This window comes from Paractinoplanes ovalisporus (genome assembly GCF_016834655.1).
Lineage (GTDB): Bacteria > Actinomycetota > Actinomycetes > Mycobacteriales > Micromonosporaceae > Actinoplanes > Actinoplanes ovalisporus.
Genome location: NZ_JAENHP010000039.1, coordinates 1 through 48,590 on the forward strand (window position 1 = coordinate 1; position 48,590 = coordinate 48,590).

General features: G+C 72.9%; 28 protein-coding genes. 10 read left to right on the forward strand and 18 right to left on the reverse strand.

The annotated features are described in order from the left end of the window. Positions 1 to 59: 59 nt before the first annotated feature. Genes JIG36_RS49880 through ccrA form a run of 3 tightly spaced genes read left to right on the forward strand, consistent with a single transcriptional unit; the run spans position 60 to position 19,020 of the window. Positions 60 to 6,734 carry a type I polyketide synthase gene (locus tag JIG36_RS49880; RefSeq protein WP_203383982.1) on the forward strand — a complete coding sequence of 2,225 codons (6,675 nt, stop codon included), beginning with the start codon at positions 60 to 62 and terminating at the stop codon, positions 6,732 to 6,734. After that, entirely contained in the window at positions 6,731 to 17,779 is an 11,049-nt protein-coding gene (locus tag JIG36_RS49885; RefSeq protein WP_203383983.1) for a type I polyketide synthase, read from the forward strand. Before JIG36_RS49880 ends, JIG36_RS49885 begins: the two co-directional genes overlap by 4 nt. After that, positions 17,776 to 19,020 carry a crotonyl-CoA carboxylase/reductase gene (ccrA, locus tag JIG36_RS49890; protein ID WP_203383984.1) on the forward strand — a complete coding sequence of 415 codons (1,245 nt, stop codon included), beginning with the start codon at positions 17,776 to 17,778 and terminating at the stop codon, positions 19,018 to 19,020. The genes JIG36_RS49885 and ccrA overlap by 4 nt, the downstream gene beginning before the upstream one ends. 15 nt (positions 19,021 to 19,035) lie before the next feature. On the opposite strand, the gene JIG36_RS49895 is transcribed toward ccrA, so the two are convergent. From JIG36_RS49895 to JIG36_RS49975, 17 genes are all read right to left on the reverse strand, one after another. After that, positions 19,036 to 19,917 (reverse strand): metallophosphoesterase family protein, encoded by an 882-nt coding sequence (locus JIG36_RS49895; RefSeq protein ID WP_203383985.1) that lies wholly within the window; start codon positions 19,915 to 19,917, stop codon positions 19,036 to 19,038. Positions 19,918 to 20,012: 95 nt separating this feature from the next. Beyond that, positions 20,013 to 22,613: an ATP-binding cassette domain-containing protein gene (locus JIG36_RS49900; RefSeq protein ID WP_203383986.1), complete on the reverse strand. Its 2,601-nt coding sequence runs from the start codon at positions 22,611 to 22,613 to the stop codon at positions 20,013 to 20,015. Continuing rightward, entirely contained in the window at positions 22,610 to 23,458 is an 849-nt protein-coding gene (locus JIG36_RS49905) for an ABC transporter permease (RefSeq protein WP_203383987.1), read from the reverse strand. Before JIG36_RS49905 ends, JIG36_RS49900 begins: the two co-directional genes overlap by 4 nt. Continuing rightward, on the reverse strand, positions 23,455 to 24,432 hold the full coding sequence (locus JIG36_RS49910) for an ABC transporter permease (protein WP_203383988.1): 978 nt from the start codon (positions 24,430 to 24,432) through the stop codon (positions 23,455 to 23,457). The genes JIG36_RS49905 and JIG36_RS49910 overlap by 4 nt, the downstream gene beginning before the upstream one ends. Then, entirely contained in the window at positions 24,433 to 26,037 is a 1,605-nt protein-coding gene (locus tag JIG36_RS49915; RefSeq protein WP_203383989.1) for an ABC transporter substrate-binding protein, read from the reverse strand. Continuing rightward, on the reverse strand, positions 26,034 to 27,443 hold the full coding sequence (locus JIG36_RS49920; RefSeq protein WP_203383990.1) for an FAD-dependent oxidoreductase: 1,410 nt from the start codon (positions 27,441 to 27,443) through the stop codon (positions 26,034 to 26,036). Before JIG36_RS49920 ends, JIG36_RS49915 begins: the two co-directional genes overlap by 4 nt. Beyond that, positions 27,428 to 28,117 (reverse strand): transmembrane-type terpene cyclase, encoded by a 690-nt coding sequence (locus tag JIG36_RS49925; RefSeq protein ID WP_438870818.1) that lies wholly within the window; start codon positions 28,115 to 28,117, stop codon positions 27,428 to 27,430. Before JIG36_RS49925 ends, JIG36_RS49920 begins: the two co-directional genes overlap by 16 nt. Positions 28,118 to 28,119: 2 nt before the next feature. Next, on the reverse strand, positions 28,120 to 29,169 hold the full coding sequence (locus JIG36_RS49930) for a prenyltransferase (protein WP_203383992.1): 1,050 nt from the start codon (positions 29,167 to 29,169) through the stop codon (positions 28,120 to 28,122). Further along, positions 29,166 to 29,729, reverse strand: a complete 564-nt coding sequence (locus tag JIG36_RS49935) for a VOC family protein (protein ID WP_236050091.1) — start codon at positions 29,727 to 29,729, stop codon at positions 29,166 to 29,168. Before JIG36_RS49935 ends, JIG36_RS49930 begins: the two co-directional genes overlap by 4 nt. Further along, positions 29,719 to 30,501 carry an SDR family oxidoreductase gene (locus JIG36_RS49940; protein ID WP_307873242.1) on the reverse strand — a complete coding sequence of 261 codons (783 nt, stop codon included), beginning with the start codon at positions 30,499 to 30,501 and terminating at the stop codon, positions 29,719 to 29,721. Before JIG36_RS49940 ends, JIG36_RS49935 begins: the two co-directional genes overlap by 11 nt. Then, positions 30,498 to 31,130: a cupin domain-containing protein gene (locus JIG36_RS49945; RefSeq protein WP_203383993.1), complete on the reverse strand. Its 633-nt coding sequence runs from the start codon at positions 31,128 to 31,130 to the stop codon at positions 30,498 to 30,500. The genes JIG36_RS49940 and JIG36_RS49945 overlap by 4 nt, the downstream gene beginning before the upstream one ends. Continuing rightward, positions 31,127 to 32,203, reverse strand: coding sequence for a zinc-dependent alcohol dehydrogenase (locus tag JIG36_RS49950; protein ID WP_203383994.1), 1,077 nt, complete (start codon positions 32,201 to 32,203; stop codon positions 31,127 to 31,129). Before JIG36_RS49950 ends, JIG36_RS49945 begins: the two co-directional genes overlap by 4 nt. Continuing rightward, entirely contained in the window at positions 32,200 to 32,571 is a 372-nt protein-coding gene (locus tag JIG36_RS49955; RefSeq protein WP_203383995.1) for a hypothetical protein, read from the reverse strand. Before JIG36_RS49955 ends, JIG36_RS49950 begins: the two co-directional genes overlap by 4 nt. After that, a complete protein-coding gene (locus JIG36_RS49960) occupies positions 32,568 to 33,287 on the reverse strand; it encodes a cupin domain-containing protein (protein ID WP_203383996.1) in 720 nt (239 codons plus the stop codon). The genes JIG36_RS49955 and JIG36_RS49960 overlap by 4 nt, the downstream gene beginning before the upstream one ends. Beyond that, entirely contained in the window at positions 33,284 to 34,435 is a 1,152-nt protein-coding gene (locus JIG36_RS49965; RefSeq protein ID WP_203383997.1) for a sedoheptulose 7-phosphate cyclase, read from the reverse strand. The genes JIG36_RS49960 and JIG36_RS49965 overlap by 4 nt, the downstream gene beginning before the upstream one ends. Positions 34,436 to 34,968: 533 nt before the next feature. After that, positions 34,969 to 36,012: a polyprenyl synthetase family protein gene (locus JIG36_RS49970; RefSeq protein WP_203383998.1), complete on the reverse strand. Its 1,044-nt coding sequence runs from the start codon at positions 36,010 to 36,012 to the stop codon at positions 34,969 to 34,971. Further along, positions 36,009 to 36,308, reverse strand: coding sequence for a LysR family transcriptional regulator (locus JIG36_RS49975; RefSeq protein ID WP_203383999.1), 300 nt, complete (start codon positions 36,306 to 36,308; stop codon positions 36,009 to 36,011). Before JIG36_RS49975 ends, JIG36_RS49970 begins: the two co-directional genes overlap by 4 nt. Positions 36,309 to 36,588: 280 nt before the next feature. Here JIG36_RS49975 and JIG36_RS49980 point away from each other — a divergent pair, with 280 nt between their 5' ends. Further along, positions 36,589 to 39,774, forward strand: a complete 3,186-nt coding sequence (locus tag JIG36_RS49980) for an AfsR/SARP family transcriptional regulator (RefSeq protein WP_203384000.1) — start codon at positions 36,589 to 36,591, stop codon at positions 39,772 to 39,774. A gap of 124 nt (positions 39,775 to 39,898) precedes the next feature. Here JIG36_RS49980 and JIG36_RS49985 read toward each other — a convergent pair whose 3' ends face one another. Next, positions 39,899 to 40,255 (reverse strand): DoxX family protein, encoded by a 357-nt coding sequence (locus JIG36_RS49985; protein ID WP_203384001.1) that lies wholly within the window; start codon positions 40,253 to 40,255, stop codon positions 39,899 to 39,901. Positions 40,256 to 40,491: 236 nt separating this feature from the next. Between JIG36_RS49985 and JIG36_RS49990 the strand changes: the two genes are divergently transcribed. The 6 genes from JIG36_RS49990 (at position 40,492) to JIG36_RS53775 (ending at position 48,455) form a co-directional block, all read left to right on the forward strand. Then, positions 40,492 to 42,897, forward strand: a complete 2,406-nt coding sequence (locus tag JIG36_RS49990) for an ATP-binding protein (RefSeq protein ID WP_203384002.1) — start codon at positions 40,492 to 40,494, stop codon at positions 42,895 to 42,897. Between the two features lie 144 nt (positions 42,898 to 43,041). After that, a complete protein-coding gene (locus JIG36_RS49995; protein WP_203384003.1) occupies positions 43,042 to 44,625 on the forward strand; it encodes a class I adenylate-forming enzyme family protein in 1,584 nt (527 codons plus the stop codon). 65 nt (positions 44,626 to 44,690) lie between these two features. Continuing rightward, positions 44,691 to 45,803 (forward strand): type III polyketide synthase, encoded by a 1,113-nt coding sequence (locus JIG36_RS50000; protein ID WP_307873244.1) that lies wholly within the window; start codon positions 44,691 to 44,693, stop codon positions 45,801 to 45,803. After that, positions 45,800 to 46,348, forward strand: coding sequence for a cupin domain-containing protein (locus tag JIG36_RS50005; RefSeq protein WP_203384005.1), 549 nt, complete (start codon positions 45,800 to 45,802; stop codon positions 46,346 to 46,348). The genes JIG36_RS50000 and JIG36_RS50005 overlap by 4 nt, the downstream gene beginning before the upstream one ends. Continuing rightward, the gene (locus tag JIG36_RS50010) at positions 46,345 to 47,475 is read left to right on the forward strand and encodes a DegT/DnrJ/EryC1/StrS family aminotransferase (protein WP_203384006.1); all 1,131 of its coding nucleotides are present in this window, start codon (positions 46,345 to 46,347) and stop codon (positions 47,473 to 47,475) included. Before JIG36_RS50005 ends, JIG36_RS50010 begins: the two co-directional genes overlap by 4 nt. Then, on the forward strand, positions 47,472 to 48,455 hold the full coding sequence (locus tag JIG36_RS53775; protein WP_203384007.1) for a class I SAM-dependent methyltransferase: 984 nt from the start codon (positions 47,472 to 47,474) through the stop codon (positions 48,453 to 48,455). The genes JIG36_RS50010 and JIG36_RS53775 overlap by 4 nt, the downstream gene beginning before the upstream one ends. Positions 48,456 to 48,590: the final 135 nt, after the last annotated feature.

Below are 48,590 nucleotides of genomic sequence, written 5' to 3' on the forward strand. Positions count from 1 at the left end.
TGCGGGAGACGGTACGGTTCGCTGATGCGGTCGCGGATGCGCCTGGTGTTCTGCTTGAGGTGAGCCCGCATCCGGTCCTGGGTCTCGAGTTGGGCACGCTGCGCCGGGATCAGGGTGACATCTTCGGCGCGGTGGCTGAGGCGTGGACACACGGGGCGACCGTCGACTGGGCCGCGGTCTACGCGGGGCGTGACGTGCGGCGGGTGGTGCTGCCGACGTACCGGTTCCAGCGCCGCCGTTACTGGCTGGACGCCGGCGCACCAGGCTGGCTGGGCGAACCGGTGGAATGGGCGCAGGGCACGTTGTTCGACGGCGACGTTGATGCGGCCTGGCTGGCCGATCACAGCGTCGACGGGGTGGTCCTGGTGCCCGGCACCGGCCAGCTGGAGATGGCCCTGCGGGCCGGCGGTGTGGTCGAGGAACTGACCCTGCGGGCGCCGCTGCGTCCACCGGCGAAGGTGCAGATGGCGGTGGGCCGGCCCGACGACGCGGGCCGGCGGACGGTGTCGATCCACTCCCACGCCGACGGCGAGTGGACGACGCACGCCACCGGCACACTGCTGCCCGATACCGCCGCCGGGCCGGAACGGGACGACAACCCGTGGCCGCCCGCCGGCGCCGAACCGGTGGGGCTCGACGGCGTCTACGAGCGTGCCGCCGCCGCCGGATTCCACTACGGCCCGGCGTTCCGGGGCCTGCGCGCGGTCTGGCGGCACGGCGACGAGATCCTTGCCGAGGTGGTGTTGCCCGAGGACCAGCGGGACGACGCCGCACGGTACGGCTTGCACCCTGCCCTGTTCGACGCCGCCCTGCACGCCGTCGCCCTCGTGCCCGACACCGGTGGCGCCGGTCCCGGCCGCCTGCCGTTCAGCTGGGCCGGGGTACGGCTGCACGCCACCGGCGCGGAATCCCTGCGGGTCCGGGCGACGGTGCACGCCGACGGGTCGATCTCGTTGCGCGCCACCGATTTCACCGGAACTCCCGTCGTCTCGGTCGCCTCGCTGATCACCCGGGAGTTCCGCGCCGCCGGGACCTCTTCCGCCGCCCTGTTCCGGGTCGCCTGGCCCGAACTGGCCGCCGGTGACCACGTGTCCGGCCTGCAGTTCGTGGAAATTCGCGGTGGGGAGCGGGGAACACCGGCCCGGCTGGCCCTCGACCATGTCCAGCGCCATCTCAGCGAGCACCACGACAGCGACCGGGTTCTGGTGATGGTCACCCGCGGTGCGGTTCCGGTCGGCCCGCTCACCGACCTGGCCGCCGCCCCGGTCTGGGGGCTGGTCCGCTCGGCGCAGCGGGAACACCCGGGCCGTTTTGTGCTGCTGGACCTGGATGCCGAGGCGCCGCTGCCCGACCGCATCCCGGCCGGGGAACCCGAACTGGCCCGGCGCGGGACGACCTGGCACGCGCCCCGGCTCGTGCGCCGGTCCGCCACGGCACCCCCGGCCCGGTTCGGGGCCGGGACTGTGCTGATCACCGGCGGCACCGGAACCCTGGGCACACATCTGGTCCGGCACCTGGCCGCCGCCCACGGAGTGCGGGACCTGCTGCTGGTCTCGCGCGGTGGCGTCGCCCCCGACGGGCTGCACAAGGAACTGGCGGCCCTCGGCGCCCGCCTCACGGTCGCCGCCTGTGATGTCGCCGATCGGGCCGCGCTGGCCGCTGTGCTCGACACGATTCCGGCCGACCGCCCCCTCACCGCCGTGGTGCATGCCGCCGGCACGATCGACGACGGGCTGGTCGAGACGATGACCCCGGCCCGGCTCGACCGCGTGGCCCGGCCCAAGGCCGACGGCGCCTGGCACCTGCACGAGCTCAGCCGGGGCCGGGACCTGACGGCCTTTGTGCTGTTCTCCTCCGCGGCCGGTGTCCTCGGCGGGCCGGGACAGGCCAACTACGCCGCGGCCAACGCCTTCCTGGACGCGCTGGCCGTGCACCGCCGGGCCGAAGGGCTACCGGCGACCTCGCTCGCCTGGGGACTCTGGGCCGAGCCGAGCGGGCTCACCGGCCACCTCGGGGAGGCCGGCCGGTCCAGGTTGACCGCCTCCGGGCTGGAGCCGTTGGCCACCGAGGAGGCGTTGGCTCTCTTCGACGACGCGATCGGGGCCGGCGACGCGGCCGTCGTCCCGATCCGCCTGCGGCCGGCCGCTTTCGGCCCGGACGGACCCGCCCTCCTGCGGAGTCTCGCGCCCGCCCGGGCCCGCCCGGCCCTCGCACCGCTCGACCGGCTTCCCGCCGCCCACGACCGGGATTCCGTGCTCGACCTGGTCCGCCGCCACGTCACCGCGGTCCTGCGCCACGACAAACCGGTCGGCATGGACCGCGCCTTCAAGGAGCTCGGCTTCGACTCGATGACCGCCGTCGAACTGCGCAACCGCCTGGCGGCGGCCACCGGTGTCCGGCTGCCGGTCACGGCCGTGTTCGACCACCCCACGCCCGCCCTGCTCGCCGCCCACCTGGCCGGTGCGGCCGAACCCCGGCGAGCCGCGGCGGCCCTGCGCGGCCACGACGAACCGATCGCGATCGTGGCGATGGCCTGCCGCTTTCCGGGCGGGATCACGACGCCCGAGGACCTGTGGAGCCTGATCGCCGAGGGCGCGGAGGTGGCCGGGCCGTTCCCCGCCGATCGGGGCTGGGACCCCACGATGACCGCCCGCAGCGACGTCCGGGTGGGCGGCTTCCTCGACGGCGCGGGCGATTTCGACGCCGGCTTCTTCGGGATCTCGCCGCGGGAGGCGACGGCGATGGATCCGCAGCAGCGGTTGTTGCTGGAGACGGCGTGGGAGGCGTTCGAACGGGCCGGCATCAACCCCCGTTCGCTGCGCGGGAGCCGCACCGGAGTGTTCGCCGGCCTGATGCACCACGACTACGCCGCCCGCCTGCGGGAGATTCCCGAAGACCTCGAAGGCTATCTGGGCAGCGGCAGCGCGGGCAGTGTGGCGAGCGGGCGGATCTCGTACGTGCTGGGTCTGGAGGGTCCGGCGGTCACGGTCGACACGGCCTGCTCGTCGTCGCTGGTGTCGCTGCATCTGGCGGTGCGGGCGCTCCGCGACGGCGAGTGCGACCTGGCCCTGGCCGGCGGCGTCACCGTGATGTCCATGCCGAGCCTGTTCGTGGAGTTCAGCCGGCAGGGCGGGCTGGCCCCGGACGGGCGGTGCAAGCCGTTCGCCGAGGGGGCGGACGGAACGGGGTGGTCGGAGGGCGTGGGTCTGCTGGTCGTGGAACGGCTTTCGGACGCCCGGCGTAACGGTCACCCGGTGCTGGCCGTGGTGCGCGGCAGCGCGGTGAACCAGGACGGCGCGTCGAACGGTCTGACGGCACCCAGCGGCCCGGCTCAGGAACGGGTGATTGTCGAGGCGCTGGCGGACGCACGCTTGTCGCCGGGCGACGTCGATGTGGTGGAGGGACACGGCACGGGGACCCGGCTGGGTGACCCGATCGAGGCGGGTGCGCTGCTCAACACGTACGGCGCCGACCGGGCCGAACCCCTCTGGCTGGGGTCCCTGAAGTCGAACCTCGGCCACACCCAGGCCGCGGCCGGGGTGGCCGGCGTCATCAAGATGGTGCTCGCGTTGCGGCACGGCGTGCTGCCCCGTTCGCTGCATGCGGATCAGCCGTCGTCCCGGGTGGACTGGTCGGCGGGTGCGGTGCGCCTGCTCGCCGACGACATGCCGTGGCCGGCTCGTGACCGCCCCCGCCGGGCCGGGGTGTCGTCGTTCGGCATGTCCGGCACGAACGCCCACCTGATCGTCGAGGAGGCCGCCGCCGAGGAGCCCGCCGACGACTCCGGCCCGGCGGTGCCGTGGGTGGTGTCGGCGGCCTCCGAACAGGCCTTGGCCGAGCAGGTCGCCGCGCTGCGCGGGCTTTCCGGCGTACGGGCTCCGGATGTGGCCTTCACGCTGGCCGCCGGACGGGCCGCACTGCCGGTGCGCTGGGTTTCCGGCGAGGACCTGCCCGTCCGCGCCGGTGACGGCCGGGTGGTCTTCGTCTTCCCGGGTCAGGGCTCGCAGTGGACCGGAATGGGCCTGGAGCTGTGGGACAGCTCGCCGGTGTTCGCGGCGTCGATGCGGGCGTGCGAGGACGCGCTCCGGCCGCACACCGGCTGGTCGTTGCGGGACGCGCTGGCCGGCCCGCTCGACGAGGTGGACGTGGTGCAGCCGGCGCTGTTCGCGGTGATGGTGTCGTTGGCGGCGTTGTGGCGTTCCTACGGTGTCGAGCCGTCGGCGGTGGTGGGCCATTCCCAGGGTGAGATCGCGGCCGCGTACGTGTCGGGCGCCCTGACCCTGGAGGACGCCGCGAAGGTCGTGGCGTTACGCGCGCGGGCATTGCGGGTGATCGCCGGTCGCGGTGGCATGGTGTCGGTGCCGTTCGCCGACGTCGACCCCGGTGAGCTGTCGGTGGCGGCGGTGAACGGACCCGATTCGGTGATCCTCTCCGGTGACGTCGAGGCGGTGGAGCGTTTCCTCGCAGGCGAGCCGAGGGCGCGCCGGATCGCGGTCGACTACGCGTCGCACTCACCGCACGTGGAGGCGGTCCGGGACGAGATCCTGACGGCGTTGCGGGGCATTGAGCCACGCGAGCCCGCGGTGCCGTTCCTCTCGACGGTCAGCCCGGGTGAGGACGTGGTGCTGGACGCGTCGTACTGGTATCGCAACCTGCGGGAGACGGTGCGGTTCGCCGACGCGGTGGCCGGGCTGGACACGCTGATCGAGATCAGTCCGCACCCGGTGCTGGGGCCTGAGCTGAGTTCGCTGCGGCGCGACGACGGTGCCCCGGAGCGTTTCCTCGAGGCGGTGGCGCGGGCCTGGGCGCGGGGTGCCCCGGTGGACTGGACGGCGGTCTTCGCGGGCCGGGACCTGCGGCGGGTGGTGTTGCCGACATACCGGTTCCAACGCCGCCGCTACTGGCTCGACGTGCCGCCGCCGGCCACGGCCGACACCGATTTCTGGGCCGCGGTGGAGGCCGGCGACCTCGACACCCTCGCCGCCGGGGACACCGCGAACCGCGACGCGTGGCAGCGGCTCCGGCCCGCCCTGGCCTCCTGGCGGCAGCGGCACGAGGAGCGCAACGTCATCGGCGGCTGGCTCTACCGCGAGCGCTGGGAGGCGATGCCCCCCGTCCGGCCGGCGCTCACCGGCACGTGGCTCGTGGCCGGTGACGACGGCCGGGGCCTCGCCGACGCCTGTGTCGACGCCCTCCGCGTGGCCGGTGCCGACGCCGGGCGTGCCCTGCCGGACGGCGTGCCGGTCACGAGCGTCCTTTCCCTGCACGCACTGGACGGCGAAGCCGACGCGACAGCGGAAACCTTGGCGCTGCTCGGCACGCCGATCTGGTGCGTCACCCGGGGCGCGGTCTCGACCGGCCCGGACGACCCCCTCACCGACCCCGAGCACGCGCGGTTGTGGGGCCTGGGCCGGGTCGCCGCGCTCGAGGAGCCGTGGGGTGGCCTCGTCGACATCGCCGCCGGCACCAGCGCGGAGGCGCTCGTCGCCGCGCTGGGCGGCCCCGAGGACCAGGTGGCGGTCCGCGGCGCCGGCGTCTACGCCCGGCGTCTCACCGCGGGCCCGCCGGGGGTTTCCCGGCGCAGCTGGAGCCCGTCCGGATCGGTGCTCGTCACCGGCGGCACGGGCGCGCTCGGCGCCCACGTCGCCCGCTGGCTGGCCCGCGCCGGCGCTCCCCGTCTGATCCTGGTCAGCCGGCGCGGTCCGGCCGCACCCGGCGCGGCTGACCTGGTCGCCGAACTGACCGCCCTGGGCAGCCGGGTCATCCTGCGCGCCGCCGACGTGGGGGACCGGGCATCGGTCGCCCGCCTGATCGACGAGGTGCCGGCCGACGCGCCCCTGACCGCGGTCTTCCACACCGCGGGCGTCCTCGACGACGGGCTTCTCACCGGCCTGACACCGCAACGGATCGCCGGCGTCGACCGGGCGAAGGCGGTCGCGGCCCGGCACCTGCACGAGCTCACCGCCCGGCTCGACCTCGACGCCTTCGTGCTGTTCTCGTCGTTCGCCGGGCTCGTCGGCAACGCGGGCCAGGCCGCCTACGCCGCCGCCAACACCTATCTCGACGCGCTCGCCCGGCACCGGCGGGCGACCGGGCTCACCGCGACCTCGGTCGCCTGGGGCGCCTGGGCCGACGGTGGCCTGGCCGGCGGGGAGACGGGGGAACGGCTGCGGCGCCGGGGGATCCGTCCGATGCCGCCCGCTCGTGCGCTCGCCGCCTTGCGGGTCGCCCTCGACGCCGACGAGACCTGCGTCGGTGTGGCCGACATCGACTGGTCCCGTTTCGGGGCGGTGTTCACCGAGGTCCGCCCCAGCCCGCTGCTGCGCGACCTCGTCGTCCCGGCCGGGACCGCCCGGCCGACCTCGGATCTGGCCGCCCGGCTCGGTGCGTGTTCCCCGGCCGAACGTCCGGAACTGCTGCTCGACGCCGTCCGTGAGCAGGCCGCGGTCGTCCTGCGGCACGAGTCACCGGCGGCGGTGGCGCCCGGCCTCGTCTTCCAGGAGCTCGGTTTCGACTCGCTCACCCTGCTGGAACTGCGGAACCGGCTCGCCGTGGTGACCGGGATCCGGCTGGCGCCGTCCGTCCTGTTCGACCATCCGACCCCGGCCGCGCTGGCCGGCCACCTCGACGAACGTCTCGCTCCGGCCGTGCCCCCGGACGGCGGCATCGACGAGTTCGACGCGATGAGCACCGCGGACCTGGTCCGCCTGGCCATGGAGGGCGAGGATCGGTGACCGACGACGCGGACCTGGTGCGGGCACTGCGCACCGCGCTACGGGACAACAAGCGGCTGCGGGCGGAGGCACGCCGGCACAACGAGCCGATCGCCGTCGTGGCGGTGGGATGCCGCTTCCCGGGCGGGGTCACCAGCCCCGACGAGTTCTGGGCGTTGCTGGCCAAGGGCGGCGACGCCGTCGAGCCGTTCCCGGGCGACCGCGGCTGGGCGGTGACGGCGGCCGGCGGCATCACCGAGGGCGGGTTCCTGACCGGCGCGGGCGATTTCGACCCCGGGTTTTTCGGCATCAGCCCGCGCGAGGCCCGGTCGATGGACCCGCAGCAGCGGCTGCTCCTCGAGGTCGCCTGGGAGACGCTGGAGAACGCCGGCATCGACCCGTCCCGGCTGCGGGGCAGCCGCACCGGGGTGTTCACCGGAACCAACGGCCAGGACTACGGCGCTCTCGCTCAGGGCGACCCCGGGGCCGAGGGATATCTGATCACCGGCAACGCGGCCAGCGTGGTGTCCGGCCGGGTGTCGTACACGCTCGGGTTCGAAGGCCCGTCGATCACCGTGGACACCGCGTGTTCGGCGTCGCTGGTCGCGCTGCACCTGGCCGCGCAGTCGCTGCGGCTGGGGGAGTGTGACCTGGCGCTGGCCGGCGGAGCCACGGTGATGGCCACACCGACCGCGTTCGTCGAGTTCGCCCGGCAGGGCGGGCTGGCCCCGGACGGGCGGTGCAAGGCGTTCGCCGACGGCGCCGACGGCACCGCCTGGGGCGAGGGTGTCGGGCTGGTGCTGCTGGAACGGTTGTCGGACGCCCACCGCAACGGGCATCCGGTGATGGCACTGCTTCGTGGCAGCGCGGTCAACCAGGACGGCGCCAGCAACGGGCTGACCGCGCCGAACGGGCGGGCGCAGCAGCGGGTGATCCGCGATGCCCTGGCGAACGCCGGGATCGGCCCCGGCGACGTCGACGCGGTCGAGGCGCACGGCACCGGCACCGCGCTGGGCGACCCGATCGAGGCGGAAGCGCTGATCGAGGTCTTCGGCCGCGACCGGGACCGGCCGCTGTGGCTCGGCTCGGTCAAGTCGAACATCGGGCACACCCAGGCCGCGGCCGGGATCGGCGGGGTCATCAAGATGATCCTGGCCCTGCGGCACGGAACACTGCCGCGCACCCTGCACGCCGAGGAACCCTCGCGGCACGTGGACTGGTCGGCCGGCGCGGTCCGGCTGCTCACCGAGGCGGTGCCATGGCCCGGCCACGGACGGCCCCGCCGGGCGGGTGTGTCGTCGTTCGGGGTGAGTGGCACGAACGCGCACGTTGTGATCGAGGAGCCGCCGGAGCGCGACGCCGGCCCACCGGCCCGCGACAGCGCCGGTCCGGTGCCCTGGCTGCTGTCCGGGCGTTCCGAGCCGGCCCTGCGCGCGCAGGCGGCACGACTGCTGGCCGCCCTCGACGGGCGGGCCGAAGTGCCGGGCCCGGACATCGCCTACACCCTGGCCACCGGCCGGGCCGCGCACCCGGAACGGGCCGTCGTGCTCGGCCGCGACGCCGGCGAGTGGGCCGAAGGGCTCGCGGCTGTCGCGGCGGGCCGCCCGTCACCGGGCGTGCTGCGCGGTGTCGCCGGACGGCACCGGACCGCATTTCTCTTCACCGGGCAGGGCGGCCAGCGGGCCGGGATGGGCCGGGATCTGGCGGCCGCCTTCCCGGTCTTCGCCGACGCCTGGGACGAGACCCTGACCCGGCTGGACGGCGACGAGGTGCGGGTCGCCGGCAACGACACCCTGGCCCGCACGGATCTGGCCCAGAAGGGGCTGTTCGCGTTCGAGGTGGCCATGTGCCGCCTCTGGCAGTCGTGGGGCGTACGGCCGGACTATCTCCTCGGCCATTCGATCGGTGAGCTGGCGGCGGCCCACGTGGCCGGGGTGATGTCCTTGGCCGACGCGTGCCGCCTGGTGGCGGCCCGGGGCCGGTTGATGCGTGCCCTGCCCGCGGGTGGGGCGATGCTGGCCGTGGAGGCCTCCGAGCAGGAGGTCGCCGGGCTGCCGGTGGCGGCGGTGAACGGCCCCGGTTCGGTGGTGATCTCGGGTCCGGAGGCGTTGATCGAGGAGTGCGCGGCGCAGTGGCGGGCCCGCGGCCGGCGGGTGCGCCGCCTGAACGTCTCCCACGCGTTCCACTCGGCCGCGATGGATCCGATGCTGGCCGAGTTCGGCGAGGTGGCCGCCGGGATCCGCTACGAGCGCCCGGACATCGCGGTGGTGTCGAACGTGACCGGGCAGCTCCTCCGCGAGTTCGACGCCGGCTACTGGGTGCGGCACGCGCGGCAGACCGTGCGGTTCGGCGACGGCCTGCACCTGCTGACCGGGCGCGGCGTGTCCGCGTTCCTCGAGGTCGGCCCGGAGGGAGTGCTCTGCGGGCAGGGCCGCGACGGACTGTTCGTGCCGTCGTCGCGCGGTGACCGCGACGAGGTCGCGACGGTGATGACGGCGCTGTCCCGGCTGCACACCGCGGGGGTCGAGGCGGACTGGACCCGGGTGCTCGACCCCCGGCCACCGGTGCCGCTGCCGACCTACCCGTTCCAGCGCGACCGCTACTGGCTCACCCCGGCCCCGGTCCGCTCACCGGACGCCGGCCGGCACTACCAGGTCACCTGGGTGGCGGTGCCCGGCGACGCCCCGGCCCGGCTCGACGGTGTCTGGCTCATCGCCGCGCCCGGCCCCGAGGCGTACGAGCTGGTGGCCCGGGTGCTCACCGAGGCGGGCGCGGACGTGCGTCCTTACGAGCCCGGCATCCCCGCCCGCGGGGTGGTCTCGCTGCTCGACGCGGCCGGCACCAATGACCTCGCCGCCGGCCTCGACGCGCCCTTGTGGATGGTGACCGGTGACGCGGTGGCCGACCCGGAGCAGGCGCAGCGGTGGGGCCTGGGCCGGGTGGTCGGCCTGGAACATCCGGGCCGCTGGGGCGGGCTCGTCGATGTGGCCGACGGCGCCCTCGACCGCCTGCCCGCCGTGCTGGCCGCCCCGGGCGACGAGGACCAGTTCGCCCTGGGCCCCGACGGCACCCGCGTCCGTCGTCTCAACCGGGTCCCGGTCGAGGCGGACGGGCCGGCCTGGACGCCTCGCGGCACGGTCCTGGTGACGGGCGGCACCGGGGCGCTCGGTGGTCACGTCGCCCGGTGGCTCGCCGCCAACGGCGCCGCCCATCTGGTGCTCACCAGCCGGTCCGGGCTTGCCGCCGAGGGGGCCGGAGCCCTGCGCGACGACCTCACCGCGCAGGGCGTGACCGTGACCGTGGCCGCCGGTGACGTCACCGACCCGGCTTTCCTGGGCGCCCTGCTCGCGGAGCATCCGCCGACCGCGGTCATCCACACGGCCGGGACCAGCCGCCCGGCCCCGGTCGGGGATCCCGCGGCCCTGGCCGACGTGCACGGCGCCAAGACCCGCGGCGCCGACCTGCTCGACGAGCTCCTCGACGGCGTACCGCTGGACGCCTTTGTCCTGTTCTCCTCGGTCGCCGGGGTCTGGGGCAGCGCCGGGCAGGCCGGGTACGCGGCCGCCAACGCCCACCTCGACGCCCTGGCCGAGCGCCGGCACGCCCGGGGGCTCGCCGCCACGTCGATCGCCTGGGGGCCGTGGGCGGGCGGCGGCATGGCCGCCGGGGCGGAACAGTTGCTGCGCCGGGGCGGACTGACCCCGATGGCGCCCGCCGCCGCGCTGGAGGCGCTGCGCCGGGCCGTCGGATCGGGCGCGGCGACCCGGGTGGTGGCCGACGTCGACTGGGAGCGGTTCGCCGCCTCGTACACCCTGGCCCGGCCCCGCCCCCTGATCACCGACCTGGTGCCGGCACCGGCCGCCCCGCCCGCCGCGCCCCGCCTCGACCGCCCGGCGCTCGACGTGGTGCGCGAACATGTCGCCGCGGTTCTGCAGATGCCCACCCCGGCCGCCGTCACACCCGACCGGCCGCTGCGGGAGCTGGGCCTGGAATCGCTGACCGCCGTGGAACTGCGCGACGCTCTCGCCGCCGCGACCGGGCTGCGTCTGCCGGCCACCGTCGTCTTCGACCATCCGACCGCGGCCGCCCTGGCCCACCACCTGGAGGCCGAACTGGCCGGGGGCGGACAACCGGCGCCGGCGCCCGCCGCGGCCGTGGTCGAGGACGGCGATCCGATCGTCATCGTCTCCACCGGCTGCCGGTTCCCGGGCCGGGTCCGGTCGTCGGCGGACCTGTGGCGGCTGGTTGCGGCCGGGGCCGACGCGATCGGACCGTTCCCTACCGACCGCGGCTGGGACCTCGACAACCTCTACCACCCGGACCCCGACCACGCCGGCACGAGTTACGCGTCCGAGGGCGGATTCCTCGAGGGCGCCGACCGGTTCGACGCCGCGCTGTTCGGCATCAATCCGCGGGAAGCCCTGGCGATGGACCCCCAGCAACGGCTGCTGCTGGAGACGTCCTGGGAGGTCTTCGAACGGGCCGGGATGGACCCGACGGCACAGTCCGGCGCGCCGATCGGCGTGTTCGTGGGGGCGGCCGGCCAGGGGTACGGGGCCGATCTCACCGAGCTGCCCGACGGTGTGGCCGGCTACCTGCTCACCGGCAACGCCACCAGCATCATCTCCGGACGGCTGGCCTACACGTACGGTCTGGAGGGTCCGGCCCTGACACTCGACACCGCCTGCTCGTCCTCGCTGGTCGCGTTGCACCTGGCCGCCCGCTCGCTGCGGGCCGGCGAATGCGAGCAGGCCCTGGTCGGCGGGGTCATGGTGATGCCGACCCCGCTTCCGTTCGTCGAGTTCAGCCGGCAGCGTGGACTGGCCCCGGACGGCCGGTGCAAGCCTTTCGCCGCCGCCGCCGACGGGACCGGCTGGTCCGAGGGCGCCGGGATGGTGCTGCTGGAGCGGCTCTCGACCGCTCGGCGGCTCGGGCATCCGGTGCTGGCCCGGCTGCGCGGCTCGGCCGTCAACCAGGACGGCGCCAGCAACGGCCTCACCGCGCCCAGTGGCCCGGCCCAGCAGAGGGTGATCCGGCAGGCACTGGCCAACGCCGGTCTGGCGCCGCGAGAGGTCGACGCGGTGGAGGCCCACGGCACCGGCACCCGGCTGGGCGACCCGATCGAGGCGCAGGCGCTGCTGGCCACCTACGGGCGTGACCGGGACACGGATCGGCCGCTGTGGCTCGGTTCGGTGAAGTCGAACATCGGTCACACCCAGGCCGCGTCCGGCATGGCCGGGCTGCTGAAGATGGTGGAGGCGATGCGACAGGGCGTGCTGCCGGCCACCCTGCACGTCGACCGGCCCACCCCGCACGTCGACTGGGCGGCGGGTGCCGTGCGCCTGCTGACCGAGGCCGTCGACTGGCCGGACACCGGCCGCCCGCGCCGCGCCGCCGTGTCCTCGTTCGGTGCCAGCGGCACCAACGCCCACGTGATCCTGGAGGCCGTCGCCGAGCCCGAGCCCGTACCCGCCTCCGCGTCGACCGGCCCGCTGCCCTGGGTCTTCTCGGCCCGCACCGGCGAGGCCCTGCGGGCGCAGGCGGCCCGGCTGGCCGACGAGATCGGCGAGCCCACCGTGGACCATGCCTACTCCCTCGCCACCACCCGGGCCCACCTGCCGCACCGCGCGGTCCTGGTGACCGGCGAGCCCGGCCGGGTGCCGTCCGCGCTGCGGGCGGTGGCCGGTGACGAGGCCGCCGACGGTGTGGTCCGCGGCACTGTGCTGGACAACGCGAACCGGCCCGTGTTCGTCTTCCCCGGACAGGGTTCCCAGTGGCCCGGCATGGCCGTGGACCTGCTGGACACCGCCCCCGTCTTCGCGGCTCGGATGCGGGAGTGCGCCGCGGCCCTGGCCCCGTACGTGGAATGGTCGCTGCTCGACGTCCTGCGGGGCGAAGCGGGCGCCCCCTCGATGACCCGGACCGACGTCGTCCAACCGCTGCTGTTCGCCGTCATGCTCTCGCTGGCCGAACTGTGGCGGGCGCACGGTGTCGAACCGGCCGCGGTGATCGGGCACAGCCAGGGCGAGATCGCCGCCGCCTGCGTGGCCGGTGTCCTCCCGCTGTCCGACGCCGCCCGGATGGTCGCCCGGCGCAGCCAGGCCTTGATGGGGTTGTCCGGCGCCGGAGCCATGGGTTCGGTGCTGATGCCGCACGACGAGCTGATCGCCCGGCTGCCCCGGTGGAACGGCCGGGTCGGTGTCGCCGCGGTCAACGGGCCGTCGTCGGTGATCGTCTCCGGGGACGCCGACGCGGTCGAGGCTCTGCTCGGGCAACTGGCCGGCGAGGGCGTACGGACCCGCCGGATCCAGGCCGACGGGGCCGGACACTCCGCACACCTGGAACCGTTGCGCCCACGGCTCGAAGCCGCGTTCGACGGGATCGTGCCGCGGGCCGCAACCGCCGAGTTCTACTCGACGGTCACCGGCGAACGGATCGACACCGCCGAGCTGGATCCCGGCTACTGGTGGCGCAACGTGCGCGACACCGTCCGGTTCGAGCCTGCCGCCACCGCCCTGATGGCCGCCGGCCACACGGTCTTCCTGGAGATGAGCCCCCATCCGACATTGACGCTCGGCTTGCAGGCGACGGCCTCGGCGGCCGGGCACGAGATCGCGGTGTGCGGCTCGCTGCGCCGCGACGAGGGCGGCCGGCAACGGTTTCTCACGTCAATCGGTGAGGCGTACACGTATGGCGTCGAGGTGGACTGGACGAACGCCTTCGCGGGGCGCGGCGCCCGCCGGACCGCCCTGCCGACCTACGCCTTCCAGGGGCGGCGGTACTGGCTGACGGCCGGGCCGGCCGGCCACCCGATGCTCAGCGCCGCGGTCACCGCGGCCACCACCGGCGACCAGGTCTTTCCCGGCCGGCTCAGCCCACGCGACCTGCCCTGGCTGGCCGACCACGCGGTGCGGGGCACGGTGCTGGTCCCCGGCACGGCCCTTCTCGAGATGGCGCAGCATGCCGCCCACGAGTCCGGTTGCGACCTCGTCGAGGAGCTGGTTCTGCGAGCCCCGCTGGTGCCCGCCACCGATCTCCGGATCCAGGTGGTGGTGGGCCCGGCCGGCCCGGGTGGCGAGCGGCCGCTGTCACTGCACTCGCAGGCTGCCGGCGACGCGGAGTGGACCACCCATGCCACCGGAACCGTGCGGCCCGGTCACGAGGCTCCCCGCTTCGACCTCTCGGTGTGGCCACCGGCGGATGCCGAGCCGGTGCCGATCGACGGCCTCTACGACCGGCTCGCGGCGACGGGCCAGGAGTACGGACCCGCGTTCCAGGGCCTGCACGGGGTCTGGCGCCGCGACGACGAGATCTTCGCCGAGGTGCGGGCCGGGGACAGCGACACCGCCCGGTACGGGTTGCACCCCGCGTTGCTCGACGCCGCCCTGCACGCCGTGGCGGCGGTCGAGACCACCGGACCGCCCCGGCTGCCGTTCGCCTGGGCCGGTGCGCGGCTGTACGCCTCCGGCGCGGCCGCGCTCCGGGTCCGGCTGGTCCTCTCGCCGTCCGGGGAGATCGCTGTTCAGGCCGCCGACGAGGGCGGCCGCCCGGTCGCCGCGATCGACGCGCTGACGACCCGGGAGATCACGCCCGCTCTGTCCGCGGCCCGGCCCCGGCCGGACGCCCTGCACCGGGTCGACTGGGTCGCCAGGCCGCTCACCGGTGAGCGGCCGGACGAGCCGTGGGCGCTCGGGGACGACGATCTGGGGGCCGGCGCCGCCCTGTTCTCCGACGGGGTCCGCCTGGCCGCGGACAACGACCCGGATCCCACTGTCACGGTTGTGGCCGTCGGCAGTCCGGTGACCGGGCCGGAGGTCGCGGCGACCCACGACGCGGTGCACCGGATGTTCGGGATCGTCCGGTCCGCGCTGCCGACCGGCTCGCACCTGGTGGTGGTGACCCGGGGGGCGGTGGCCGTCGGTGACCGGGCAGCCACCGACCTCGCGTACGCACCGGTCTGGGGGTTGCTGCGGTCGGCTCAGACCGAGAACCCGGGGCGGATCACCATGGTGGACGTCGACGGGGATGCGCCGGCCGGTTTGGCGGCCGTGGTGACCGGCGCCCGGGCCGCGGGGGAGTCGCAGGTCGCGCTCCGGGACGGGGTCGCCTACGTCCCCCGGCTGGTCCCGCACACCGCACCGGGTGTGCTCGAACCGCCGCCGGGCGCCGCGGCCTGGCGGGTCGAGGTCGCCGGAACGGATGGGACCGGTGTGGACGACCTCGTGCTCGGGCCGGCTCCGGAGGCGGAGGCACCCCTCGCGGCCGGTCAGGTCCGGGTGGCCGTGCAGGCCGCCGGGGTGAACTTCCGCGACGTGCTGATCACCCTCGGCATGTATCCCGAGCGGTCCCGGCTCGGCGGTGAGGGCGCCGGCATCGTCCTGGAGACCGGACCGGACACCCCCGGGCTGCGGCCGGGCGACCGGGTGTTCGGGCTCTTCGCGGAATGCGGCGCCTTCGGCCCGGTCGCCGTCACCGACCACCGGGTGCTGGCGCCGATCCCGGACGGCTGGTCGTTCACCGAGGCGGCCACCGCGCCGGTCGCCTACCTCACCGCCTATCTCGGCCTGGTCGAGCTGGCCGGCCTGCGCGCCGGTGAGTCCGTGCTGATCCACGCAGCCACCGGTGGTGTCGGCACCGCCGCGGTGCGGATCGCCGAGCATCTCGGCGCCCGGGTCTACGCCACGGCCGGCCCGGCCAAATGGCCGGCGCTGCGGGCGGCCGGGCTGCCGCCGGAGCGGATCGCCTCCTCGCGCGACCTGGCCTTCGAGGAGAGCCTGCGACAAGCGACCGGCGGACGCGGGGTCGACGTCGTGCTCAACTCCCTCGCCGGTGAGTTCGTCGACGCGTCGCTGCGGCTGCTCCCACGCGGTGGACGGTTCCTCGAGATGGGCAAGACCGACCTGCGCGACCCGGCGGCCGTGCCCGCCGGGATCACGTACCGGGCGTTCGACCTCAACGAGTTCGGCCCGGACCGCCTCGGCGCGATACTGCGGACGCTGCTCGGCTGGTTCTCCGGCGGAGCGCTGCCGCCGCTGCCGCTGCGGCGGTGGGACGTCCGGCGGGCACCGGCCGCGCTGCGGCACGTGAGCCAGGCCCGGCACATCGGTAAGGTGGTGCTGACCGTCCCCGCCCTCGATCCGGACGGCACCGCCCTGGTCACCGGGGCCACCGGCACGCTCGGCCGGCTGCTGGCCCGGCACCTGGTCACCGCCCACGGCGTCCGGAAGCTGTTGCTGCTCAGCCGCCGGGGCATCGCGCCCGGCCTGGTCGAGGAGCTGACCGCCCTCGGCGCGGAGGTGACGCTGAGGGCCTGCGACGTGGCCGACCGGGCCGCCCTGGCCGCGGTCCTGGCCGATCACCCGGTGCACGCCGTCTTCCACACCGCCGGCGTGCTCGACGACGGCTTGGCCGTCGCACAGACCCCGGAGCAGATCGAGCGGGTTCTCCGGCCCAAGGTCGACGGCGCGGTCCACCTGCACGAGCTGACCGGCGAGCTGCGGGCGTTCGTGCTGTTCTCGGCCGCGTCCGGTGTGCTCGGTGGGCCCGGGCAGGCCAACTACGCGGCCGCGAACACCTTTCTGGACGCGCTTGCCGGGCACCGCCGTTCCCTGGGGCTGTGCGGCACGTCGCTCGCCTGGGGGCTGTGGGCGCCGGAGAGCGGGATGGCCGAGCTGAGCGCGGCCGATCGGCGGCGTATGGCGCGCGGCGGCGTTCTGCCGATCGCCGCCGACCATGGAGTCGCCCTGCTCGACGCGGCGCTCATCCGCGACGAGCCGCTCCTGGCGCCGGTCCGGTTCGACCGGCCGGCCCTCCGGGCGCAGGGACCGGCGTTGCCCCCGTTGCTGCGGGGTCTGGTCGGCGCGAGTGCCCGTCGGCGTGTCGATCAGGGTGGGGGAGCGGCCCCCGACGGAGGTGCGACGCTGCGCCGCCGGCTGAGCGGTCTGCCGCCGGCGGAGCGGGAGGCCGAGATGCTTTCCCTCGTACGCGTCCAGGCCGCCACCGCGCTCGGCCACGACGACCCGGAAGCCGTCACCGCGGCCGGTGCGTTCCTGGAACTGGGATTCGACTCGCTGACCGCGGTGGAACTGCGGAACCGGTTGTCCGCGGCCACCGGCCTGCGGCTGGCCCCCGCCCTCGTCTTCGACCACCCGACACCGGCCGCGCTCGCCGGTTTCCTGCTGGCCGAGCTCCGGCCGGAGGACGCGGCGGCCAGTCCGGCGCCGACCGGCGGTGACCGCGCGACCGGTCTGTGGCCGCTGTTCCAGGCCGCGGTGCGGACCGGCCGGGTACCACAGTTCGTGGCCTCGTTGCGCCCGCTCGCGGACTTCCGGTCCACCTTCACCGGCGACACGACCGGTATCTCCGGCCCGGTCCGCCTGGCTCGCGGCGGCGCTCCCGCCCTGGTCTGCCTCCCGCCGATGGTCGGGCGTTCGGGCCCGCACCAGTACGCCCGGTTCGCCGCCGGTCTGCGCGACCGGCGTGACGTGTCGGTTCTGCCGCACCCCGGCTTCCGTTCCGGTGAACCTCTGCCCGCCGATCGTGAGGCGCTGGTCCGGGCGCACGCCGAGGCCACGCTCGGGCTGGCCGCCGGTCGTCCGTTCGTCCTGGCCGGATACTCGTCCGGCGGCCTGGTGGCACACGCCGTCGCCGCCGAGCTGGAGCGGCGGGGCGAGCCGCCCCAAGCCGTGGTCCTCCTCGACACCTACCGGCCGGACGCCGGGGAACGGTTCGACGAGTTGATCCCGCGGGTGCTGGACGGCCTGCTCGCCCGGCAGACCCGGATGGCCGGTGACGGCGCGGAGGCCGGTGGCGACGCCTGGCTCACCGCGATGGCCCGCTATCTGCAGTTCGACTGGACGCCGGCCACGCTCGGCGTTCCAGTCCTGCTGGTACAGGCCGCGGACCCGATGCCCGGCACCACCGGTGACGGCTGGCGGGCCGGCTGGCCGGGCGCCGGGACCACGCTCACGGTCCGCGGCGACCACTTCACGATGCTCGAAACGCACGCGGCGGGCACGGCCGGTGCCGTGCACGAATGGCTCAGCCAACGGGGAGGCACACAATGACGGCCGCGCACTTCGAACCCGGTGACATCCCGCCGCTGGGCGTGATACCCCGCCGGATGTACGCCTCGGTGATCCGTCCGGAACGGTACGGCCCGCCGGCCGAGGCGTTCCGCACCGAGCTGGTCGACGTCCCGCCGCTCGGGCCCGGGCAGGTGATGGTGATGGTGATGGCCGCGGGCGTCAACTACAACAACGTCTGGGCCGCCCTCGGCAAACCCCTCGACGTGATCGCCGCCCGGAGCCGCCACGACCGCACCGGGTTCCACATCGGTGGCTCCGAAGGCGCCGGGGTCGTGTGGGCGGTGGGCGAGGGAGCCCGCCAGGTCAAGCCGGGTGATCATGTGGTGCTCTCCGGCTGCCGGTGGGAGGAGTCGGCCGCCGACATCCGGGCCGGCGCCGACCCGATGACCTCGTCCACCCAACGGGTCTGGGGTTACGAGGAGAACTACGGCTCCTTCGCCCAGTTCACCGTCGTCGACGAGTACCAGTGCCATCCCAAACCGCCGGGACTCACCTGGGAGGGCGCCGCCGCGTACCTGCTGACCGGCGCCACCGCCTACCGTCAGCTCTGCGGCTGGCCGCCGCACGTGGTCGGCCCGGGTGATCCGGTGCTGATCTGGGGCGGGGCGGGCGGTCTGGGCTCGATGGCGATCCAGATCGTCCGGGAGCGCGGCGGCATCCCGGTCGCCGTCGTCTCCAGCGACGACCGCCGGGAGTACTGCCTGCGTCTGGGGGCGGCCGGCGTGATCGACCGGCGCGAGTTCGACCACTGGGGCCGCCTGCCGGACATCGGCGACGAGGCCGCGATGGGCACGTGGCTCAAGCAGGTGCGCGGGGTGGGGCAGCGGTTCTGGGAGGTGCTCGGCGAGAAGCGGGCCCCGCGGATCGTCCTCGAACACCCGGGCCAGGACACCATTCCGACCTCGATGTACCTGTGCGACACCGCCGGCATGGTCGTCATCTGCGGCGGCACGAGCGGCTACCACGCCGATGTCGACCTGCGGTTCCTGTGGATGCGGCAGAAGCGCCTGCAGGGCTCGCACTTCGCCAACGTGGCCGAGTGCCGGGCGATCACCGCGCTGGTCGCGGCCGGGCGGGTCGACCCCTGCCTGTCCTGGGTCGGATCGCTGGACGAGGTCGGCCCGGCGCATCAGATGATGTTCGACAACACGCAGCCGCCGGGCAACCTGGCCGCCCTGATCAACGCGCCCCGGGCCGGAATGACCACCCTGACCGGGTGAGCGGCGGCGGCCCGGTCATCGCGCCGGGCCGAGGACCCGCCGCAGCAGCCGGGGCGGCTGGGCGCGCCGGCGCCACTCGCGCGGGTAGCCCAGGGAGACCTCCTCGAAGTGCACGCCGTCGTAGCGGGCGGCACGGGGGATGTGCAGGTGCCCGTAGACCGCCGCCACGGCCCGGAAGCGCACGTGCCAGTCGGCGGTGCGCTCGGTGCCGCACCACTGCGCGAACTCGGGGTGCCACAGGACGTCGGTCGGTTGCCGGACCAGCGGCCAGTGGCTGAGCAGGACCGTGGGCAGCGCCGGATCGATCGCGGCCAGCCGGCGTTCGGTCAGCGTGACCCGGTCCCAGCACCACGACTCCCGATCCGGGTACGGGTCCGGATACAGCAACATCTCGTCGGTGCAGACCACGCCCGCGTCGTACGCCTTGCGCAGCGACTCCTCCTTGGTACTGGTGCCGGGCGCGCGGAACGAATAGTCGTAGAGCAGGAACAGCGGGGCGATGACAACCGGACCGCCGGCGCCGTTCCAGACCGGGTAGGGATCCTCCGGGGTGATCACCCCGTTGTCGCGGCACATCCGCACCAGTGCCCGGTACCGCGGCTCGCCGCGCAGCTGGACCGGGTCGTGCGGATGGCACCAGAGCTCGTGGTTCCCCGGTGCCCAGACGACCGTGTCGAATCGCCGGCGCAGCAACTGCAGCGTCCGCTGCACGTCGTAGAACAGATCGGCGACGTCACCGCCGACCAGCAGCCAGTCGTCGTCGGACTCGGGCTCCAGCCGATCGACCATTCTCTGGTTGTCCGCGTACGAGACGTGCAGGTCACTGACGGCGAACAGTGATCCCGGTTCAGGCAATGGGGATACCTCTCTGTGACGGATCGAGCCGGCCGAACCCATCACTCCTGGTTTGCGTGCCGGAACTGTCGGTCACGCTAAGCAGCTCTGTCCCTCAGGGACAGAGCTGCTTCAAATACTCCTATGTGGCTTGCTCGTCAGCCCTTCATCAGCTCCTCGATCACGGGCCCGGCCGGGACGATGCCGGTCGGGTTGAGCCACGGGTGCGTACGGAAGTAGTGGTTCTTGATCTGCCCGAAGTCGGTCGTCTCGCGGAAGGCGGGCAGGCCGTAGAGCTCCCGGAAGTAGCTGCCCAGGCGGGGATAGTCGGCGATCCGGCGCAGGTTCGCCTTGAAATGGGTGAAGTAGACGGTGTCGAAGCGGGCCAGCGTGACGTAGAACCGGATGTCGGGCTCGGTGAGCTGGTCGCCGAACAGGTAGCGGCGGCCGGCCAGCCGCTCCTCGAGCTGATCGAGCGCGGCGAAAAGCTGACCGACCTCCCGTTCGTACTCCTCCTGACCCCGGGCGAAGCCGCACCGGTACGGACCGTCGTGCACCCGGGTGAAGAGGAAGTCGTGGAACTCGTCGATCTCGCTCCGCAACCGTGCCGGGTAGAGGTCGATCTCGTTGGTGGCGTACTTGTCGAACGCGGTGGCCAGGTCGGTGCTCAACGTCCGGTAGTCGTTGCTGACGATCCGGCCGGTCTCGCGGTCCCAGAGGGCGGGCACCGAGACGTGGCTGTCGTACTCGGGATCGGTGGCCTGGTAGGCCTCGGACAGAAAGGCGAAGCCGTTCACCTCGTCCAACCCGTGTCCCGGGCCTTCGCGGAACGCCCACCCGCGGCCGTCGCGCAGCGGGTCCGCGACCGAGACGGTGACCGCGTCGCGCAGGCCCTTCAGGTGCAGCACGATCGAGGAGCGCTGCGAGAACGGGCACGGCGCGGCCACGTACAGGTGATAGCGCCCGGGCTCGGCCGGGAAACCGCTGGAGCCGTCGGCGGTGATCCGTTCGCGGAACGCCGGATCGCTGCGCTGCAGCGGCTTTCCGGCCCGGTTCTTGGGCAGATAGGGCCCGAATTCGTCGAAGTCGACCGGTGAAGCGGCGCGGGGGCTGACCGGCATGGTGGTGATACCTCCTGGAACAGGGGCGGCCGAAGGAGGGTTTCGGCGCCCGGGTGTGGCCGCGACCAGCGCGGCGGTGTACGGGTGGGATGGCTTCCGCAGGACCTCGGCGGCCGGCCCTTCGTCGACGGCCCGGCCGTGCCGCAGCACCAGCACCCGGTCCGCCACCCGGCTGATTGCACCGAGGTCGTGCGAGATGAACAGGCAGCCGAGCCCGAGTTCGGCCTGCACGTCGACGATGAGCTGCAGAATCTGGGCCTGCACGGCGGCGTCCAGCGCCGAGGCGGGCTCGTCGCAGATCAGGAGATCGGGCCGGACCACCAGGGCCCGGGCCAGGACAACCCGCTGGCACTCCCCGCCGGAGAGCTCCCGGGGGCGGCGGCGCAGCAAGGTGGTGGGCAGGTGGACGAGGTCGGCGGCCCGGAGCACGCGGGCGCGGCGTTCCGACCGGCCGGCCAACCCCAGCGCCCGCACCGGTTCGGCGATCGCGTCACCGGCCTTCATCTGCGGATCCAGGGCCGCGTAAGGGTCCTGGAAGACGAGCTGCACACGACGACGGAAGCCGCGCAGGCCGCCGCCGCGGAGACCGGCGAGGTCGTCGCCGTCGAACAGCACCCGGCCGGCCGTGGGCGTGGTGAGACGCAGCGCGAGTGCGGCCAGCGTGGACTTTCCGGCGCCGGACTCGCCGACGACCCCGAGGGTCTCACCGCTGTGAACCACCGCGCTGACCTCGTCGAGCGCCCGCACCGGAGTGCCGCCCCGCTGGGCCGGAGGGAAGCTGCGGCTGACCCGGTCCAGCCGGAGAAGAGGGGCCGTCCGCTCACGCGCCGCCGGTTGCACCCGTGGCCGCAATCGCGCGCTGCCCAGGTGCGGCGCGGCCGCCATCAGGGCCCGGGTGACCGGGTGGCGCCCCTCGGTGGCCAGCCGCCGGAGCGGACCGGCCTCGACCGTACGTCCCTCGGCCAGCACCACCCCCCACTCGGCCCGCTCGATCGCCAGGCCCACGTCATGGGTCACCAGGACCAGCGCGCGCCCGGTGCCGGTGGTCATGCCGGCCAGATCGTCCAGGATGCCGGCCTGCGCGATCATGTCGACGGCGCTGGTCGGCTCGTCGGCCAGGACCAGCTGCGGCTCGGCGGCCAGCGCGGCGGCGACCACGGCCCGCTGCCGCATCCCGCCGGAGAGTTCGTGCGGATAGCGGGCGGCCACGTTCTCCGGATCGGCCAGACCGGCGGCCCGGAGCAGGCCGACCGCCCGGCGGCGAGCTTCCGCCCGGCCGGCCCGGCCGTGGATCAGCAGCGCCTCGGCAACCTGGACGCCGATGGGCAGGACCGGGTTGAGCGCGACCGCCGGATCCTGCGGGATGGTGCCGATCCGCCGGCCGCGCAGCCGGCGCCGTTCATTCTCGTCCAGCCGGTGCAGGGCGAGACCGTCGAACCAGATCTCGCCGCCGGTCCGGGCCTGCGGCGGGAGAAGTCCGGTGATCGCGGCCACCAGCGTGCTCTTGCCGGCCCCGGACGGCCCCAGCACGGCCACGGTGGCACCCGCGGGGGCGTCGAGATCCACGCCCCGCAGGATCGGCGCGCCGGGCAGTGACACGGTCAGGTCACGGATCCGCAGCACGGGTTCGGCCGTCACTGCACGGCCAGCCGATCCTGCGCGGCCCGGCCGAGGGCGGTGGTGGCCAGCACGGTGACGGCTACGGCCACCCCCGGGAAGGTGCTCAGCCACCAGGCCTCGGCCAGGTTGGCCCGGCCGGCCGCGGCGAGGATGCCCCAGTCGGCGGCCGGCGGGCTGGGACCGAAGCCCAGGAAGCTGAGCGAGGACGACTCCAGCATGGCCACGCCGAAGCCGAGCACCGCCAGCGACAGGGCCGGGCCGCCGATGTTCGGCAACACGTGGCGCAGCAGCAGCCGGGCCGGGCGGACCCCGCTGACCGTGGCCGCCTTGATGTACGGGCGCGCACGCACCCGGAGCACGTCACCCCGGACCAGGCGGGCGAAGGTGGCGATGTTGGAGACACCCACCGCGACCGCCAGCCGGGTCGGTGAGCTGCCGAGCACCGCGACCGCACCCAGGGCGAGCAGCAACGCCGGGAAGGCGAGCATGATGTCGACCACCCGCATCAGCACCGCGTCGACGATCCCGCCGAACAGGCCGGAGACCAGCCCCACGAGCGAACCCGCGGCCAGGGCGAGCAGGGTGGCGGCGGCACCGACCACAAGGGACAGCCGGCTGCCGTGGATGATCCGGCTGAGCAGGTCACGGCCGAGCTCGTCGGTGCCGAGCAGGTGGCCGGGGCCGGGCGGAAGCAGGGCGGCCTCGGGAACGACGGCGTCGGGCGGGTGCGGGGCCAGCAGGCCGGGAACCAGCACACAGGCCAGCATAGTCAGCAGAACCAGGACGGCCATGGTGACCGCGGCCGGAGGCATCCGCCGGCGCGGATCGTCGGAGCGGCGCTGCAGCGCCGTGAGCAGCGTCATTTCCACACCGCCGCGGAGACGACCCGGGGGTCGAGATAGGTGTAGGCAACGTCGACGATCAGGCTGATCACGACCATCGTGATGCCGAGGAACGCGGCCACCCCCTGCAGCACCGGATAGTCGTGGTTCTGCAGCGCGTTGACGATCAGCCGGCCCAGGCCCGGCCGCCCGAAGATGGTCTCGGCGACGACACCGCCCCCGAGCAGACTGCCCACTGTGGTCCCGCTCAGGGTGACCACCGGCACGGCGGTGTTGCGCAGCATGTGCCGCAGCACCACGCGGGCCCGGGTGGCCCCCTTGGCCCGCGCCATGAGCACGTACGACTCCCGATCGGCGGTGCGCAGGCCCGAGCCCAGCACGTGCGCGACCACGCCGGCCAGGGGCAGCGCCAGCGTGACGGCCGGCAGGACGGTGGCGCCCGGCCCGGTGCTGCCCAGCGCCGGCACCAGCCCGAGCCGGAACGAGAACACCTGCAGCAGCAGCGTCGCCACCCAGTAGGCCGGCAACGCCATGGCCAGCACGGGGAGCCGCGACAGCATCGCCCGCAGGAGGCGGGACCGGGTCAGCTCGCCGAGCACGGCGCCGCCGGCGCCCAGCAGCAGCCCGAGGACGAGGGCGGTGCCGGCCAGAGCCAGGCTGGGCCCGGCCGCCTCGGCGACGAGCGCGGTGACCGGCTCGCCGGTCTGCAGCGACTTGCCGAGGTCACCCCGCAGCAGCGCCGCCAGGAAGGCCAGGTACTGATCCGGCAGGGGGCGGTCCAGACGCAGCTCGTGGCGCAGCACCGCCTCCCGCTCCGGATCGACGAAGGCGCCGCCGGTGCCCAGCATGATCTGCACCGGGTCGCCCGGGATCATGTGCACGATGCCGAAGGCCACGGTCACCACCCCGAGCAGCACCGGCACCGCCGAGAGCAACCGGCGACGCAACATCCGCCACCGGATCCCGGACCGGTCGCCCGGCCGGGTCCGCCACATCTACCGATCCACCCAGGTGTCGTAGAACTGCGGCAATCCCTGCGCGTCGAATCCGGCCCCGCGCACGCTCTTGTTCACCGCCAACAGGTAGGTCGGGTTGTAGACGGGAATGGCCAGGGCCTGGTCGGCGATCCGTTGCTGGGCCTCGTGATAGCTGTTCCGGCGAGCCTCCGGTTCGGTGGTCGCCGCCCCGGCCGCCAGGTCGCGGGCGAGTGCCTGGTCCGCGACGACCGGGGGCCGGCCTCCGGCCGACGACTGCAGGACCGTACGCATCACGTCCGCGTCGGCGCGCAGGAAGCTGATGTCGCTCATCTCCCAGTCGCCCTTGCTCTGTTTGGCGATCACGTCACCGACCGGCGCCGGTTCCAGGACCACCTCCACGCCGACCGCTTTGAGCTGCTGCTGCACCAGCTGAGCCAGCAGGTCGCGCTGTTCGCGGGCCGGTGCCACGTAACTCCAGCGCAGGGACAGCCGTTGGCCGTTCTTCGAACGGATGCCGCCCGGGCCCGCCACCCAGCCGGCCGCGTCGAGCAGCCGGGCCGCCTCGGCCGCCGAGGCCGGCTGCGCGGTCGCCACGTAATCCGGTGTGGTCGGCGTCAGGACGCTGCCGGCCGGGGCGTACCGGTCCTGGTAGAGGGTCTTGACGATCAGCGCCGGGTCGATCGCCCGGCTCACCGCCCGGCGCAGAGCGACGTCGTTCCAGGGTTCCTTGGCGCTGTTGACGAACAGGCTGTAGGCGATGCCGGCCTGCTCACGTTTGTGCACCGGAAAACCGTCCTGGTCGAGCGCGGCGGCGTCGCGCGGGGAGACCGCGCCGGCCGCGTCGACCTGCCCGCTGCGCAGGCTGCCACTGCGCACCCCGTTGTCCGAGGCGATCGTGACGACCACCTTCTCCAGGTACGCGTCGTCCTGATGGGCGGCGAACTTCGGCGCCCACCGGTAACCGGCCCGGCGGGCCAGGACCACCTGTTGCTGGGGCACGTAGTCGGCCACGGTGAAGGGGCCGCTGCCCACGACCGCGCGGCACGTGCTCGCCGGCCCGGCGGCGAACGACGCCGGGGCCTGGAGGCCGAGGAACGCGGTGGACGCGGCCTGGAGGAAGCCCGCGTTCGGCTGGCCGAAGCGCACCACCACGGTCCGTTCGTCGGACACGGTGGTGCCGGTGTAGCCGGCCAGCAGGCCGGCGGCCAGCAGCGACTTGGTGGCCGGGTCGACGATCCGGTCGAAGTTCGCCTTGACCGCGGCCGCGTCGACCGGTGACCCGTCGCTGAAGGTCGCGCCGGTCCGCAGCTTGAAGGTGAAGGCGGTAGCGCGCTGATCCACCGTCCACGACTCGGCCAGCCACGGGACCAGCGCACCGCCGGTGGGATCCTGCGCCACCAGCGAGTCGACCACGCCGCGGCCGGTGAGCAGAGCCGCGGCCGCGGGCGACTGCTGCGGGTCCAGGCAGCCCGGGTCGGTGTCGGTGGCGATCGTCAGCGTGCCGCCCCGCTTCGGCGTGGTGGAACCGCTGCTCGTCGGCTCCGCCGTGCATCCGGCCGCGAGCAGTGCGACTACGGCGGGCACGGCCAGGGCGCGTACGGGACGGCTTACGCCGTAACTCATGGTGCGGTCCTTTCGGTGGCGGAGCCGGGAGGGAGGCGCTGCGGCAGCACTTCCGGCGGGAACGGCGAGGGCGGGGGCGGACCGGTGGTGACGGTCAGCACCTGCCCGAGAACTCGGGGAGCCAGCAACCGGCCGGCCGGCGCGTCGAGGGTGTAGGACTTGAGCAGAGTCCGGGTGACGGCGGTGCGGTGCACGGCCGCCCGGCCGAGCCGGTCCATGTACCACCGTTGGAGCCGCAGCCCCGGCCCGGGCGGCGCTTCCGTGAGATAGCGGGCGTCCTGCCCGGAGGCGAACGCCCAGGCGTCGGCGGCGCACCGGGCCACGGCCCGCTGGAGGCGGGCGGCCAGATCCGGCGCCGACGCGTCGCGGGTCAGAACCGTCCGGACGACGGTTGCGGACTGGGCGGCCACCGACATGCCGTGCCCGTAGGCCGGGTTGAACGAGCGGGTCGCGTCGCCGAGCACCACCAGGCCGTCCGGGCCGAAGCCCCGCCGCTCGAAGTGCCGCCACCGGTTGGCCAGCTTGCGGAATCCCCGGATCGGGCCGAGCGGGATGGCCTGGGCCAGCGCCTCGGCCAGAACCGGGTGCCGCAGCCCGGCGGTGAAGGCGTCGAAACCGGGTTCGTCGGTCGGCGGGTTCTGCCCCCGTACGCCGGACAGGCTGAGCAGCCAGCGATCGTCCTCGACCGGCAGCAGCACGCCTCCGCGGCCGGTGCCGGCCGGGTCGGCCTGGAGGTAGATCGCTCCGAACTGCCGCCAGGCGTCGGGAAGGCGCAGGGCGCGGGTGGCGTATCCGACCCCGGCGTCCACGACTGTCGTCGGTACCGGTGTGGTGCCCAGCTCGGCCAGCCACGCGGTCACGGCCGAGGTGGCCCCGGTCGCGTCGACGACCAATGTGGCCGGTTCCTCGCGGACGGCTCCGGTGGTGCGGTCGCGCAGCCGGGCCCCTCTGACCCGGGTGGCGTCGCCGATGAGCCCCACCACCTCCGTACCGGCCCGTAGTTCGATCTTCCCGTCGGTCCGCAGCCGCTCCCGGACCACCGAGTCGATGAGCGACCGGGTGGCGCTGAGCAGGAACTGGGCCTCCGGAATCGGGGGCAGCCAGCCGTGCGGGCTGAGGGTGTGCACCTGCGCCGGCATGCTGAGCCGGTGGGCACCGGCCGCCACCAGAGCCGCCGTGGTGCCCGGCAGGAGCGTATCGATCCAGCGGGCGCCGGAACCGAGGAGCAGGTGCGCGTGGGCGGCCTGCGGCAGACCGGGCCGCCGGTCGGTGGCCGAGCCGGTGATGTGGTCGCGTTCGACCAGGGTGACGCGGTCGAAGAACGGTGTCAGGGCGGCCGCGGTGGTGCTGCCGGCCATGCCCGCGCCGAGGACCAGCGCCCGCCGGGAGGTCAGATCTTCCGCCACGGCGAGACACCCTCCGCTCGGAACCGCCGGTGGAGGAGGACTATGTAGGTCAGGTCGAGGATCACCTCGGCCACGATCATCTGGTGGAGCAACCAGCGGTCCGGGTAGAAGATGATCAGCCCGATCCCGCCCGAGACGTCCACGACCATCTTGAGGATGGCGATGTACATGGTCTGGCCCGCCGTGGATCCGCGGGTCAGCAGCATCTTGATGAACATCGCCTCCATGAAGACGACGACGAACACCGTGGTGTAGACGCCCAGTTCGTCGTCGAACTCCCGGGTCGCCAGCGGCATGAAGGTCAGGGCGAACAGGCTCCAGCCGGCGATCGTCCAGGCGTATCCCCGGCCGGACAGCGAGGGGAAGTCGCGGCGGCCGGACCGGACGGCCAGGTAGAGGATCACCAGGTTGAGCGGCAACCAGAAGTAGAGCGTGATCCGCATCTGCGGGTAGATCGGGTAGATGAACGCGTACGTGATCTCCCAGGCGACGTTCGCGCAGACCGCGAGGACCGGGATGGCCGGCACCTTCTCCTTGATCTCGAGGCGCAGCATCATGATGTAGACCGCGAACGTGCAGATGCCGACGATCGCGAAGGCGACGGTCGGTACCAGTGCGTCGGCATTCTGGCGGGGATCCATCACCGGCGGCAGCTCAGCCCCCAGGGTCATCATGCTCACGTGTGGGACACCTCGGGCATCGGCCGGGCTCGCTCGGCGAAGTGTTCGCTGAGGCGTTGCCATACGAACAGGACGGTGTAGAACAGCACGGGCAGAAGGCCACCGACGACGGCCGCGGTCAGTCCGTACCGCGCCGCGGCCGCGGCCAGCAGCCCGGCCGGAACCAGATAGCCGGTGGCCGCGGCGTGCACCGTCGCACTGCGCGCGATGCGGTTGGCCTGCACCGGGTCGTCGGCCGAGGGCGGGTCCCGCAACAGCTTGCGACAGAGCAGGACGGCCATCGGCGCGGTCGCGAGCAGCACGAGGCCGGCGAGCAGCGGCACAGTTCCGGTCACGGTGACCACGGCGAGAACCAGGTAAGCGGCGACCTGCAGTCCGGTGAAGAGCCAGGCCGCGCGTCCGGGGCCGAGGGTGTTCGGCAGGGTCAGTTTGCCGACCGACCGGTCCGATTCCCGGTCGCAGAAGTTCATCACCATCATCCGGGCGGTCATCACCAGGAACAGGAAGGCGGTGACGGCGAGCAGCAGCGGCGGCAGCGTGCCGATCTGCAGCAGACAGGCGAGGGCGGGGCACAGGACGGTCAGCACGGCCGCGGTGGTCACCTCGCCGGCCGCGCGGTAGTTCAGGCGGATCGGCGGCGCGGTGTAGAACCAGGCCAGGGCCACGATCGCCACGCAGAGGAGCCGGGTGGCCGGCGTCGGCATGAACGCGACCTGGGCGATCGAGACGAACAGCAGCACGAAGGCCGCGGACAGGCTGACCCGGGCCGGCAGCAGACCCTGCGCGAGCACCTGACTGCCCCCGGTCCAGGCGGTCGGGCCGGTGTGCGCGCTGTCCGCCTCGAGGTCGAAGTACTCGTTGCAGTACTGGGTCATCAGGTGGGTGGTGGACACGAACGCCTGGGCCACCAGCCACGGACCGATCAGGAAGGGATGCCCCAGGTAGACCACCACGGCGATGCCGCAGGTCACGGTCAGCACGCTCTCCAGCAGGAACTTCGGCCGGCCGAGCCGGATCAGCAGGACGAGGTCACGCGTGGCGCTCATCGGTTGGTCCAGGGCCGGTCCGGTTGGTAGAGCCGGGCGTCGGTCCCGGCCTCGAAGGGAGCGCCGGCCGGCAGGTTGATCAGTTCCAGGTGCATGCCCCACGGCGTGGTGAAGTAGACCCACCGGTCGCCGGCGATCGGGCCGTCCTCGATGGTCTCCGGCTTACCGAGGATCGTCACTCCCGGCTGCTGTTCCAGGAAGGCCACGGCCAGATCCACGTCGTCGACGTGGATGGCCAGGTGGTGACCGCCCCAGTCGCTGTTGCGGGGCAGTGTCTGCCGCTGGTCGGGGGAGTCGTACTCGAACAGCTCGAGATTGCTGACCGGGCCCAGCCGGAGCATCGCGATGCGGGCGACCGCGTCGGGGTGCACACCCAGCTTCCGGGTCATCCAGCCGCTGCCGTCCGGGTCGTCCACCCGGTCGAGCTGATAAACCAGTTCGGCCCCGATCACCTCGACGAAGAACCGGACCGCCTGAGCGAGGTCGGGCACCGTGTATGCGACGTGGTGCACCGCGCGGGCGCCGGGAAGGCCGATCGGATTCTGTGTCTCAGAGGACATTCGCGTACTCCTGGTTGGGAATGGCGCTCATCAGGGTCAGTCCGCCGTCGATGGTCAGGGTGGCGCCGGTGATGTAGGCGGCGTCGGGATGCAGCAGGTGGGCCACGAGAGCGGCCACCTCCCGGGCCCGGCCGGGCCGTCCGGCCGGGATCGCGGGCCGGTTGATCTCGGTCGCGTCGACGTCGTCGGGAACACCGTTCATCGGCGTCGCGGTCTCGCCCGGGCCGACCGCGTTGACGCTGATGCCGTGCCCGGCCAGTTCCAGCGCCATCACCCGGGTCAGTTGCAGAAGCCCGCCCTTGGCGGCGCAGTAGGCCGAGCCGCCGCGGATGGGCACGGCGTCGTGCACCGACGTGACGTTGACGATGCGGCCCCCGCGCCCCTGCGCCACCATCGTCCGCGCGGCGGCCTGGGCACAGGCGAACGGACCGGTGAGATCCACCGTGAGCAGCTCGGTCCAGCCGTCGAGCGTCTCGTCGAGGAAGTTCGACCGGCGGTTCACCGCGGCGTTGTTGACGAAGGCATCCAGGCCGCCGAGCTCCTCGGCCGTACGGCTGATCGCGGCCGCGGCCGCGGCCGGTTCCCGGTGCTCCAGGGCGAACGGCACGGCGCGCTGCCCGGCGGCCCGGACGGATGCGACGACCTCGTCGGCCGCGACCCGGTTCGTCCGGTAGCCCACGCCGACGTCGAAGCCCTGCCCGGCCAGGTAGAGCGCGGTGGCCTTGCCGATACCGGAGCTGGCACCGGTCACGATCACGATCGGATTCGTCACGTGCGCACCTCGTATCCCGCGTCGTCGAGGCTCGCCGCCCCGAGATAGCCGTAGATGGTCCGAGTGGTGACACCCGGATCGGTCCGGTAGCCGTGCCACTCACCTTCGGGCACCAGAACCGCGTCGCCGGGACCGAGCCGGACCGGGCCGAACTCGGTCAGATGCTCGCCGCTGCCCTCGACGACCAGGAAGAACTCCTCGGCCGAGGCGTGCCGGTGCAGTTCGTGCCGTCCGTCCGCCGCGAACGTCGAGGTGGCCACGACCAGGGCGGTGCTGCCCGAGGGACCCGCACCGACCAGCCACCGCACCCGCATGTCGGCGAAGCCGCCGCCGGCGTCGAGCAGGTCCGACGAGGCCCGCCCGCTCTCCGGTGCCGGCCGGGCCTGGACCACGAGCGCCCGCGCACCGTCCGGGTCGGCCACGAGACCGGCGCGGTCACCGGGCCGGACGAACCGGGCGGCGCCCGCTTCCAGCCCGGACAGCCGGCCGGTCAGGACGACCACGGCCGACTCCATGCCCTCGACGGCCTCCGGGACGGCCTGACCGGGGGACAGCTCGATCAGGTCCACCCGGCCGTGGCGACCGGTCAGCCGCCCGGTGCGGTCGTTCACCCGCTCCGGTCGCTTCATTCCGGTCCACCCGGCGCGGTGAGATCCAGAACGACCTTCGGCCGGGCACCGCGGTCGCCGGCCAGCCGGGCGAAGGCCTCGGCGCACCGGTCCACCGGCACGGCCGCCGCGAGCAGTCCGGCACCATCGAGGACACCGTCGGCGAAGAGCTGGATGACGTCCGGATAGTGGTTGATGCCGTGCTGGATGCCCAGCACCGACAGGCCGCGCAGCGCCACGTCGGCCGGGGTGACGGCCACCGCCTCGTAGGCCACCCCGACCACTGCTACCCGCCCGCCCGGCTCGGTGAGCTCGAGGGCCTGCCGGAACGCCGCGGGCGCGCCGGACGCCTCGATCACCAGGGAGAACCCGGGAACGGCGGCTCCGGTGGACACGGAGAGGGCGCCGTACCGTTCGGCCGCGGCCAGCCCGGCCGGTTCCACTCCGACGGCGGTCACCGTCGCGGTCGCCCGCCGCGCCAGCTGCACCGCGAGCAGCCCGATCGTGCCGGTGCCGAGCACCGCCACCCGGTCCGCCGGTCCGGCCGACGCCCGGGCCAGGGCCTCGGCGACGGTGACCGCAGGCTCGACCAGTGTCGTCCACGGCTGGGCGATCCGGGGCGGGATCCGGTGCAGGGCGTGGCCGGGAAGACGGATGTAGCCGGCCGCGGCGCCGGGTTGCCCGTAGAGACCGACCTCGCGCATGCGCCGGCACTGTTGCCGGCGGCCACGCGCGCAGGTCCCACATCCGCCGCAGGGGATCATCGTCTGCCCGACGACCTGGTCTCCCGGCGCGAGGTGGGACACGTCCCCGGCGGTGGCCACCACCTCGCCCCACCACTCGTGCCCGAAGACGTGCGGGTAACCGGCCCGGCCCGTCCGCAGATAGCCGGACGTCCCCTCGAAGAGCTCCAGGTCGGTGCCGCAGAGTCCGACGTAGTGCGGACGGACCAGGACCTCACCGGGAACCGGCCGTGGTATCGGCAACCGGATCTGTTCCAGCCGGTGCGGGCCCACCAGTGCGGTCGCCGTCATCGACCCGTCCGGCCAGCCATCCGCGACGGGCTGAAGGCTCAGCTGCTGGGTGCTGGTCACGCGACCGGCCGCCTCGCCGGCAGCATCCGGGCCGTCTCCCGGTCCACCACGGCGATCCGGAGCAGGTCCAGCGGGCCGTCGAGCACACTGAGGGCGGGCCGGTCACCGGCGGGCACCAGGATCACGTGCCCGGCCCTCAGTTCGTCGCTCTCGCCGGTCAGGCCGGCCCGTCCCCGGCAGATCACCCAGGCCGTCTCGTGCCCGTCGGCCTCGGCGAGCTCGAGGTGGTCGCCCGTGCTCAGTCGCAGATGGTCGATCGCCTGGCATTCGCTGTGCAGCATGCCCCGCCGGGCCAGGCAGCGCACGAGCCGGGTGTGTCCCGGATCCGCGGTCAGCCCGGCCGGGGCGTCCCCCGTGGTGACGATCATTCCGGCTCCCCTCCGGTCACCAGTAGTTCCAGCACGTACAGTTCGAGACCGTCCGGTCCCGCGGTGAGGGTGGCGCCGGTCCCCAGCGGCAGGGTCAGCGACACCTCCGGGGCGAGCGCGGCCGAGGCCGTACCGGAGGTTGCGCGGCCGGAGCCGTCGATGACGAAATAGGTCAGCTCGCGACCCTCGGCCCCCACCGTGTCGGACTGCCCGGGCGCGAGCCGCTGCCGGGCGATCCGCTGCAGCGGACCGGTCAGGACGGACCGGGGATCGATCTCGCCCGGTTCCCCCAGATGGAACACTCTGGCTGCGCTCATCGCCTCGTTCCTCTCCGCTCGCGCCGGCCCCCGTCCGAACACGGCGGCCGTCGCCGGGCCCAGCAGTTCCACGACGAGCCAGCTCAGCGGCTCCGGGCCGGTATTGAGCAGGCCGTGCCGGGTGCCGAGCCCGGTCAGCACCACGTCGCCCGGGCCGACCCGGGTGTGCCGGCCGTTCAGGATGATCTCGCCGTGCCCGGTCAGGACGATGTAGACCTCTTCGGTCCGGGTGTGCAGGTGTTCCCCGCTGAGGCCGCCCGGAGGCAGGCGGGCCCACTCGACCGCCTCCCACGCGCCGGCCAGCTCGGACCCGCGGGCGAAGCACTTCCACCAGGACACGCCCGCGGCGCCGTGGACGTCGTGGACCTCGGCCGGTGCGGCCGCGTCGGCGACGATCATGTCGGCACCGCCTCGCACCGCCGCTGCCGCACTGCCCGGCGCAGCTCCTCTTCGGAGACATCGTTCAGGAAGACGGCGGTGCCGATGCCGACCGGTACCGGCAGGCGCTGACGTCCGTCCCGGTGGCGCACCGTGTCGGCCATCGCCCGCCGGAGCAGCTCGTCGTCGAGCAGGTCGTGGCCGGTGGGCAGGGCGAGCCGCTCCAGCAGGTCCAGGATCCGCCGCTCGGCCTTGTCGGCCAGCAACCCGCGACCGGCCGCCAAGGTGGTGAAGAGGGCGATGTCGACCGCGACGGACTCTCCGTGCAGAAGGTCTCCGCGGGCGCGCATCTCGAGCGCGGGCCCGACCGAGTGACCGAAGTCGACCAGGCGGTCCAGGTCGTGCTCCCACAGGTTCGGCTCGAGCTCGGCGAGCATGCCGTGCACGGCCCGCTGGAGCACCAGCCGGGCCACCCGATCGCCGGTGGGGGAGGAGCCCTGGAACTTCTCCTCGATCAGGAGTTCGCCGTACTCCTCCAGCAGTTCGAAGAGCTGCTCGTCGCGTACCACAGCGAGTTTGACGATCTCGGCCATGCCGTTGCGCAGGTGCCGTTCGTCGAGTGTGGCCAGGAACCGGCGGTCGATCAGGACGCCGGCCGGCTGCTGGAAGGTGCCCAGGCGGTTCTTGTAAGCGCCGTGGTTGACGGCGGTCTTGGCGCCGATGGCCGCGTCGACCTGCCCGAGCAGGGTGGTCGGGACCCGGACGTGCGGGACGCCCCGCCGGTACATCGAGGTGGCGACGCCGACCAGATCGAGCAGGGCTCCGCCGCCGAACGTGATGACCGGTTCGCGGCGCCGGTCGAGTCCGAAGCGGTCGAACTCGGCGACCACGGCGAGCACGGTGTCCATGACCTTGGCCGGCTCACCGGCGGGGAGCACCACGTATTGGCATTCCAGACCGTGCCGCTCGAAATACTCGCGGATTCGCGAACCGTGTAAGGCGTTCACATTTTCGTCGAGCACGGCAATTCGTCGTCGGGAACGGAATTCCGTACGGTTTCCGCACCGTAAGAGATCTGAACCTGCGGGATCGAGAATGTCGTCGACGAACGCGACTTCATAGTCGGAGAGTGCTTGGGCGCGGACACGGTAGACCTCGGGTGATGTCATCTGTTCCAAGCTTCGCTGTCGGGGCGGCCAGCGGATGAGCGGGCGCGACGGGCGAGAGAGCGTCGGCCCGGCTCGACTGGCCGAGGCGGCAAACGGAGGGAAAAGTCCACTTTGCCGGGCAAGTCGCGCACGTTTCGTCGCACGCTGACCTCGGAGCGTCGTCTCCGCGTCAGCGTGGATCCTGGTTCGGCCTCGCCCCAGAAGTGGCCGAAGTTTTTGGATGTGTCAAAAATCTTACGTATTTACGCAGGTCATTTCTTGCTCCCCCGTGGTAGATGGGCCGCTTCGGGCGACCGAGTCAAGCAAGTCAATCTCGCCGCTCGGCAGGCTAATTGTTTCGGGGTGGCCTTGGCAACAGCCTGCACACGATTGCGGGCCGCCCGGCAAGGCGGGCGGCCCGTGGTTGAGTGCCGACGAAAAGCGCTATGGGGCAGCGCTCAACTGGCGGTATTCGATTCTTCGAAACGGCGGCGCCGGTGGGCGGGGCGGCCGTCAAGGCCGTAACTGTCGCGTTTGTGTGGTGTGTATCACTCTCAGTACGTGCGTCGTACCACGAAGTTGCACACCGACAAGAGAGCGTCGCGAGCCGGACCGTCCGGCACGTCGGCCAGGCTGCGTTCCGCCTCGGCCGCGTGCCTCCGCAGATCGTCGTACGTCTGCTCCAGCGCCGGTGACGAGCGCAGCAGGCGGAGAGCCTCCTGGCGCAGGCCCGGGTCGCTGACCGCGCCGGCCGACAGGATCTCGGCGAGCCGGTCGGCGTGGCTGTCCCCGGCGGCCAGGGCGCGCAGGATCGGTAGCGTCCGGACCCCCTGCTGAAGGTCGATCCCGCGGGTCTTTCCGAAGTCGGCCGTGTCCGCGACGATGTCGAGCAGGTCGTCCGAGATCTGGAAGGCCACACCGAGTGCTTCGCCGAACCCGGCCAGGCCGGCGGCCGTCCGTTCGCCGGTCTCGCCACACACGGCGCCGGCCCAGGCAGCGAAGGCGAACAGGGCCGCGGACTTGTCCGAGGCCACGCGCAGATATTGCTCGGCCGGGCTCTCGCCGCGCCGCGGCGACGCGCCCTCGGTGGCCTGCCCGCGCACCAGGCGGGTCAGCGTCAAGCCCTGGCGGCGTACAAAATCGGTGCTGATCTCGAGGCCGGTCGAGGCGGCGATGCCCAGCAGGTGGTTGCCGATCAGCACCGCCAGCCGGTTGCCCCACAGGCTGTTCGCGCTCGGCACACCGTGGCGGATCGTCGCGGAGTCCATCACGTCGTCGTGGTAGAGCGTGGCCACGTGCACCAGTTCCGCCGCGACGGCCGCGCACACCACCTTTCGCTGGTCCGGGCGGCCGGTGTGCGCGGCGAGGGTGACGAGAAGGGGTCGCAGGCGCTTGCCGCCCGCCCTGATCAAGTGGCCGGCCGCCTCGTTCAGCCAGGGGTCGGGGGTGTCGCTGATGCGCCGGCGGAGCTCGGCCTCGACCTCGGCCAGGGTGGTGCGGATCTGCGCGGTCAGTGCCGGCTCGAAGGACCCGACCAGGGCGCGTACGTCGAACTGCCCGGTCGCCGCGCCGGCGAGCGGGGTTGCGGCCCGGGTCATCCGGCCACCCGCAGGTGCTCGACGGGTGCGGTGCTGCGATCGGCCCGCCCGGTCAGCTCCTTGATCCCGTCCAGCAGGGCCAGGACCGCCCGGGCCGACGGCAGGACCATCGCGCCCTCCGGGGTCAGCTGGGCGCCGTCCGGGTGCCGGAAGAACAGACGCGTGCCGAGCTGCTGCTCCAGGCACTTGATCTGGTAGCTGATCGCGGGTTGTGAGTAGCCGAGTGAGGTGGCGGCGTGGTCCATGCGGCCTGCTTCGACTATTGCGACGAATGCCCGCAATTCCCGCTCATGCATCGATTCAATCCCCCGTGGTCGTGTGCATGCCCCGGCCCTGGGCGCCCCCGCCCGCGCCGGTCGGTCTCATGTTCTGAACGAGCTTCGCTCACCACCCGGATCAGACCGCTATCGCGCCGCTATCGCCTACTGTCTCGGTAGGAGATAGTCCGGTTCGGTGGCATGGGGGGCGAATTGTCAGCGTGGACCCGGCGGCGTGCGGCCGTTCAGTACAGTGATGGGGTTAACCGTCCACTTTCGATAAATGCATTATTAACGGGGGATTGATTGTGCGAGTCGTATGGACTTGACGTTCGGCGTGCTCGGTCCACTCGAGATCCGCGCCGCCGGGGAACTGGTCGCCGTCAAGGCCCCGAAGCAGCGTGCGCTGGTCGCGTCGCTGGTCCTCCGGGCCGGACGCGTATGTTCGCTGGTCGAGCTCTACGCCGCGATCTGGGGTGATGAGCCACCCGCCGATCCGAAGGCGGCGGTGCACAACTACGTCCGCCGGCTGCGCGGTGTGCTGGGCGAGGAGGCGATCGAGACCACGCCCGGCGGTTACCGGTTGATGATCGACCCTCAGCAGGTCGATCTGTTCCGCTTCCGGGCGCTGGTCACCGAGGCGCGGCGGCAGCCCACCGAAGACCCGGCCGCCGAATCGGAGACGCTGCGGCAGGCGCTGGCGCTGTGGCGGGGGGCGCCGCTGGCCGATGTGCAGTCCGAATACCTCCAGCGTTACGAGCTCAGCGGCCTGATCGAGGAGAGGCTCGCCGCCGTCGAGCAGCGGATCGACGCCGTCCTGCGTAGCGGCGCCCACACCCAGGTGATCAGTGAGCTGCGAAAACTCACCGGAGAATACCCGCTGCACGAGGGCTTCTGGTCCCAGCTGATCGTCGCCCTCTACCGCGACGGTCGCAACGCCGACGCCCTGGCGACCTACCACCAGGCCCGGACCGTCCTGGCCGAGGAGACCGGAATCGATCCCGGTCATGAGCTGCAGCAGCTCTACCAGCGGGTTCTGGACCGTGATCCGACGCTCGCCGGCCCCGGAGCGGCCGCTCGGCCGGCGCCGCCCGCGCCGCCGATGGCCGCTCCCGGGCCGGCGGTGGCGCCGTCGCAGCTGCCCTCCGACGTCGCCGACTTCGTCGGGCGGCGGTCCCTGGTGTCGTCGGTGACCGAGCTCCTCCTGCCCGGCCGGGAGGCCGCCTCGCCGCCGATCGTGGTGCTCTCGGGGATGCCGGCGGTCGGCAAGACCGCGTTGGCGGTGCGCGTCGCGCATGCGATCCGCGAGCAGTTCCCCGACGGGCAGCTCTTCGCCGACCTGCGCGGTTACGGGAGCGGTCCGACCATGAAACCGGGCGAGCTGCTGCCCCGGTTCCTGCGGGGCCTGGGCGCGGCCACCGACGCCATTCCGCTCGATCTCGACGAGCAGGTCATGCTCTACCGGTCCCTGCTCGCCGACAAGCGGGTGCTGATCGTGCTCGACAACGCCCGCAACCCGGAACAGGTCCGCCCGCTGTTACCGGCCACCAACCGCTGCGCGGTCCTGATCACCAGCCGGTCCCAGATGCAGGGGCTGATCGCGATGCAGGGCGGCCGGCCGTTCACTCTGGAACCGCTCAGTGAGGAAGCGGCCGAAGAACTGCTGGTCCAGCTGATCGGGGCCGAGCGGGTGGCGGCCGAGCCGGCCGCCGTCCGGCGTCTGGCCATGCTGTGCGGAAATCTGCCGCTCGCTCTCCGCATCGCCGGTGCGATGGTGGCCGGCCGGATGTACGAGCCGATCGCCGACTACGTGGCCGAGCTCGAGGGCGACGACCGGCTCTCGGTCTTCTCGCTCGACGACGACCAGCAGAGCGCCGTACGGGCTACGTTCGAGCACTCGTACCGTGCGCTCTCCGCCGAGCAGCAGCGGTGGTTCCGGTTGCTGTCGCTGATTCCGGGCCCGACCTTCACCGTGCCGGTGGCGGCGGCCCTGATGAACGCTCCGGAGCGGGCCGCGGCCATGCTCGGCAGCCTGGCCGCGGCCAACCTGATCGAGTCCGGCGACGCCCGGTTCCGGGTGCACGACCTGCTGCGGGTCTATGCCGCTCAACTCTGCGAGTCGGACGAACCCGACTCGGAGCAGGAGTCCGCGGCCCGCCGGGTCCTCGATTTCTACGCGTACGCGACCACCACGGCGTCCCGCTCCATCGAGCCGCACCGCCCGTCACCGACGCTGCCGCAGAGCACCACTGTGGTGCCACCTCCGCAGTTCACCGATCGCAACCAGGCGATCGCCTGGCTCGACGACGAGCGGGACAACCTGCACGCCGCGATCGCGTACGCGGCCACCTCGGGCCCGCTCTCGTCAGCCTGGCAGCTCGGTGACGCGATGACCGCACCGCTGGCCCTGACCGAGCGGTACACCGAGTGGATCGCCGTGACCCGGCTCGGCCTCAAGGCGGCGATCCGGGCCGACGACGAACAGGGCGAGGCCATCATGCGGCTCAGCCTCGGGCACGCGTACATCACCGCGGGGCGTCAGCAGCTGGGCATCGACCACCTGGAACGGGCGTCCCTCCTCTACCGGAAGATGGGCGACCGGCAATACCAGGTGGTCTGCGAGAATGCGCTCGGTATGGCCGCGTTGTGGCTGGGTCAGCTCGACGTCGCGGTGCGATGCTTCGAACGGATCCGGGAGCTGAACACCGAACCGGTCTCGACCTTCTACGAGGTCGGCGCCGTGCACGGCCTCGGTATCGCCCACCGCTACCGGGGAGACCTCGCCCGCAGCGTGCAACTGCTGACCTCCGCGGTCGGGTCGGAGGTCCCGGTCGGTCCCGAATACACCTCGGCCGGGATCCGTCTGGAACTCGCGTGCACCTATCGCCAGCAGGGCCGGTCCCACGACGCCCTCCAGCAACTGGCCAGCACGAAGGCGCAGTTCGGGCGCATCGGATCCCGGTTCGGTGAGGCCCGCACGGCGGTCGTCATCGCGGGCGCGCATCTTGATCTCGGCGAGGCCGGTGAGGCCCATCGCTTCGCCCAAGAAGCGGTCGAGCTCGCCCGCATGATCAATCATCGCCGCACCGAGGCGGAAGCCCTCAACGCCCTCGGTGCGTCCCAGCGGGCGCGAGGCGAGATGTCGGCCGCGCGTCGCAGCCTTCTCCAGGCGCGCAGCCTGTCGTCCGAGATGGGTTACCTCAACGGTGAGATCGAGGCGTTGCAGCAGCTGGCCGCGGCCGAACGTGAGCTCGGCGTCCTGCCGGCGGCCCGCAAGTGCGTCGAGGAGGCCCTCGTCCGGATCGAGCGGAGCGGGTTCGCCCTGCACCGGGGGACCACCCTGCGGCGGCGGGCGGCGATCGAACTGGACGAGGGCGACACCGAGGCCGCCGCACGCACCTGTGAGGAGGCGATCGCGGTTCACCGTGAGGTCGGCCAGCCGCTCGGGCTGGCCGCGGCGGAGACCCTGCTCCGACGCATCCGGGACGGCGCCGAGCCGTCCTGAGAGCCCGCCGCACACGCCAGGCCCGGATCAGGCGGCCCCGACGTCAGGCAGTCGATGTTGGGGCCGTGCCGGCGAAGAAGGTCTCACCCGGGCGGGCATACCGCACGCGCACGATGTGACCGCGTCACCAGATGCCGTGGTAGAGCAGGTTCACCACGAAGGTCGCCACGGTCGTGGCGAAGAAGATGGCCCAGCCGGCGAGATTGCGCGAGCCCACGCGCATGTGGGCGATGAACGCCCCGATGAAATAGAGCACCAGGCCGAGCGAGGCCAGCGTGCCGATCACGTGTACCGCGAACCCGACCAGCAGGCCGATCGACCCGGCCGCCAGCACCGCGCCGAGGCGCGGCATCCACGACATCGGCAGGCGCTTCATCTCCATCTGCGCCCGGGGATAGGAGTGGTTGATCAGGTAGGTGAAGGAGGCAATGGCGGTGAACACCGCGGCGGCGATGTTGAGCGTGACATAGGCAACGAACACGAATGTCCTTTCCTGGCGGTCGCGGTGCAATCACAGGCGGGGCCCATTAATCCTAAATGGTCCTGGGCGTCCGTCGCCATTGGGTTGTCGGTCTTCTGTATTGCCTGAACGTGGGGTCGCGGCGGAGCCGGCGGCGCAGGTAGAGTCGCGTCCTGCTCTTGAAAGCAGCCTCTGTGCCCATCGGGAAAGGGGCCTGAGATGTGGCTTCACATTCAATTCTTTAATGTGCGCTCGACATGACCGGCATCGATGTAGCGTTCGTGGAATTCCAGGTTCTGGGGCCGATTGAGGCAATGGTGTCCGGGCGGCCCGCCAACCTGGGAACACCTAAGCAGCGGGCCCTGCTCGCGCTGCTGGTGAGCCGGATCGGTCAGCCGGTCGACGTCGATCTGATTCTGCAGACGCTGTGGGGCGGGAACCCCCCGCCGTCGGCGATGACCTCGCTCCAGGCCTATGTGGCCAACCTGCGCCGGGCACTGGAGCCGGAGCGGATGCCGCGGACGCCGGCGGCGGTGCTGCGGACCTGTCCCGGCGGTTATCTGCTGGACGGGCGGGTGGTCGGGGTCGACGCCCGGCGCTTCGGTGAGCACGCCTCGGCCGGCTGGCGGGAACGGGACCGGGGTGAGCCGCACCGCGCGCTCGAGGAGTTCGACGCCGCGCTGGCGTTGTGGCGCGGTCAGGCCTTCGCCGAAGTGGCCGGGCTCGCCCACGTGGTCCCCGAGGTCGAACGCCTGACCGAGTTGCGCCTGTCGGTCGTCGAAGCGCGCTGCGCGACGCTGCTGGATCTCGGCGCCCACGAGGTGGCCGTGCCCGACCTGGAGGCGCTGATCCGGGCCCATCCGCTGCGGGAGTACGGCGCGGAACTGCTGAGCCGCACACTGCACCGGACCGGACGGCACAGTGACGCCCTGGCCGTTCTGCAGACCATCGAGCGGCGGCTGGCCGACGAGGTGGGCATCGACCCGGGGCCGGCGTTGGTCAGCCTCCGCAACGAGCTCCTGGAACAGCGGCCGGATCCCGTGCGGCTCCTTCCGGACGCCGACACCGAGACGTTTGTCGGCCGGGAGCCTTCGCTGCAACGGCTCGCTGCCGCCGCCGCGGCCGCCACGACCGGCCAGGGGCGCGTGATGACCGTGTCGGGGGAGCCGGGGATCGGCAAGACCAGCCTGCTGCGGCATTTCGCCGTCGGGGCCGGTCTGCCGGTCCTCTGGGGCACCTGCCCCGAACACGTCGCGGTGCCGGCCCTGTGGCCGTGGGAGCGGATTCTGCACGCGGCCGTCGCCGCGGTCCCGCAGCACCCGGTGCCGCCCGCGATCGCCGAGCTGGTCGGGGAGGAGAACCGGCCGCTCGTGGCCACCGACACCCTGCCGAGGTTCGAGGCCATCGTCCGGTACCTGCTGGACGTGTCCCGGGTGACGCCGCTGGTGGTGGTGTTCGACCACCTGCACCGGGCCGATCCGGACTCGTTGCGGTTGCTGGCCCACCTGGCCGAATCGGTGCGGGCGGGCCGGTTGCTGCTGATCGTGTCCTACCGGCCGGGTGAGGCGGGCGGGCTGGCCGAGGTGCTGCCGGCGCTGGCCCGCGCCGGGTCGACGCATCTCGAGCTGGGCGGCCTCGACACCGCCGAGGCCGAGGCGCTCACCAGCGCCGTCCTGGGCCGGCCGGTCAGCCGCCGGACGGTGGACGGGCTCTGGTCGCGTACCGAGGGAAATCCGTTCTTCCTGCGCGAGATGATCGAGCACCGCTCGGACGAGGTGCCGGTGCGGGTGCGCGACGTCGTCCTGCGACGGGTCGCCCGGCTGCCCGCCGGCAGCGCCGAGCTGTTGTCGGTGGCGGCCACCGCCGGTCGCCAGTTCGACATCGCCGTGATCGCCGAGGCGGCCGCGGTCGACATCGAGGTCGCCCTGGAGGCCATGGACGCCGCGGTCGCGGCCGGTCTGGTGGTCGAGGACGACCGGCGGCTGGGCTGGTTCCGGTTCACCCACCCGACGATCTCCGAGGTGCTGTACGAGACGACCGGACGGTTGCGCCGGGTCCGCCGGCATCTGCGGATCGGTGCGGCCGCGGCCCGGGCCTGGGCGGACGATCCCGACCTGGCCGCCGAGACGGCCCACCACTGGTTGTCCGCCGCCGAACTGGACCCCGGGGTCGCCGCCCGGGCGGTGGCCCACGCCGAGACCGCCGCCGGTATCGCCGCGGCCAACCTGGCCTTCGACGATGCGGCCGAGCTCTGGCAGCGGGCCATGGCCGCCGCCGACCTGGCCGGGTCGGGTGAGTGCGACCGCTATCCGCTGCTGATGGGCCTGGGCACGGCCCTCTGCCGGGCCGGGAACCACTACGACGGGCTGCCGAACCTGGTCGAGGCCGTCCAGGAGGCGCTGGCGGCGTACGGGACCGGGACCGATCGGGACGCCTCCCGGCTGGTGCGGGCGGCGGTCGCGGCCGTCGGCGAGCTGCACCGGCAGCCGGTCGGTTCCGGTGTGGTCGACCGGCAGCTGGTGGACGTCTTCGAACGGGCCCTGTCCCGGCTCGGCGACCCCGTGCCCCGATCGCTGCTCCGGTCCTGCCTGGCCGTCGTCCGCAACCGGCGCGGTGACCAGGTGCGGTCCACGCCCGTCATCGAGGCCGCGCCCGCGGCCTGAGCCTGAGGCGCTTGCCAAGTGGGCACCAATCCGCTGGTCGGCAGCGCTTAAGCCGCCCAGCCGACACTCCGTCGAAGGGTGCTTCCGGGTCCCCGTCGGGACCACCCGGATGCACGACGGAGAGTCGCCAGGGAGGCGGTCCGCTTGAAGAGCGCCGAGATCCACCGAACGATCCGCAGGGAGGGCCTGCAGCTCGGCATCCTGCCGGAGCTGGCCGCGGCCCAGAACGCCGGCACACCGCTGGTGCTCGACCACGACCTGGACGTGCTGCCCGCGGCCGGCCGCCGGTTCACCGCCACTCAGCTCGCCGCGCACGTCGACGACCTCACCGGCCGGCTGGCGGCGGCCGGGGTCCGGGCCGGCGACCACGTCGTGATCTACAAGACAGCCAACTTCGACGTGTGGGTGCTCGCCGTCGCGGTGTCGCGGGCCGGTGCGGTCCCGGTGATGCTGTCGCCCGCTCTGGACGCCGCGACGGTGGGTGCGTTGCTCGGCCGGTTGACCCGTCCGTCCCTGCTGACCGACGGGTCCACTCTGGACACGCTCGCCGGGGAGGCGATCGCGACCCGGACCGACCGCGTGATCATCGTTGCCGGTGACCGACCGGGGACGGTGTCGCTCGCTGATCTCGCCGGATCGCCGCGTGTCTCCCCGGTCGCCCGGCCGCTGGACGACGCGGCGATGATCACCCACACCTCCGGCACCACCGGGCTGCCGAAGCTGGTGGTGCACACCCCGCGGACCATGGGCGCCCGGCTCACCCCGCAGTGGCGGCTGCTGTCGATGATGCGCAACCGCAAGCGGGAGACCGTCGCGATCCATATCTCGTTCGTGCATTCGCGGATGTTCGCGGCCATGGCCCTGGTCCTGTTGCGGGAGATGCCGGTGCTGCTGCTGCGGGAGTCCGACCCCGAGCGCACCGCCCAGTCGTTGCTCGAACACCGGCCCGGGTTCATCGAGGCGCTGCCGAACTCGTTGATGGAGTGGGAGTGCCTGACCGACGACCCGCGCCGGCCGTTCGCGTCGGTGAAGTACTTCAGCAGCACGTTCGACGCGATCCACCCCCGGACGATGAGCCGGCTGCTGCACGCCTCGCGGCGACGGGCGCCGATGTTCTTCCAGATCTACGGCCAGAGTGAGGTCGGCCCGGCCGTCGGACGGCCCTACTTCCGCCGCTCGGCCCACCAGGCCGACGGGCGCTGCGTCGGGTTCCCAATGCCGGGTTCGGCCAAGGTCCGCGTGGTGAGCCGCAACGGCCGTCCGCCGTCGGCCGCGAATCCCGGGTACATCGAGGTCGGCTGGGTCGGCCTGGCCAAGACCTACTTCGGGGAGCAGGACCGGTACGACGAGAACCGGTTCGGTGACTGGTGGCGTACGGGGGATGTGGGGTTCCGGACCCGCCTCGGATGTCTGCACATGCTGGACCGGGAGATCGACATGATCCCCGGCGTGCGCAGCATCCTCGAGGTCGAGGACCTGGTGCTGGGCCGCCTGGCCGAGCTCAGCGAGCTCGCCGTCGTGCCCGGCCCGGACGCCGAACCGGTGCCGGTGCTCTGCACCCACGACGATCAGCCGCTCGACCCTCAGCGGTGGCGGGCCGCGGTGACCGAGTTCCCGCAGCTGGCCGACCCGGTCCAGATCCCCCAGGCCGAACTGCCGCGCACCGGCACCTTGAAGGTCCGACGGGTGGAGCTGTCCCGCCGGATCCTGCGTGCCGCCCGGCCATGAGAGACCTTCCGTCAACCGAAACAGAACGGGGAGAACCAGGTATGCCAACGTTGTGCAGACCGGCGGTGAGCGTGCCGGAGTTCGTCATCACCATGGAGCAGACGCTCGAGTTCGCGGAGCGGATGCACGCCGGGAAACCTCAGCTCGGCCTGGCGCTCCGGCTGATCCGCAACACCGGCGTCCGCAAGCGGCACCTCGTCCAGCCGATCGAGAAGGCGTTGCACCACCCCGGCTTCGAGGAACGCAACCGCATCTACGAGGCCGAGGCGAAGAAGCGCTGCCCCGAGGTGATCGACCGGGCCCTGGCCAACGCCGGCGTGACGGCGACCGACATCGACCTGATCATCTATGTGTCGTGCACCGGCTTCATGATGCCGTCGCTGACCGCCTGGCTCATCAACGAGATGGGATTCCGGTCCGACACCCGGCAACTGCCCATCGCCCAGCTGGGCTGCGCGGCGGGCGGCGCGGCGATCAACCGGGCCCACGACTTCTGCACCGCCTACCCGGGCAGCAACGTGCTGATCGTGTCGTGCGAGCTGTGCTCGCTGTGTTACCAGCCCAGCGACGACAACATCGGCGCGCTGCTGTCGGACGGCCTGTTCGGCGACGCGGTCGCGGCCGCGGTGGTGCGGGGCGAGGGCGGTACGGGCATCGCGCTCGAACGCAACGCGTCCTACCTGATCCCGCACACCGAGGACTGGATCTCGTACGCCGTCCGGTCCTCCGGTTTCCACTTCCAGCTCGACCGCCGGGTCCCCGGCACGATGGAGCCGATGGCACCGGTGCTGCGCGAGCTCGCCACCCGGCACGGCTGGGACGCCGCGAACCTCGACTTCTACGTCATCCACGCCGGTGGGCCGCGGATCCTGGACGACCTGGCGAAGTTCCTCGCGGTGGACCGGACCATGTTCCGGCACAGCTGGGCGACGCTGACCGAGCACGGCAACATCGCCAGTGCGGTGGTGCTCGACGCGGTCCGCCGGTTGTTCGAGGAGGGCTCGATGACCCCCGGCGCGACCGGGGTCATCGCCGGTTTCGGACCGGGGATCACGGCCGAGATGGTGGTGGGCACCTGGACCGTCGACCCGCTGCTGCCGGTCGGCCGGATCCCGATCAGCGCCTCGGTGCCGGGCCCGGCCGAGCTGGCCCCGGTGGCCGGAGCGGTGGCGGTATGAGCGGCCTGATCCTTCCGCCCGGCCAGGGAAGGCGGCTGACCACCCGGGCGCAGGACGTCACGTTCAAGGCCACCGCCGCCGACGGATCCGGCACGTCGATCTTCGAGGTCGTGGTCCCGCCCGGCTTCGACGTCGGGGCGCACACCCACGGCCGGTTCCAGGAGTTCTTCTACGTGCTGGAGGGAACCCTGGAACTGTTCGCGTTCGAGCCGGTCGGCCGGTCCGGCGAGTCCTGGCGCGACTGGGTCTCCGAGGCGGGCGACCGGGTGGTCCACGCGGGCGCGGGCAGCAGCATGTTCGTCCCGTCCGGGTGCCCGCACGCGTTCCGCAACTCCAGCGACGAGCCGGCGCGCATGCTGTTCCAGAGCTCGCCCTCACCCGATCACGAACGGTACTTCGAGGAGATCTGCGAGATCTTCGCGGCGGGACAGGCCGTGGACCCGGACGCCGTCCAGCGCCTCCGGGACCGCTACGACGTCCAGCAGATCACCCCGCTGCGGTACGAACCCCACCCCGAACCGACCTACAGCGGGAGCCCGTCATGACCCCGGTCCCTCTGGTCCATGCCAGCCTCGGCGAGAAGGAACTGGCCGCCGTGGCCGAGGTCTTCGCGTCGGGCTGGCCGGCTGGTCAAGGCCCGCAGGGCAAGGCCCTCGAAGCCGAACTCACCAAGCGGTACGGCGCCGGTGACGCGGTCGCGGTCAGCAACTGCGGCGCGGCTCTGCACCTGGCCCTGCTCGCCCTGAAGGTCCAGCCCGGCGACGAGGTCATCGTGGCCGACTACACCTTCCCGGCCCCGGCCCACGCGGTCCGCCAGGTCGGGGCGGAGCCCGTGTTCGCCGACGTCCGACCGGACACCGGCACCGTCGACCCGCAAGCCGTGGCCGCCCTGATCGGCCCGCGGACGGTGGGGATGATCGTGGTGGACACCGTCGGCCTGCCCGCCGACTACGCGGAGCTGACGGCGATCAGCGAACGCCACGGCATCTTCCTGGTGGAGGACGCGGCCTGTGCCGTCGGAGCCACCTATCGCGGGCGGGAAGCCGGGGCGCTGGCCCCGATCGGCTGCCTGTCCTTCCACGGACGCAAGGGCGCGTCCAGCGGTGAGGGCGGGGCGCTGATCGCCACCGACCCCGTGCTCGCGGCGGACGTCCGCAAACGCTCGTCGTTCGGGATCGGCAGCATCTTCGACCAGGCACAGATCGTCGGGCTGCCGATCCCGGAGTTCACCGAGATCGGTTACAACTACAAGCTGTCCGACATCGCCGCCGCGATCCTGCGGGTGCAACTGGGCCGGATCGGCGAGCTTCTGGACCGGCGGAGTGCGGTCGCCGCGCAGTACGCGCATCTGCTGGCCGACGAGGAACTGCTCACGTTGCCGGTGGTGCCGGACGACCGTACCCACGCCTGGCAGACGTACATGGTCACCTTGGACCCGGCGGTCGACCGGGCGGCGGTCGCGACCGAGCTGCGCGCGCGGGGCATCGGCAGCGGGCACGGCACCTGGGCCAGCCACCTCCAACCGGCCTTCGGCGCCCGGCAGTCCTGCCCGGTGTCGGCCGACCTGTTCGCGCGCAACCTCGCGATCCCGATGCACGCCGAGCTGAGCCCGGACCAGGTCGACCAGGTGGTGGGCGTGCTGCGCCCGGCACTGCGGAGGGCAGCGGCATGACCCCGGACCGGATCCTGCAACTGATCTTCGGGTACTGGGCCACCGGCATCGTCGGCACCGCGGCCAGGCACTCCCTGTTCACCCACATCGAGGCCGGCGTACGGACTCCCGGCGAACTCGCCACCCGGGCCGGGATCTCGCTGCGGGGCACCCAGGCGTTGCTCGACGGCCTGGTCGGTCTCGACCTGGTCGAGGTGCGCGACGGCGCGTACCACAACGGCGCCGAGGCGTCGGCCTACCTGGTCGACGGCCGGCCGACCTCGTTGAGTGCCTTCGCCGCACTCAAGCTGGGCCACGTGGGAAGCATCGCGGGCCTGCCCGACGCGGTCCTCGCCGGTGGCCCGGCGACGGTCCCCACTGTCGAGGTCGCGGACAACCCGCACTGGGAGAACCTGGTCCAGGCCATCGCGGCTCAGTCGGTCCCGGTGGCGGCGATCGCGGCCGAGATCCTCCGGCTCCCGGAGGCCGGCGACATCTCGATCCTGGACGTCGGCGGTGGCTCGGGCGTCTACTCCGGTGTCTGGCTCGACCTCAATCCGCGGGCCCGGGCCGTCCAGCTCGACTGGGCCCCGATCAACGCCATCGCCCGCCGGCTGCTGGCCGAACGCGGTTTCGGCGACCGCTTCGAGTGCATCGACGGCGACCTGCACACGGCCGACTTCGGCACCGGCCGTTTCGACATCGCCGTCTACTCCCACATCGCCCACCAGGAGGGGCCGGAGGACAACATGGCGATCTTCGCCCGGTTGCGCTCCGCCCTGCGGCCCGGCGGCACCCTGGTCGTCAACGACTATGTCGTCGACGACGACCGTGGTGGTCCACCGTTCGCCCTCACCTTCGCCGGGGAGATGCTGCTCAAGAGCCGGCAGGGTGGCACCTGGCGGCGGTCGGACTATCAGGAATGGCTGGCCAAGGCCGGCTTCGACGAGGTCACCTTCCACCCGACACCGTCACCGGCCACGGTGATCATCGCCCGCTGACCTGACACCCCCCCCCCGCGCCGAGCCGGTCCCCGCCCAGGGGCCGGCTCGGCGTCTGTCCCGGGCCCGCCAAGCCGCGTCAAGTCGCGCACAAGGGTGGGCCAAGCGCGATGACCCAGGGTTGCGGGCATGGAG

Excerpts from the sequence above, each read along its gene's own strand:
- JIG36_RS49975 (WP_203383999.1), bottom strand. The coding sequence starts at position 36,308 with ATGCATGAGCGGGAATTGCGGGCATTCGTCGCAATAGTCGAAGCAGGC.
- JIG36_RS49915 (WP_203383989.1), bottom strand. The coding sequence starts at position 26,037 with ATGAGTTACGGCGTAAGCCGTCCCGTACGCGCCCTGGCCGTGCCCGCC.
- JIG36_RS49960 (WP_203383996.1), bottom strand. The coding sequence starts at position 33,287 with ATGATCGTCGCCGACGCGGCCGCACCGGCCGAGGTCCACGACGTCCAC.
- JIG36_RS49980 (WP_203384000.1), top strand. The coding sequence starts at position 36,589 with ATGGACTTGACGTTCGGCGTGCTCGGTCCACTCGAGATCCGCGCCGCC.
- JIG36_RS49905 (WP_203383987.1), bottom strand. The coding sequence starts at position 23,458 with ATGACGCTGCTCACGGCGCTGCAGCGCCGCTCCGACGATCCGCGCCGG.
- JIG36_RS49910 (WP_203383988.1), bottom strand. The coding sequence starts at position 24,432 with ATGTGGCGGACCCGGCCGGGCGACCGGTCCGGGATCCGGTGGCGGATG.
- ccrA (WP_203383984.1), top strand. The coding sequence starts at position 17,776 with ATGACGGCCGCGCACTTCGAACCCGGTGACATCCCGCCGCTGGGCGTG.
- JIG36_RS53775 (WP_203384007.1), top strand. The coding sequence starts at position 47,472 with ATGACCCCGGACCGGATCCTGCAACTGATCTTCGGGTACTGGGCCACC.
- JIG36_RS49930 (WP_203383992.1), bottom strand. The coding sequence starts at position 29,169 with ATGAGCGCCACGCGTGACCTCGTCCTGCTGATCCGGCTCGGCCGGCCG.
- JIG36_RS49895 (WP_203383985.1), bottom strand. The coding sequence starts at position 19,917 with ATGGGTTCGGCCGGCTCGATCCGTCACAGAGAGGTATCCCCATTGCCT.
- JIG36_RS49990 (WP_203384002.1), top strand. The coding sequence starts at position 40,492 with ATGACCGGCATCGATGTAGCGTTCGTGGAATTCCAGGTTCTGGGGCCG.
- JIG36_RS49935 (WP_236050091.1), bottom strand. The coding sequence starts at position 29,729 with ATGTCCTCTGAGACACAGAATCCGATCGGCCTTCCCGGCGCCCGCGCG.
- JIG36_RS49945 (WP_203383993.1), bottom strand. The coding sequence starts at position 31,130 with ATGAAGCGACCGGAGCGGGTGAACGACCGCACCGGGCGGCTGACCGGT.
- JIG36_RS49970 (WP_203383998.1), bottom strand. The coding sequence starts at position 36,012 with ATGACCCGGGCCGCAACCCCGCTCGCCGGCGCGGCGACCGGGCAGTTC.
- JIG36_RS49925 (WP_438870818.1), bottom strand. The coding sequence starts at position 28,117 with ATGATGACCCTGGGGGCTGAGCTGCCGCCGGTGATGGATCCCCGCCAG.
- JIG36_RS49965 (WP_203383997.1), bottom strand. The coding sequence starts at position 34,435 with ATGACATCACCCGAGGTCTACCGTGTCCGCGCCCAAGCACTCTCCGAC.
- JIG36_RS50010 (WP_203384006.1), top strand. The coding sequence starts at position 46,345 with ATGACCCCGGTCCCTCTGGTCCATGCCAGCCTCGGCGAGAAGGAACTG.
- JIG36_RS49955 (WP_203383995.1), bottom strand. The coding sequence starts at position 32,571 with ATGATCGTCACCACGGGGGACGCCCCGGCCGGGCTGACCGCGGATCCG.
- JIG36_RS50005 (WP_203384005.1), top strand. The coding sequence starts at position 45,800 with ATGAGCGGCCTGATCCTTCCGCCCGGCCAGGGAAGGCGGCTGACCACC.